The sequence below is a fragment of the Alistipes sp. CHKCI003 genome (genome assembly GCF_900021155.1).
GTDB lineage: Bacteria > Bacteroidota > Bacteroidia > Bacteroidales > Rikenellaceae > Alistipes > Alistipes excrementavium.
This window is the reverse complement of record NZ_FCNT01000059.1, coordinates 1-57,671: the sequence shown is the minus strand read 5'-3', so window position 1 is coordinate 57,671 and position 57,671 is coordinate 1. Positions and strand designations below refer to the sequence as shown.

At 61.3% G+C, this 57,671-nt stretch carries 46 protein-coding genes (1 of these 46 running past the window's edge); 21 read left to right on the top strand and 25 right to left on the bottom strand.

Features of this window, described 5'->3' with window-relative positions; all coding sequences use genetic code 11:
- Together BN3659_RS07845 and BN3659_RS07840 are read left to right on the top strand one after the other, a co-directional pair.
- Window positions 1–583, top strand: partial view of a glucose-6-phosphate isomerase gene (locus BN3659_RS07845; protein ID WP_091535976.1) — the end only. It extends 752 nt beyond the left edge of the window; only the last 583 of its 1,335 coding nucleotides appear in the window; its start codon lies beyond the left edge, outside the window; its stop codon occupies window positions 581–583.
- 35 nt (window positions 584–618) lie between these two features.
- Window positions 619–1,254: a rubrerythrin family protein gene (locus tag BN3659_RS07840; protein ID WP_091535974.1), complete on the top strand. Its 636-nt coding sequence runs from the start codon at window positions 619–621 to the stop codon at window positions 1,252–1,254.
- A gap of 169 nt (window positions 1,255–1,423) precedes the next feature.
- On the opposite strand, the gene efp is transcribed toward BN3659_RS07840, so the two are convergent.
- Together efp and BN3659_RS07830 are read right to left on the bottom strand one after the other, a co-directional pair.
- Entirely contained in the window at window positions 1,424–1,990 is a 567-nt protein-coding gene (efp, locus tag BN3659_RS07835; protein ID WP_091535971.1) for an elongation factor P, read from the bottom strand.
- A gap of 142 nt (window positions 1,991–2,132) precedes the next feature.
- Window positions 2,133–2,705 carry a polysaccharide deacetylase family protein gene (locus BN3659_RS07830; protein ID WP_091535970.1) on the bottom strand — a complete coding sequence of 191 codons (573 nt, stop codon included), beginning with the start codon at window positions 2,703–2,705 and terminating at the stop codon, window positions 2,133–2,135.
- A 158-nt stretch (window positions 2,706–2,863) separates the two neighbouring features.
- On the opposite strand from BN3659_RS07830, the gene BN3659_RS07825 reads away from it, so the two are divergent.
- Together BN3659_RS07825 and cls are read left to right on the top strand one after the other, a co-directional pair.
- On the top strand, window positions 2,864–3,889 hold the full coding sequence (locus BN3659_RS07825; RefSeq protein WP_091535967.1) for a DUF4837 family protein: 1,026 nt from the start codon (window positions 2,864–2,866) through the stop codon (window positions 3,887–3,889).
- A 21-nt stretch (window positions 3,890–3,910) separates the two neighbouring features.
- Window positions 3,911–5,323: a cardiolipin synthase gene (cls, locus tag BN3659_RS07820; RefSeq protein ID WP_091535965.1), complete on the top strand. Its 1,413-nt coding sequence runs from the start codon at window positions 3,911–3,913 to the stop codon at window positions 5,321–5,323.
- A gap of 233 nt (window positions 5,324–5,556) precedes the next feature.
- Here cls and BN3659_RS07815 read toward each other — a convergent pair whose 3' ends face one another.
- From BN3659_RS07815 to surE, 3 genes are all read right to left on the bottom strand, one after another.
- Window positions 5,557–6,195 (bottom strand): response regulator, encoded by a 639-nt coding sequence (locus tag BN3659_RS07815; protein ID WP_091535961.1) that lies wholly within the window; start codon window positions 6,193–6,195, stop codon window positions 5,557–5,559.
- Window positions 6,182–7,171 (bottom strand): sensor histidine kinase, encoded by a 990-nt coding sequence (locus BN3659_RS07810; protein ID WP_091535960.1) that lies wholly within the window; start codon window positions 7,169–7,171, stop codon window positions 6,182–6,184. Before BN3659_RS07810 ends, BN3659_RS07815 begins: the two co-directional genes overlap by 14 nt.
- A 126-nt stretch (window positions 7,172–7,297) precedes the next feature.
- Window positions 7,298–8,089 (bottom strand): 5'/3'-nucleotidase SurE, encoded by a 792-nt coding sequence (gene surE, locus BN3659_RS07805; protein ID WP_091535957.1) that lies wholly within the window; start codon window positions 8,087–8,089, stop codon window positions 7,298–7,300.
- 457 nt (window positions 8,090–8,546) lie between these two features.
- Between surE and rplS the strand changes: the two genes are divergently transcribed.
- Window positions 8,547–8,915: a 50S ribosomal protein L19 gene (gene rplS / locus BN3659_RS07800; protein ID WP_091535955.1), complete on the top strand. Its 369-nt coding sequence runs from the start codon at window positions 8,547–8,549 to the stop codon at window positions 8,913–8,915.
- 1,132 nt (window positions 8,916–10,047) lie between these two features.
- Here the strand turns inward: rplS and BN3659_RS07795 are convergent.
- Together BN3659_RS07795 and BN3659_RS07790 are read right to left on the bottom strand one after the other, a co-directional pair.
- The gene (locus BN3659_RS07795) at window positions 10,048–10,773 is read right to left on the bottom strand and encodes a YebC/PmpR family DNA-binding transcriptional regulator (RefSeq protein WP_091535953.1); all 726 of its coding nucleotides are present in this window, start codon (window positions 10,771–10,773) and stop codon (window positions 10,048–10,050) included.
- 113 nt (window positions 10,774–10,886) lie between these two features.
- The gene (locus tag BN3659_RS07790; protein ID WP_091535951.1) at window positions 10,887–15,488 is read right to left on the bottom strand and encodes a BACON domain-containing protein; all 4,602 of its coding nucleotides are present in this window, start codon (window positions 15,486–15,488) and stop codon (window positions 10,887–10,889) included.
- Window positions 15,489–15,612: 124 nt separating this feature from the next.
- Here BN3659_RS07790 and BN3659_RS07785 point away from each other — a divergent pair, with 124 nt between their 5' ends.
- The 3 genes from BN3659_RS07785 to BN3659_RS07775 are packed head-to-tail and all read left to right on the top strand — an operon-like array spanning window position 15,613 to window position 16,983.
- Entirely contained in the window at window positions 15,613–15,990 is a 378-nt protein-coding gene (locus BN3659_RS07785; protein ID WP_091535949.1) for a VOC family protein, read from the top strand.
- 7 nt (window positions 15,991–15,997) lie between these two features.
- Complete coding sequence (locus tag BN3659_RS07780; RefSeq protein WP_091535947.1) at window positions 15,998–16,570, top strand: L-threonylcarbamoyladenylate synthase; 573 nt, start codon at window positions 15,998–16,000, stop codon at window positions 16,568–16,570.
- Between the two features lie 17 nt (window positions 16,571–16,587).
- Window positions 16,588–16,983: an acyl-CoA thioesterase gene (locus BN3659_RS07775; RefSeq protein WP_091535944.1), complete on the top strand. Its 396-nt coding sequence runs from the start codon at window positions 16,588–16,590 to the stop codon at window positions 16,981–16,983.
- Here the strand turns inward: BN3659_RS07775 and BN3659_RS07770 are convergent.
- The 4 genes from BN3659_RS07770 to BN3659_RS07755 all read right to left on the bottom strand — a co-directional run bounded on the left by BN3659_RS07770 (window position 16,904) and on the right by BN3659_RS07755 (window position 21,232).
- Window positions 16,904–17,857: a DMT family transporter gene (locus BN3659_RS07770; RefSeq protein ID WP_091535941.1), complete on the bottom strand. Its 954-nt coding sequence runs from the start codon at window positions 17,855–17,857 to the stop codon at window positions 16,904–16,906. The two genes, BN3659_RS07775 and BN3659_RS07770, sit on opposite strands and share 80 nt — an antisense overlap.
- Window positions 17,858–18,040: 183 nt before the next feature.
- Entirely contained in the window at window positions 18,041–18,787 is a 747-nt protein-coding gene (locus BN3659_RS07765; protein WP_171847735.1) for an Ig-like domain-containing protein, read from the bottom strand.
- 319 nt (window positions 18,788–19,106) lie between these two features.
- Window positions 19,107–20,513: a CCA tRNA nucleotidyltransferase gene (locus BN3659_RS07760; RefSeq protein ID WP_091536094.1), complete on the bottom strand. Its 1,407-nt coding sequence runs from the start codon at window positions 20,511–20,513 to the stop codon at window positions 19,107–19,109.
- A gap of 5 nt (window positions 20,514–20,518) precedes the next feature.
- A complete protein-coding gene (locus BN3659_RS07755; RefSeq protein ID WP_091536092.1) occupies window positions 20,519–21,232 on the bottom strand; it encodes a pyridoxine 5'-phosphate synthase in 714 nt (237 codons plus the stop codon).
- A gap of 51 nt (window positions 21,233–21,283) precedes the next feature.
- Between BN3659_RS07755 and BN3659_RS07750 the strand changes: the two genes are divergently transcribed.
- The 6 genes from BN3659_RS07750 (at window position 21,284) to BN3659_RS07725 (ending at window position 27,926) form a co-directional block, all read left to right on the top strand.
- Entirely contained in the window at window positions 21,284–22,162 is an 879-nt protein-coding gene (locus tag BN3659_RS07750; RefSeq protein WP_091535937.1) for an NAD(+)/NADH kinase, read from the top strand.
- Between the two features lie 118 nt (window positions 22,163–22,280).
- Window positions 22,281–23,033, top strand: coding sequence for a polyprenyl diphosphate synthase (uppS, locus tag BN3659_RS07745; protein ID WP_091535934.1), 753 nt, complete (start codon window positions 22,281–22,283; stop codon window positions 23,031–23,033).
- Window positions 23,034–23,187: 154 nt separating this feature from the next.
- Entirely contained in the window at window positions 23,188–25,599 is a 2,412-nt protein-coding gene (gene bamA / locus BN3659_RS07740) for an outer membrane protein assembly factor BamA (RefSeq protein ID WP_224757833.1), read from the top strand.
- Window positions 25,600–25,706: 107 nt separating this feature from the next.
- Window positions 25,707–26,213, top strand: coding sequence for an OmpH/Skp family outer membrane protein (locus BN3659_RS07735; protein ID WP_091535931.1), 507 nt, complete (start codon window positions 25,707–25,709; stop codon window positions 26,211–26,213).
- Window positions 26,214–26,251: 38 nt separating this feature from the next.
- Window positions 26,252–26,833 (top strand): OmpH/Skp family outer membrane protein, encoded by a 582-nt coding sequence (locus tag BN3659_RS07730; RefSeq protein ID WP_091535929.1) that lies wholly within the window; start codon window positions 26,252–26,254, stop codon window positions 26,831–26,833.
- A gap of 307 nt (window positions 26,834–27,140) precedes the next feature.
- The gene (locus BN3659_RS07725; RefSeq protein ID WP_224757829.1) at window positions 27,141–27,926 is read left to right on the top strand and encodes a helix-turn-helix domain-containing protein; all 786 of its coding nucleotides are present in this window, start codon (window positions 27,141–27,143) and stop codon (window positions 27,924–27,926) included.
- Between the two features lie 640 nt (window positions 27,927–28,566).
- Here BN3659_RS07725 and tamL read toward each other — a convergent pair.
- Together tamL and BN3659_RS07715 are read right to left on the bottom strand one after the other, a co-directional pair.
- Window positions 28,567–30,942, bottom strand: coding sequence for a translocation and assembly module lipoprotein TamL (gene tamL, locus BN3659_RS07720; protein ID WP_091536090.1), 2,376 nt, complete (start codon window positions 30,940–30,942; stop codon window positions 28,567–28,569).
- A gap of 5 nt (window positions 30,943–30,947) precedes the next feature.
- Window positions 30,948–31,694, bottom strand: a complete 747-nt coding sequence (locus tag BN3659_RS07715; protein ID WP_091535925.1) for a nitroreductase family protein — start codon at window positions 31,692–31,694, stop codon at window positions 30,948–30,950.
- Between the two features lie 89 nt (window positions 31,695–31,783).
- Here BN3659_RS07715 and dapF point away from each other — a divergent pair, with 89 nt between their 5' ends.
- From dapF to BN3659_RS07700, 3 genes are read left to right on the top strand one after another with little or no spacing between them, the layout of a single operon-like run.
- Window positions 31,784–32,590, top strand: coding sequence for a diaminopimelate epimerase (gene dapF, locus BN3659_RS07710; RefSeq protein WP_091535922.1), 807 nt, complete (start codon window positions 31,784–31,786; stop codon window positions 32,588–32,590).
- A gap of 36 nt (window positions 32,591–32,626) precedes the next feature.
- On the top strand, window positions 32,627–32,827 hold the full coding sequence (locus BN3659_RS07705; RefSeq protein ID WP_091535920.1) for a hypothetical protein: 201 nt from the start codon (window positions 32,627–32,629) through the stop codon (window positions 32,825–32,827).
- Window positions 32,828–32,833: 6 nt separating this feature from the next.
- A complete protein-coding gene (locus BN3659_RS07700) occupies window positions 32,834–33,712 on the top strand; it encodes an alpha/beta fold hydrolase (RefSeq protein WP_091535917.1) in 879 nt (292 codons plus the stop codon).
- Between the two features lie 1,186 nt (window positions 33,713–34,898).
- Here BN3659_RS07700 and BN3659_RS07695 read toward each other — a convergent pair.
- The 3 genes from BN3659_RS07695 to BN3659_RS07685 all read right to left on the bottom strand — a co-directional run bounded on the left by BN3659_RS07695 (window position 34,899) and on the right by BN3659_RS07685 (window position 38,997).
- Window positions 34,899–37,205 (bottom strand): TonB-dependent receptor, encoded by a 2,307-nt coding sequence (locus BN3659_RS07695; RefSeq protein WP_091535914.1) that lies wholly within the window; start codon window positions 37,203–37,205, stop codon window positions 34,899–34,901.
- 99 nt (window positions 37,206–37,304) lie between these two features.
- Window positions 37,305–37,640 (bottom strand): hypothetical protein, encoded by a 336-nt coding sequence (locus BN3659_RS07690; RefSeq protein ID WP_091535913.1) that lies wholly within the window; start codon window positions 37,638–37,640, stop codon window positions 37,305–37,307.
- Between the two features lie 256 nt (window positions 37,641–37,896).
- Window positions 37,897–38,997, bottom strand: a complete 1,101-nt coding sequence (locus tag BN3659_RS07685; RefSeq protein ID WP_091535911.1) for a DUF4435 domain-containing protein — start codon at window positions 38,995–38,997, stop codon at window positions 37,897–37,899.
- 90 nt (window positions 38,998–39,087) lie between these two features.
- Between BN3659_RS07685 and BN3659_RS07680 the strand changes: the two genes are divergently transcribed.
- The 4 genes from BN3659_RS07680 (at window position 39,088) to BN3659_RS07665 (ending at window position 46,060) form a co-directional block, all read left to right on the top strand.
- Window positions 39,088–39,438, top strand: a complete 351-nt coding sequence (locus tag BN3659_RS07680) for a translation initiation factor (protein ID WP_171847734.1) — start codon at window positions 39,088–39,090, stop codon at window positions 39,436–39,438.
- A complete protein-coding gene (locus tag BN3659_RS07675; RefSeq protein WP_091535908.1) occupies window positions 39,435–42,383 on the top strand; it encodes a hypothetical protein in 2,949 nt (982 codons plus the stop codon). Before BN3659_RS07680 ends, BN3659_RS07675 begins: the two co-directional genes overlap by 4 nt.
- Before the next feature lie 70 nt (window positions 42,384–42,453).
- Complete coding sequence (locus tag BN3659_RS07670; protein ID WP_091535907.1) at window positions 42,454–44,865, top strand: transglycosylase domain-containing protein; 2,412 nt, start codon at window positions 42,454–42,456, stop codon at window positions 44,863–44,865.
- A 199-nt stretch (window positions 44,866–45,064) separates the two neighbouring features.
- A complete protein-coding gene (locus BN3659_RS07665; RefSeq protein WP_091535905.1) occupies window positions 45,065–46,060 on the top strand; it encodes an aspartate-semialdehyde dehydrogenase in 996 nt (331 codons plus the stop codon).
- Window positions 46,061–46,465: 405 nt separating this feature from the next.
- Here the strand turns inward: BN3659_RS07665 and BN3659_RS07660 are convergent, their stop codons facing one another.
- From BN3659_RS07660 to rfbH, 9 genes are all read right to left on the bottom strand, one after another.
- Complete coding sequence (locus tag BN3659_RS07660) at window positions 46,466–47,383, bottom strand: glycosyltransferase family 2 protein (protein ID WP_091535902.1); 918 nt, start codon at window positions 47,381–47,383, stop codon at window positions 46,466–46,468.
- Between the two features lie 3 nt (window positions 47,384–47,386).
- Window positions 47,387–49,186, bottom strand: a complete 1,800-nt coding sequence (locus BN3659_RS07655; protein WP_091535900.1) for a thiamine pyrophosphate-binding protein — start codon at window positions 49,184–49,186, stop codon at window positions 47,387–47,389.
- A gap of 7 nt (window positions 49,187–49,193) precedes the next feature.
- Window positions 49,194–50,264: a 3-dehydroquinate synthase family protein gene (locus tag BN3659_RS07650; protein WP_091535897.1), complete on the bottom strand. Its 1,071-nt coding sequence runs from the start codon at window positions 50,262–50,264 to the stop codon at window positions 49,194–49,196.
- Entirely contained in the window at window positions 50,255–50,926 is a 672-nt protein-coding gene (locus BN3659_RS07645) for an SDR family NAD(P)-dependent oxidoreductase (RefSeq protein ID WP_216092799.1), read from the bottom strand. Before BN3659_RS07645 ends, BN3659_RS07650 begins: the two co-directional genes overlap by 10 nt.
- Complete coding sequence (locus tag BN3659_RS07640) at window positions 50,926–52,530, bottom strand: aldolase catalytic domain-containing protein (RefSeq protein ID WP_091535894.1); 1,605 nt, start codon at window positions 52,528–52,530, stop codon at window positions 50,926–50,928. The genes BN3659_RS07645 and BN3659_RS07640 overlap by 1 nt, the downstream gene beginning before the upstream one ends.
- 12 nt (window positions 52,531–52,542) lie before the next feature.
- A complete protein-coding gene (locus BN3659_RS07635; protein ID WP_091535892.1) occupies window positions 52,543–53,436 on the bottom strand; it encodes an NAD-dependent epimerase/dehydratase family protein in 894 nt (297 codons plus the stop codon).
- Window positions 53,426–54,577 carry a CDP-glucose 4,6-dehydratase gene (gene rfbG, locus BN3659_RS07630; protein WP_091536088.1) on the bottom strand — a complete coding sequence of 384 codons (1,152 nt, stop codon included), beginning with the start codon at window positions 54,575–54,577 and terminating at the stop codon, window positions 53,426–53,428. The genes BN3659_RS07635 and rfbG overlap by 11 nt, the downstream gene beginning before the upstream one ends.
- 278 nt (window positions 54,578–54,855) lie before the next feature.
- Window positions 54,856–55,638, bottom strand: a complete 783-nt coding sequence (gene rfbF, locus BN3659_RS07625; protein ID WP_091535889.1) for a glucose-1-phosphate cytidylyltransferase — start codon at window positions 55,636–55,638, stop codon at window positions 54,856–54,858.
- A 568-nt stretch (window positions 55,639–56,206) separates the two neighbouring features.
- A complete protein-coding gene (gene rfbH, locus BN3659_RS07620; RefSeq protein WP_091535885.1) occupies window positions 56,207–57,553 on the bottom strand; it encodes a lipopolysaccharide biosynthesis protein RfbH in 1,347 nt (448 codons plus the stop codon).
- Between the last annotated feature and the right edge of the window lie 118 nt (window positions 57,554–57,671).

Sequence of the window (57,671 nt, the reverse complement as noted above, 5' to 3'; positions counted from 1 at the left end):
CGTGCGCAACCGGCTCTACGCCGAAGGGCGGAAAATCGAAATCCTCGGCTCCTACGAGCCGAAACTGCAATACCTCAACGAGTGGTGGAAACAGCTCTACGGCGAAAGCGAAGGCAAGCAGGGCCGGGGCATCTTCCCCGCGAGCGTAACCTACACGGCCGACCTGCACTCGATGGGACAGTACATTCAGGAGGGCGAACGCACCCTGTTCGAAACGATCCTGTCGGTAGCCGAGCCCCGGCACAGGCTCGTGATCGAGAAGGACGCGGAGAATCTCGACGGGCTCAACTTCCTCGCGGGCAAACGCATCTCGGAAGTCAACCGCATGGCCGAACTGGGCGTGCAGCTGGCCCACGTGGACGGCGGCGTGCCGAACATCCGCATCGAAATTCCGCGAATCGACGCTTATGCCCTCGGAGCGCTCGTCTACTTCTTCGAGAAGGCTTGCGGCATCAGCGGTTATCTGCTGGGGGTCAACCCCTTCGACCAGCCCGGCGTGGAAGCCTACAAAAAAAATATGTTCGCCCTGCTCGACAAGCCCGGATACGAAGAGGCATCGAAAGCGATCAAAGCCCGCCTGTAATTTTCGGCACCGATTATGCACGGACCGGCACATGTATGAAAATGCGTGTGCCGGTTATTTTCGTGTTGCTGCTCTCCGGCGGGTTGCTGATCTGGTTCACCAACTCGCTGGACCGCAAACATGCACCCCAAACCGCCGAACGCTGGGCGGACCAAACGGCGGACCTCGACGAACTGGGCGGATACAAACATGCGATGGCAGCCCGCTACATGCGTTTCGCCGATGCCGCCGCGGCAGAACACAAACACGACGCCGAACGTCTCTTCCGCGCGCTCGCCCGCTCGGAGCAGATACACGAAATGAACTGCGCCGATGCCGTGCGCCGGCTGGGCGCGCACTATCGCGCGCCGCAGCATGTCATCGTCTTCCGCAGCAAAACCGGCGCGAACCTCTCCCAAGCGCTCGGCGACGAACGGCATCACTACCCCTTCTACCGCCGTGCGATCGGCGAAGCGCTGGAATCGGGCAACCGCTATGCCGCACGGGTGCTGATCCGCATCGCCGGCGGCGAAATGCGGCAGATCGAACTGCTCGAATGTTTCATCCTGCACCCCGATCACGCCGGATACGCCGTCTGCCCGTTGTGCGGCAATCTTTTCCCCGCGAGCTACTGCGACTACTACTGCCCCTTCTGCCTCACGCCCGAAAACGACTTCATCCGCTTCGAGTAGTGCGCTCCGGATGCGCAAAGTACGAGACGCCGTCCAAACCGTCCGACGCCGTGTCGCCGTTTAACGCGATCGCCCCTGCCGGAGTTCGATCCGGCAGGGGCGATTCCCGATTTTTTTTTGGGGGGGGGCTTGTCAGGCAGCCTCTCTCCTCCGGCATCCGCCGGAACGACTACTTGATGCGCTCGTAATACTCGCGCGTACGGGTATCGACACGGATCTTGTCGCCCGTGTTGATGAACAGGGGCACGCGCACCGTCGCACCCGTGTTGACCGTCGCGGGTTTGAGCGAGTTGGTCGAAGCCGTGTCGCCCTTGATGCCCGGTTCGGTATAGGTAACCTCCATGTCCACGATCGGGGGCAGCTCGGCCGAGAGGACCGTCTCTTTCTCGGTGTGGAACATCACCTCGACCACCTGACCGTCGGCCATCAGATCGTAGTTGTTGATGAGATTCTTGTCGATGTTGATCTCCTCGAAGGTTTCGGTGTGCATGAAGTGCATGCCCAGATCGTCCTCGTAGGTGAACTGGTAGGGACGGCGCTCCACACGCACGGGTTCGATCTTGGCGCCTGCCGAGAAGGTATTGTCGAGCACGCGGCCGTTTTCGAGATTCTTGAGTTTGGTACGCACGAAAGCGGGGCCTTTGCCCGGCTTCACATGCTGGAAATCTATGATCTGGAAGGTTTTGCCGTCCAGTTCGATGCACATGCCGATCTTGATGTCTGCTGTCGTTGCCATATTTGGTAGGTTATTATCGTTTCGTTCCGAAGACGCAAAGTTAGAAAAAAAATCACAAAGCGCAATTTCCCGTACACAATTTCGTCCGCCGCACATTCCGCACGGCCCGAAGGGCGCGGACGCCGCACGGCACGACCGCCGCTCACAGTTCGATAGCCTTGCACCTGAGCCCCATCGACCGGATCTTTTCGAGCGTCCGCGGCAGGGCGTACCGCATGTTGCGGAACGATTTTTCGCTGTCGTGGAAAACCACGATGCTGCCCGGGCCGAGATACTTCGTAACGTTCCGCAGACAGGTGCGCGGCGAGAGGTTGCGGTTGTAGTCGCGCGAGATGATGTCCCACATCACCAGTTTGTAGCGCTGCCCCAGAAAACGCGCCTGCGCAGGCGTGATACGCGCATAGGGCGGACGGAACAGATCGCTGCGGATCAGGTCGTTCGCAAAATCCACATCCTCCGTGTAGCGTTCGAGACTCATGCCCCACCCCTTCTGGTGCGAATAGGTGTGGTTGCCCACCTTGTGCCCCGCATCCACGATCCGGCGATAGAGGTCGGGATACATCTCGACATTCTTGCCCAACACGAAGAAGGTGGCTTTGGCACCGTACTTGTCGAGCGTCGAGAGAATCCACTCCGTGATGCCGGGCGTCGGTCCGTCGTCGAAGGTGAGAAAAACTCCTTCCCGGTCGTCGATTTCCCAGATCAGATCGGGCATTAGGCGGCGTATGATTTTCGGCGGTTTGAGTCTCATGGTCGTACTTTCCGGAGACAAAAGTAACGATTTTTCGCAACGCGGCGAAAAAAATCCGCCTCCGGCCACCTCATGCAGTGGATTTTAATTATATTTGCATAGATAATCAACTTCCGTCCGTTATGAAACGCTCCTTCCGTCTGATCCTCGCCGCCGCCGTGCTCGTCAGTCTGGCGGCCTGCGACGCATTCCGCACCCTCTCCGACCGGAATGCCAACACTTCGCTGGGCAAACCCTACGAACTCATCGTAGTCTGCGCGCCGCAGCAGTGGGACGGTCCGGTAGGCGAGACGCTGCGGGGCCTGCTCGGCGCACCGGTGGAATACGTCAACCAGATCGAACCTTCGTTCGATCTGCTGCGCATCCTGCCGCGCGGCTTCACGAACATGGCCACCCGCCACCGCAACATCCTCAAAGTCGAGATCGACCCCTCGGTTCCGGAGGAGCGGACGAGCATCACGGCCGAATACGACTGGCGCGCCGCACCCCAGATCGTACTCACGCTCAAAGGCCCCTCGGACGCCGCGCTGCTGCAATACCTCGCCGCTCACGGCCGGGAACTCGTCTACGTGCTCGAAAAGACCGAGCGCGACCGCGCCGTCGACTACGCCGCCCGATACAGCGAAAAACACGTCGCGCAGGCGATCGAAGAGACTTTCGGCGTACGGATGAACGTGCCGAAAGGCTACGTGCTGGCCAAGTCCGAGAACGATTTCCTCTGGGCCCGGTACGAATATCCCACCGCCAGCCAAGGCTTCTGCATCTACACTTATCCCTACACCGGCCCCGAATCGCTCTCGCGCGGTGCGCTGCTCGCCGCGCGCAACAAGTTCGTCGGCCGCATTCCGGGTCCCTCCGACGGTTCGTACATGACCACCTCCGAAGCTTTCATGCCCGATCTGAGAATGTTCAGCCTCGAAGGACGCACGTGGACCGAGATGCGCGGTTTCTGGGATGTCGCGGGCGACTTCATGGGCGGTCCGTTCGTGAGCTTCACCACCGTGGACGAAGCCTCAAACCGCGTCTTCACGCTCGACTGCTACGTCTACTCGCCCAAGCTCAACAAACGGAACTTCCTGCGCGGCGTGGAGCACCTGCTCTACATGGTGCGTTTCCCCGACGCGGAGCGTCCCGCAACCGCCGAATAGAAGCCCCGCCGGAGCGCGCGCATGCCTCAGATTCTGACATACCTGCTGTTCGGTCTCTACGCCGCCACGACGATCGGCATCATCCTCGTGGTCATCACCGACAACCGCAACCCGCTGAAGACGACCCCGTGGATTCTGATCCTGCTTTTCGCTCCGGTGGTAGGTATCGTCTTCTATTTCTTTTTCGGACAGAACCTCAGCAAGGAAAAGATCATTTCGCACCGCACGCGCCGCCGCGTTACGACCTACCCGGGCCAAGATCCGGCGGCCGCGCCGCGCATTCCGGAAAATTTTCTGCCTCTCTCGCGCCTGATGCAGCATACGATCCATGCGGCTCCCTTCTACGGCAGCCGCATCACCCCCTACACGGACGGCGCCTCCAAGATGCAGGCGCTCTACGAGGAGATCGCCCGCGCACGGCACCACATCCACCTCCAATACTACATCTTCTGCGACGATACCACGGGCCGCCGACTCCGGCAGGCCCTCATCGCCAAGGCCCGCGAGGGGGTCAAGGTGCGCATTCTCTACGACGACGTGGGATGCAGCAGCGTGAAACGCGCCTTTTTCGACGAGATGCGCGCCGCCGGCATCGAGGTCTACTCGTTCCTGCACGTGCGTTTCCCGCTGCTCACGAGCAAGGTCAACTACCGCAACCACCGCAAGATCGTCGTGATCGACGGACGTGTGGGATTTTTCGGCGGGATGAACATCGCCGACCGCTATGTGCTGGGCACCGCGTGGGGCTGCTGGCGCGACACCCATTTCAAACTCGAAGGCAGCGCCGTGCAGGGGTTGCAGGCCTCGTTCCTGAGCGACTGGTCGGCCACCACGAAACGGCAGGTCAACTCCGAAAAATACTATCCGCGGGCCGAATCCTACACTGCCGACATCATGCAGGTGGTCCCGAACGGACCGTTCGGCCAGTGGCGCGTCCTGCTGCAGGGCATCAGCTACGTCTTCGCCAATGCCAAGCAGCGCATCTGGATCGAGACGCCCTACTTTCTGCCCACCGAAGGGCTCCAGACAGCACTCCAAACGGCGGCGCTCGGCGGTGTGGAAGTGCGGCTGATGCTGCCCGCCCGCAGCGATTCGAAGATCGTGGGACTGGCCTCCCACTCGTTCCTCGACGCCGTGATCCGCGCAGGCGTCAAGGTGAGTTTCTATACTCCGGGATTCCTCCACTCGAAACTGCTCATCGTGGACGACACCCTCACGGTCGTAGGCTCGGCGAACATGGACTTCCGGAGTTTCGAGCACAACTTCGAAATCAATGCTTTCGTCTACGACGCGGACTTCAACGCCCGCATGTCGGCCGTCTATCTCGACGACTACGCCCGCTGCCGTCATGTCGTGCCGGCCCGCTGGTTCCGACGCCCGCGTTCGCGGCGATTCGCCGAGTCGCTCATGCGGCTTTTCGCACCGCTGCTGTAACGGATCGAAGCGGACGACATGCAGCCGTTGCGGCCGGCGATACGACCGTCGCGAGGCTGCCGGCGACGAACGACTTGACGGTTCGCATCTTTTTCTCAATCGCTCTCCGCATACGGAAGCATATACGGACAGGCGCTCTCTCCGATCCCAAGAGGAGGAAGCATACGTCCCAGCCCCGGGGCCCCGGCAGGTCCCCGGCAGAGCATGTACGCGGAGGGCCTGCATACGGGCGGTCAGATCTCCACGATCCCGTGGCGGATGGCATACACGACCAGACTGGCCGTATTCTTGCACCCCGTCTTTTCGAGGATGTTCGCACGGTGCTTGTCCACCGTCCGTTTCGAAATGAAGAGTTCGTCGGCGATCTCCTGATTCGAAAGCCCCCGGCATACGGCGACCAGTATCTCCGTCTCGCGGGTCGAAAGCGGGTCCATCGGCGTACTTTCGCGCGTACGCATCCGGTTCGCCAGCGAGGCGAGCAGCGAAGCGCTGAAATAGCTGCCGCCGCCGCGCACGGCTTCGATGGCACGGATCACGTCCTCGATATCGGAATCTTTCAACAGAAAGCCTTTGGCCCCCGCCTCCACCATGCGCGTATAATAGTTCTCGTCGCCGAACATCGAGAGCGTAATCACCCGCAGGTCCGGTCGCAACTGCAAAGCCCGTTCGGTCGTCTCGTCGCCGTTGATGCCCGGCATGGCGATGTCCATGAAAACCACGTCGGCCTCCGTCCGGGGCAGCATCGCCAGAAACTCCTCGCCGCTGGCCGCTTCGCCCACCACGCGATACCCTTCGCAGCGGTCGAGCAGTCCTTTGAGTCCGTTGCGGAACAGCGAATGGTCGTCCACGAGCACGATTTTACACTCCTCCATCTGCATGTCTGTTTTTACGGTTCGAAGACTTGGCCGCCGGTTCGGGCCGCGTATTCACGCGGATCGCCGCACGCATGCCCCGTCCTTTCGAGCTGGTGATGTCGAGCGTCCCGCCCAGCGAATTGATGCGCGAAGCGATGTTCGAGAGCCCCATGCCGCAGTCCATCATAGCCTGCGGATTGAACCCGCGTCCGTTGTCCGAATAGTCGAGCGCGAGCGTCCCGCCGCTGAGCGACAGCGAAAGGTTGATCTCCGAGCAGGCCGCATGTTTGAGCGAGTTGTTGATCAGCTCGCAGATCACGCGGTAGACGATCACCTCCACGTCCGGATCGTAACGTTCACCGCGCAGGTTGGTCGTGAAGCGTATCTTCACGTCGTGCATCGCCGCGCTCTTCGAAATGAAGTTCTGCACGCCGCGCGCCAGACCGAAATCGCTCAGCACATGGGGCGAAAGGTTGTTCGAAATCTCGCGGAGCGACCGGATGGCCTCGTCGATCACATAGGTCGTATTGGCGATGATCTCCTGTTGTTCGGGGTTCTGGCCGTCGCGGGCCAGCGCCGAAAGCGACATGCGGGCCGACGAAAGCAACGGCCCCAGTCCGTCGTGCAGCTCCTTCGAGAAACGCGAACGCGACTTCTCCTCGGTCCGCAGCACGGCCGTCAGGATGCGCTTGTTGAGCAGCTGACGCTGCCGGTTGAGCCGCCCGATGTATTTGAAGAGTTTGTGAGCGTACATCACGCCGATCGAAAGACAGACCGAGATCACCACGCCCAGATAGGCGAACGTCGCAGGAGGCACGGACTGTCCGCTGACCAGCATGAACTGAATCACCCGTTCGACCGAGAGCAGCGAGAAACCCGCGATGAAGAGGATCCACACCGAGTTGTATTTGGTGGTCCGCACCAGTTTGAGCGCATAGACGGTCGCAACCGTCTGGATTGCGATCGCTACGATAAGCAATATTTTTATCACCATAGATTCCAATTATAAAACGCGCGCTCCTCCCCCCTCCATTCCGTCGCCCCGCCTTTTCCGCCTCCGCGCGTGCTTCGCTGCCGGACGCGAAGAAAAGCAGCGTCCCGAAGCCGCGGGACGCACCCGTCATTCGCTCATGAGCGCCCTGCGGAGCGAGGGCATGCGGGCGTAATCCGTCAGATCGACCTGCACCGGAACCACCGACACATATCCGTGGTCGAGCGCCCACTCGTCCGTGTCGGTCGCTTCGGGCTCGTGGTTCACGAAGGCTCCCGACAGCCAGAAATACTCGCGGCCGTGCGGGTCTTCGTGGCGGAAGAACTCCTCGCGCCAATAACCGCGGTTCTGGCGGCAGACGCGCACGCCGCGAATCTCGCGCGGCTCGCCCATCGGGATGTTCACGTTCAGGCAGAGCGGACGTTCGAGATCCGTCTCCAACACCGCCCGCACGATCCGTTCGCCGTAGTACACCGCCCCTTCGAAATCGGCATCCGGGCTGTGATCCGTAACCGACAGTCCGACCGAGGGGCAGCCGTAGAAACTGCCTTCGATCGCAGCCCCCATCGTGCCCGAATAGAGCACGTTGACGGCGGAATTCGAACCGTGGTTCACGCCCGAAATCACCAAATCTACGCACCGGTCCTTGAGCAGGTAATCGAACGCCATCTTCACGCAGTCCACCGGCGTACCGGAAAAGGCGTAGACCTCCACGCCCTCCTCCTGCGACACGCGCCGCAGGTAAAGGGGGTTGAACATCGTGATCGCCTGACTCATTCCGCTCTGCATGCACTCCGGCGCCACGACCACCACACGGCCGAAACGCCGCGCCACCTCGACAGCCGCCCGAATCCCCTTCGAACCGTAGCCGTCGTCGTTGGTAACCAATATCAATCGCTCTTGCGTACTCTCGTTTTTCATTGCAACAAAGATAATACAAACCGAGTGCAAAAACAAGTATCCTCTACGCTCCGCGGACGGTCCGCAACGAAAGCGGCGGACGGCACCGTCCGGTGCGGCTTCGGCGAACGGCCGCGCGTCATCGCCCGACCGCCGCATTCACGGCCCGCAGAAGGGCCCGCCCTCCGCCGAACGCGGAGAGCCGTCCGCCGCTGCGACCTCGAAATCCGGGGCTTCCGTGCGGAAAAAACGACCGATCTATTGTCCGGTCCGAATTTATCGCTATCTTTGCAGTCCCGATCGGGCGTGGATCAACCTCTTTCATTGGGCGGCAGGGCACGGCGCCGGTCCGGCAGACGATGCGGGCGACCGCAAAGCCTCCGGCAGGGCACAGGATTACGGATCAGAGGATGCGTATGAAGCCCATCGGCCGCAGCGGGAATGTTGGACGCGGAATCATCTAAAAATTGTTACAACGATGAACAAAGATGCAATCATCAAGCTCGTCAACGAGCAGTTGTGGCCGAAGACGGACGCCGACGTTCCGTCGTTCAAGGCCGGAGACACGATCACCGTTACGTACAAGATCGTCGAAGGTAACAAAGAGCGCCTGCAAAGTTTCCGCGGCGTGGTCATCCAGATCAAAGGTACGGGCAAGACGAAAATGTTCACGATCCGCAAGGTCTCGAACGGCGTGGGCGTGGAGCGTATCTTCCCCCTCTATTCGCCCCATATCGACAAGATCGAGGTGAACAAGATCGGTGTCGTGCGCCGCGCACGCATCTACTACCTGCGCAATCTGACCGGCAAGAAGGCCCGCATCAAAGAGAAGCGGATCTCGAAGTAGATCTATGCCGTCGAAAGGAAAAAGAGGCTGTCCGGTCAACCGTCGGACAGCCTCTTTTTCCGTATGCACCTCGCACGTACCTCTCGGCCGAAGCTTTCTTGCCGCCGGCAGACCCGATCGGCACCGCCCGGCAAAGAGAGCTCCGGCACGACGTTCCGCACCGTCCGGCTGCCGGAGCGAGACAAGTCTTCGCGAAAGGTGCAACCCGCCGCATGAAAAAGAAGGGAGGGAGCGCATACTGCCCGGCACCGCCGGTCGATGCAGAAGATACGACCGCGAAAAAAACAATGAACCGTCTTGCGTCCCGTCCTGCCTCCCCCCGGAACGTCGGGAAAGAGATCCGGGACACCCGCCGGACTGAAAGCGGCAAGCGACCGAGACGGACGCATGCCCTCCGTGAACAGTCGCCCGTTTCGAGCATCGGGTCGGTGGATTCGGCCTATTCCGGTATTCGGGCGTTTTCGAACGCCTTTCGGCGGGGAAGGGAACATACGGGAGAGGTTGATGATTTTCGATCGCAAGAACGGGCTCGCAGCCTGCGGAACCCGTCCGCGAAGAGGACGGGGCTCCGCTGCCCGGAACCGCGCACCGCCCGGCATCCCAAGGCCCGTAAGCCGAAGAACGTTCCGGCAGGGCGCATGCAATTCGAGAAAGCCGGATCATTACCGAAGCGAGAAAACGGCAGTCCGAAAGCGAACCATTTCGTTAAGCCGAGCGCAGAGCCGAACTCGTTCGAGCTATGCCGAGGCGAGAAATGGACGAAAGAAATTCAACGTTTTCGATAAGCCGAGGGCAATCCGGGTTCGCTCAAAGATTGCCGAGGCGGGAAACGACCGAGTGAAACCGCTCGTCTGCATCAAGCCGGGTCCGCTCCGGCGGTTGCCGGGACCGGAAACGAAGCATGAAACACCAACGTTTCGACGAGGCGGGAAAAGGTAGAAACGTCTCCTTCTTTCGCGTCATCGCCATCGCGGTTCCCGATGCCGGCACTTTCGCAGCGAACCGGCCACAGAAAAGAGGAAGTCCGGGGCGAAAGCAGACGAAAAGCGGACGAGCCGAATCCCGATCCGCCCCATCCGCTGCTTCTGCCGAACACTTCCGCGAAAGACACGAAAGCCGCGAAAACCGCAATCTACTCCTCTTCGGGTTCTTTCATATTGTGGTAGACGTTCGTTACGTCGTCGTCCTCTTCGAGCCGCTCCACGAGCTTTTCGACCGACTCGCGCCCTTCGGCGTCGAGCTCCTTCGAATCGGTCGGCAGATAGACCGATTCGCCCGAAACGATCTCGTAGCCGCGTTCGTCGAGCCACTTCTGGATGGCCCCGAACGACTCGTAAGGTGCATAGACCGTTACGCCGTCCTCTTCGGGATAGAACTCGTCCACACCGAGATCGATCATTTCCAACTCCAGCTCTTCGAAATCGGTGCCGGCCGGCGCATGGAATTTGAACGTGCATTTGTGCTCGAACATGAAGGCTACGCTGCCGCTGTTGCCCAGCGTACCGCCGCATTTGTTGAAGTGCATGCGCACATTGGCCACCGTGCGGTTGGTGTTGTCCGTCGCAGTCTCCACGAGGAAAGCGATACCGTGAGGGCCGTATCCTTCGTAAACGACCTCCTTGTAGTCGGCGGCATCCTTCTCGGTGGCGCGCTTGATCGCACGCTCCACATTCTCCTTCGGCATGTTCTCCGCCTTGGCGTTCTGGATGAGAATGCGCAGCCGCGTGTTCGCCGAAGGATCGGGACCCGCGGCTTTCACAGCGATTTCGATCTCCTTGCCGAGCTTGGTGAACGTGCGGGCCATATGTCCCCAACGCTTCAGTTTGCGGGCCTTACGGTATTCAAATGCTCTTCCCATAGTGGTTATGCTTTATTTATATTTTTCATTCGCAGCGCAAAATTACAAAAAATAAACGATTTCGCCTATTCTCCGCGAAAAAACTCCGGCAGCGTCCTTCGGCGCCATACCGGTCAGCGGTCCTGCACGACGACCGGCGGCGGCAACGGCCCGTAGCGGCGGCGCGGCGCCGTGTTGCGTGCCCGCACGCGGGCAGCGGCCCGGTTGCGGGCGTCCCAAAGCACGAACTCCTCGTAATCATAGCCCCATTCGGGCCCATAGGCCAGCCACATGATGCGCATGTAGATCGCCTCGCGCGACGGAGCGTTGAATCCGCCCGCGTTGTCCCGCATGATGCTGTTCTCCGAAGGCCGGTAGGCTCCTTCGATATGTCCGCAGGCTCCTTCGAACACGCCGAGGCGCTCCTCGTCGTAGCGGCTGTCCGAAAGGAAGCGGCTCCATTTCACCGAAGCCGGGTCGGCCGTGAAATCGACATTCCGCCACCAGCCATAGGGTTCCCATGCCTCGTAATCGTCGATTTTATCCTGCGGCATGGGCAGAAAACTCGTATCGTATTCGTCGGCGAGTTTCGCAAAACCGTGTCCGCCCGCTTCATGGTGCAGCAGTTGGGCGAACATCTCGTCGTCTTTTCCGAGCGGGAAATAACAGAGCGCGCATCCCGATCCATAACCGCTCTTGCCGGAATAGGCGAGATAGCTGGTCCCGGCATACTTGCCGGAATTCATCAGCACGACGATCAGCGTTTCGTCCAGATCCTCCTCCGTGATCGCCGGAACCGCAAGGGCGTATTCCCGGCAGAGCTCGTTGTCTCCGCCCACCTCGGCTCCGGTTTTGAAATAGGTTCCGAGCGCGTTTTTCGAACCTTTGAAATAGCCTTCGTGCTTCGAAACGGCCGTTACCGCATATACATTGAAACAACTGCGGAAAGAGGCGAAAGGCTCCTCTTCGAAGAAATGTTCCATGGCCGTGCGCATGGTCGCCTCGTACACGCCGTCCCGAATGTTCCGGTCGGTGAATCCGTCGCCCATCAGCACGATATTGATTCCGGCTCCGCGCGTGGCTTTCTGCAGGAGCTGCACCTGTTTATCCGCCGAATAATCGGTCGATTCGTAGGGTTCGTACTCTTTGAACCAGTCCCGAATGAAAGCGAACGCATCGTCGTCGGTGCCTTCGAAGCAGTTCCAGACGACTTGGGATTCCCGATCGACGATATTGATCGCAGGAAAGAACGACACACGGTGTATTTCGTTCGCAGGATGTTCGTCGCCGACGCACACGACCGGCCATTCGATACGCATCCGGTCCGCATATTCCCGGATTTCCTCCAGCGGTTCGTAGGCATATCCGACGATCTGCATGCCGTATTGCCTGTAATCGTCGTACATGGCGTTCAGCTTCGACACGGCTCTGCCGGATTCGGCATCCTCCGTGCTGAACTGGAAGAGCACCGTAAGCTCCTTTTCCGAATAGATCTGCCCCGAACTCAACACCTCGTCGTTCATGTCGCGGACTATGAATTCGGGCGCCGGCAGCGCGGAATAGCCGCTCAATCCCTCACCGTACTGGTCGAGCACCGATCCCCAGCATTTGCGCCAAAGCGGTTCGCGCATCAGCAGGCCGGAAGGCAGCGTACCGGAAAAACGGTTGTGCTCCAGCCGGAGCGTTTCCAGAGCATACATCCGGCCGAATACGTCGGGCAGCGGGCCCGACATCTGCGCATCGTGCAGGTCCAACGTATGCAGTCGCGCCAGATGCCCGATCGACCGGGGAAGGTCTCCGCTGATGCAGGTCGACGAGAGATCGAGCGTTTCGAGCTGCTCCAGATTCCCGATCGCAGCGGATATGAGCCCCGAGAGCGGATTACCGCGCAATTCGAGCGACCTGAGCCTGCTCAGTCCGTACACGGCATCGGGAATCGGCCCCGTAAAGGCGTTCGACGAGAGGTCCACGACCTCAAGCAGCGGCGAACCCTCCGCCACCGGCGCGATGGATCCCATGAGCCCCGCCTCCGAAGCCCGTATCTCCGTCAGCTCCGACAGATTGCGGAAGGATTCGGGCAAACGCCCCGTAAAGTCGTTCCGGGAAAGGTTCAACACGCGGAGCTGCGAAAGAGCTCCCATCGACCCGGGCAGATCGCCACCCATGCCGTTGCCGCTCAGATCGAGCTCCCCGAGCCGCTGCAACTGCCCGAACACATCGGGCAGCGAGCCGGTGATCCGGTTATCTTTCAGATCGAGACGAAGTAGCCCCTTCAAATCCCCGATCTCGGCCGGTATCCGTCCGCTCAGGCCGTTATCCGGCAGCCGAATCTCCGTTACCCTCCCGCCCGACACGGTTACGCCATACCACGTCCCGACAGGGCGGTCCGAGCACCAGCCGTCGCTCTTTTTCCAGTTTCCGCCGCCGGTCGCACGGTAGAAGGCGGCGAGCGCCTTGCGTTCGATGGATTCGGGATCGGCAGAGGCGCTCTGCAAAACGGAGATCATCTGGGTGATTCCTCCGCCGCTGACCGCAATCAGACCCTCCCGCTCCTCGTCCGCGGGTGCCGCTTCGAACCGCAGGAGCCGGCTCCCGAAAGCACGGGTCTCGACATGCGAAAGCCACTCGCGGGCCTGCGCTTCGATTTCGACCTCCAACGGCACGTTCGCCTCGACGTCGAATACGAGCGTACCGCCCTCCAGCCCTACCGTGCAGAGCGACTGCGCCACGACGAGCGCATTCTTCTGCAACTGCACGAAGCGCACCCTCTCCTCCTCTCCGGTCGTCGTGTTGCGCACGACGACTTCCGCCTCGCGGCTCTCGTAGGTTTCGTTCGGATCGGCCGTATAATAGATCGAGTTCTTTCCCGAATTGCGGGTTTCGACATTGCGGTGCAGCCAGCCGACTTCGGGATCGGCAACTGTGTAATCTCCCGTCGCCCGAATCTCGACTTTCGACAGGCCGCCTTCGGCCGGCAGCGTGTATTCGTGTTCCGAGACGACCACGGCATGCACCGGCAACTGGAAAATCCGGAACTTCTGCACCGGGCTCCCGTCGTCCGGAACGAGCCGCACGGTCGCCACGCGGTAGGTGTCGTCCGGATTGGGTGCAGCCTTGAATCTCAGTGTTTCGACATATCCCCGCGTCTCGATCTGCTCGATCCAGTCGTCCGAAATGTCCACCGTGAACGCATAGCCCGGCACATAGAGTACCTCCACCTCGATTTCGCCGCCTTCGTTCGGCACGTCGTAACTGTCGCAGGCCGCCGCCAGCGCATTTTCCGCCATCTGCTCGATGTCCACGCTCGATGCGAATTTCAAGACCGGAGACGTAAAACCGATGTAAGCGGAGCGCGGCCCGCCGGTCTGGTTCCGTTCGACATGGAAATACACTTCGCTTCCGACCGTTTTCACATGACGCAGCCAGTCTTTCGCACCGCTGTATATTTCGAACGAAAACGGAATGCCGGGCTGCACCGAGACCACGCAATCCCCGCCCTCCCACGGCAGGAGCGACTCATCCGGCGAGATCACGGCGGACAGTTCGTCCGACTGCACGATCCGTATCTTCCGGAGAATTTCGTCGTCGCTTCCCAGAATCGACACCTCCGCCTCGCGGGAAAGGTTCCCTTCGCTGGCGTCGATTTTCAGGATCACCTCTTCGGTCTGCGTCGAACGGGTCCACCGACGGTAGACCCGTTCGATCCAGTCGCAGGGGATATGGAGCTTCACGGCGTTATTGTACCGGACGTCGAACACGACATATCCCCCGGCCGGCGAGATCTTGTAAAAATCCTTGGATACGACCGCTGCGTCCTTGCCTTTCTGGAGGACGCGGACCGAGTTCGCAACGCCCGTGGCGCGGTCCGTGAAGCGGATCACGGCCGAGCGGTCCTCCTCCGAGGTATTCTCCGCGACGGCGAAATAGAGCGTATGGCTCGACAGCACGCGCGTCGAGACATCCTCGATCCACTCCGCATCGGGCATCCCGACCTCGTAATCCACATTGCTGCAAAGATCCACCTGAATCGTCCCGGCGGCAGCCGAGAGCACGTATTCGTCCTGCGAAACGACGATCGCCGGATCGCTGCCCTCCTGATAGACGCGCACCGTCTCCTCGCGTCCCCCGCCGAAGACGCGGATGTGTCCGGCACGCACCGGTCCGCCTTCGTAGGAGGCCACCCTGAAACGGAGCTTCGAAGTCTGCATGCCCCGCGTGTTCTCCGCCTCGATCCAGTCGCGGCACTCCACGTCTATTTCGTAATCGAACGAAACATTCGATTCGACCTCCACCTCCACAGTTCCGCCGGCCGGCTCCATCTCGAATTTCGAACGGGTCAGCGTCAGCGCGTCGATCCCCTTCTGCGTAACGACCACGTTCTTGCTCACGTCGCCGCACCGGATCATGATCGTGGCGTTGCGTTCCAGCTCCGACGTGTTTTCGGCGACCTTCACCCGCACCCATGCCGTACCGGCGCCGCCTTTCGAAGGGGTTACCCCGCACCATTCGTCCGCAGGCGCCGACACGACCGCCCTCCAAGCTCCCTCGACCTGAAACCAGATTTCGGCCGTTCCCTCCTCCGGCGCGAAGACCAGCGAGCGGTTCTCCTCTTCGAGACGGATGGACGGCACCGGATCCCCGGGTTCGGCCGCACCGTCGTCCGCACATCCGGCCCATGCGGCACAGACGAACGACAGAAGGCAAAATTTCGGAATGAATTTGGGAAAAAGGTTCATAGGCGGCTCGATTTCGATCTACAAATATAAAAAAAGTTTGCCGAGCTGCCCGCCGGAGCCGGACGGATCGTATGGAATTTGCGCAAATATTTTTAATTTTGCACGGTTAACCATCCGACCGCTTATGGAAATCAAAGGGAAATTCGATCATTTCAACATCAACGTCTCCGACCTCGGACGCAGCCTCGACTTCTACGCCAAGGCGCTGGGACTGCATGAACTGAAACGCAAGCAGGCCCCCGACGGCTCGTTCACGCTCGTCTATCTGGGCGACGGTCAGACCCCCTTCCGTCTGGAGCTGACATGGCTGCGCGACAAGGAGGGCGCCTACGAATTGGGCGACAACGAAAGCCACCTGTGCTTCCGCGTGGCGGGCGACTATGATGCCGCACGCGCCTTCCACCGCGACATGGGCTGCATCTGCTACGAAAATCACGACATGGGGCTCTACTTCATCGCCGATCCGGACGACTACTGGATCGAAGTGCTGCCCGAAAAATGAACCGCCTATGGAATCCATCCAGCAAGAGGTCGAAGAAGCCGTGCGCACGCTCCGCGCAGGCGGACTGATCCTCTATCCCACCGACACGGTCTGGGGCATCGGCTGCGACGCGGCGAACGCCGAAGCCGTGGCCAGAATCTATGCCCTCAAGGGCAGCGAGAACAAAAAGGCGATGCTCGTGCTCTGCGCATCGGCCGACATGGTCGTGCGCTATGCGAACAGGGCGCCCGGAATCGCTTTCGAGGTGATGGAACTCGCCGACAAACCCCTGACGCTGATCCTTCCGGGCGCTTCGGGTCTGGCGGAGAATCTCATCCCCGAGGAGGGCACGCTCGGCGTGCGCATTCCGGATCACGAGTTCTGCCGCCGCCTGCTCCGCGCTTTCGGCCGCCCCGTGGTCTCGACTTCGGCCAATCGCTCGGGCGAACCGGCTGCCGCAACGCTCGCCGACACCGCGCGCGGGATCGTCGAAGGCGTCGACTTCGTGGTCGACCCCCGTTTCGAAGGCCACCCCACCCGCAAGCCCTCTTCGATCGTCGCCTTCACCGAGGACGGCGCCGTCCGGATCATCCGCGAATAATCTCCACTCTCCGAATTATGGCACGCACGCTCACCACTCCCATTCAGAAACGCTTCGCCGACATCGACTCGTTCCAGCACGTCAACAACGTCTCGCAACAGATGTACTTCGATGTCGGCAAACTCGACTACTACGACAAGATTCTGGGCGAAGAGGTCCTGCTGGGGCGTCTCCGCATCGTAACGGTCGCCACCTCGACCTCCTACATCGGGCAGGTCCGCTTCACCGACTCGGTCCGCGTAACCACGACCTGCGAGAAGATCGGCACGAAGAGCATCACCCTCCTGCAACGGCTCATGGCCGGCGACGAGGTGCGGAGCGAAAGCCGCTCGGTCATGGCTGCGTTCGATTTCGAGGAGCAGCGGGCGGTGCCGGTTCCCGACTCATGGCGCGAACGATTGCTTCGCGATTGAACCCCAGCACCACGAGGATGATCCCCGCGAAGATGAAGACGGCCGCCAGCAGATTCGAAGCATCGAACTTCGCCTGCTTGCGGACGATGGCGAGAACGGCCGCGATGAGCGGCTGGATGTAACGGTAGAGGGCCGTATGCACCGAAGTGAGTTTCTCGGTGCCGCGGTAGAGCAGATACATCGGCAGCACCGTCCCGAGAATCAGAATATAGGCCAGTTCGGCCTGTGCGAACACCGGCAGGCGGAAAAAATCCGTATGTCCGATGTATTTCCAGAAAAAGGGGGCCGTGATCGCCAGTCCGATGATGTAGTACCACCCCATCACCACCAGCGTCCCGAACCGTTCGAGCTGCGGTTTGATAATCACCGTATTGATCGCAATGGCCACCACGGCGCACAACACCAGCGCATTGCCGTAGGCCTCGCTGCCGTGCGTCAGCACGAAACCTTCGTCGAAAATCAGAATGCCCGCTCCGGCCAGCGCGAAGACCACGCCGACGATCCGCACGGGCCGCACCCTGCGGCGGTGCAGGACGTGGGCCATGATGAGCGTGAAGGCCGGTCCGAGCGTCGAGATGGTCGAAGCGTCGATCGGCGAGGTGAAGGAAGAGCCCCAAAGCAGCACATACATCCACCCGTAGACGACGAGCAGCGTAACGATCAGAATATTGCCGAAATCGCGCCGCGCGATGCGGTACGACCGTCTGGAAAAGACGGCGAACGGGATGAAGAAAAGGGCGCCCGAGAGCACCTGCAACATGAATATCTGCTCAAAATCGAGAAAGTCGCGCGTCAGCGACACATAGAACGAAAAATTCGCGCCGAAAAAGACGTTTGCGAAGATCAGATCGAGGTTATAGCGCAGTTTTGCCATGCGACCGATCGAAGGCAACTTTTATGCAAATCGGTCTCGGCGGCCCCGGGCACCCATCGACCCGCCGCCCTCCCATCCGCGGCATTCCCCGCCCCGTCGACGCACGGAGCGCCTACTCCCCTGCGGGTATCCGTCCTCCCGCTCTGCGGGGCCACGAATGCGCAGCGTCCGGCCCCACGCAGATCAGGACTTCCGACACACGGTCTTCCCGTCCGGCTCCGGCCCGGTCAACGAGACCTCCACGTCGCAGACGGCCCTGAAACCGCCGTCGTCGGTGATCGCCTCGATCGTCGCCTGCCCCGAAACGGCTACGGCCCGCGCCACTCCGTTTTCCACCGTTACGACGCTCGTGTCGGAGCTTCGCCAGACGACGTTTTTATTCGTCGCGTCCTGCGGCAGCACCTCGACCTCGAGCGCGACGGGGACCTCCGAGTCGATCGTTATCTTCGGGAGCGCAAATTCGATCCCCTCGACAGCGACGTAATCCTCCGCCGTATTGTCCGTCCGCTCCATACGGATCTCCGCGGACACGCCGCGGTCTTCGAACGTCAGCACGGCATTGTCGTACCTCACGCTGTGAAACGTCAGACGGAACGCCACGCGGCTTCCGTCATAGATCGTCAGCAGATCGTCCGTCCGTTCGAACGTCCCGTTCAGCCCGCCCGTCAACGGCCCCTCGCAAATGCAGACTCCGTTCGTAAAAAAACGGAACGTCGCATTGTATTCCTCGAAACGGTTCGGAGAGACATACTCCCACTCCCCGTCGATTTCGACATAGGCGCACTTCCATGTACCGTAAATCTGAGAATCCGTCAATGCCTCGACGGCCGGCTCCTCCTGCGAACATCCGGCCGAAACCGCTCCGACCGCCAGCGCGACCGCACCGAGCAAAAAAATCCTTATGCCTCTCATCGCTTCATCCGCAACCATATATGCACTGTTTTCAGCCCCTCTGAAGATATGCTGGATTCTATCCGCCATAAGGCGAAGCCGGCTCTCCCCCCCCCGTCCTCGAACGGCATGTCCCGCCGTAGCGTTCTCCGTTGTTTCACCCGCGCCGCCTCCCCTGCTTTCTCCGCACTTCGCCTGCCCGAAAACTGCGGCATCCGCTCCTCACACGAACTTTTCGACGCCTCCCGGACGAAGGAAAAGCGACGGCAACGCCCGCCGCACCGGATGCGGCGAACAACCCGCAGACTGCCCCCTCAGGCCGCCGGATACACCCGCGCGGCGGACGACCTCCCGCCGATCACTCCGCTCGGTCCGCCCGCACCAGACCGCGTTCGGCAGCCAGCCGCTCCATCAGCGCGAAGGCCGCATCGTAGTCGTTCGGGATCTCGCCGTCGAGGATGGCGTTCTTGATGATCTCCTTGATCTCTCCGATCGCACGGCACGGGGGCAGCCCGTAGGTGCGCATGATCGTCTCGCCCGTAACCGGAGGCTGGAAATTGCGGATGCGATCGCGTTCTTCGAGGTCCCGCATCTTGCGGCGCACCAGCTCGAAATTGGCCATGTAGCGCTTCACCTTGGCGTCGATGCCCGAGGTGATGTCCGCCTCGCAGAGGGTCATCAGCCGCTCCACGTCGTCGCCCGCCTCGAAGAGCAGCCGCCGCACGGCCGAATCGGTTACCAGATCCTCGGAGAGAATGATGGGCCGCAGATGCAGGAAGACCATCTTCTGCACGAACTTCATGTGTTCGTTCAGCGGAAGTTTGAGTCGCCGGAAAATCTCGGGCACCATCTTCGAACCGAGCACCTCGTGGCCGTGGAACGTCCATCCGACCTTCGGATCGTAGGCCTTGGTGAGCGGTTTGGCGATGTCGTGCAACACGGCGGCCCACCTCAACCACAGATCGTCCGAGCGCCGCGCCACGTTGTCCAGCACCTTGAGCGTGTGGATGAAATTGTCCTTATGGGCATGCTTCCCCACGCGGTCGACTCCCTTCAGGCGGTGCATCTCGGGGAAGATCAGTTCGAGCAGTCCGGTCAGTTCGAGCAGTTCGAACCCCATCGACGGCACGGGCGAGAGGACGATCTTGTTCAGCTCCGCGGCGATGCGTTCGCGCGACACGATGCGGATGCGCTCGCGGTTGCGGCGGATGGCGTCGAACGTCTCCGGCTCGATGTCGAAACCCAACTGTGCGGCGAAGCGCACCGCGCGCATCATCCGCAGCGGATCGTCCGAAAAGGTTACGTCCGGATCGCACGGCGTGCGGATCGTGCATGCCTCCAGATCGTCCATCCCCCCGAACGGATCGACCAGCTCGCCGAACGTCGCGCCGTTGAGCGACCAAGCCATCGCGTTGATCGTGAAATCCCGGCGGCGCTGATCGTCTTCGAGCGTACCGGCTTCGACATGAGGTTTGCGCGAATCGCGCGTATAGGACTCCTTGCGCGCGCCCACGAATTCGATCTCGATCCCCTTCGCACGTACCATGGCCGTCCCGAACGTCTTGAAGACGGAGACCCGCGCATGCAGCTCGGCGCCGAGCGCCTCGGCGATTTCGATGCCGCTGCCGACCACCACCACGTCGATGTCGGTCGAGGGGCGGCGCAGGTAGTAGTCCCGCACGTACCCGCCCACGACGAACGCACGCACGCCGCGCCGGTCGGCGATGCGCTGGATGCGACGGAATATGGGATCCGAGAGCGGCATGCGACTCATTCCAGACAGCGGCGGTAGAGCGCCACCGTATTTTCCAATCCGTAATAAAGCGCGTCGCAGATCAGCGCATGGCCGATCGAGACCTCGTCGAGCCACGGAATCCGCTCGGCGAAGTAGCGCAGATTTTCGAGGTTCAGGTCGTGGCCCGCATTCAGTCCGAGGCCTTGCCGCCGCGCCTCCTCCGCCGCTGCGACATAGGCCGCTACGGCCTTCTCACGGCCGGTGCGGTAGTTGCGGGCATAGGCCTCGGTGTAAAGTTCCACGCGGTCGGCGCCGCATGCACGGGCCCCCGCGACCATCGCGGGATCGGGATCGACGAAGAGCGAGACGCGGATACCCTTTTCGCGGAAACGCGCCGCGACGTCGGTCAGAAAAGCGCGGTTGGCGACCGTGTCCCACCCTGCGTTCGACGTGATGGCGTCGGGTGCGTCGGGCACGAGCGTAACCTGCGCGGGCAGCACTTCGCACACGAGGTCCACGAACGACGGTATGGGATTCCCTTCCACATTGAGTTCGGTCCGAACCGCACGCTTCAGGTCGCGCACGTCGGCATAACGAATATGACGGGCATCGGGCCGCGGATGCACGGTGATCCCGTCGGCGCCGAAACGTTCGACATCGCAGGCGGCCCGCACCACATCGGGCAGGTTTCCGCCGCGCGAGTTGCGTAGCACGGCAATCTTATTGACGTTTACACTTAACTTTGTCATAAAATCGTTATATTTGCGATCCAAAGATACGAAATTTTCGAAACTCCGCCGATGAACATCCTACTTTTTTCACTGCCTCGCCGAAGCCCCAGCGCCGGAGATATCCGGCGGATTTTCGACGCCGCCGAGCGCCACGGCTTCACCTGCGCCGTCAACGAAGAGTTCGCCGCCGAGGCCGCGGCGCTCGCCGGACGCACGATCCCGCCCGAACGCATCTACGGCGCCGAAGCCTGCGTCCACGGCACCGAAGCCCTCATGGTGAGCTACGGCGGAGACGGGACGCTGCTCGAAGGGGCTCACCGCCTGCACGGAGCGCCGGTCCCGATCGTGGGGATCAACTCGGGGCATCTGGGCTTCCTCACGACCGTTCCGACGGCCGGCATCGGCCAACTGTTCGACGACATCGCCGCAGGCCGCATCCGGACCGAAGCCCGGACACAGATCGAAGTCGGCGGCGATTTCGACCGGACGCCCGACTCGCCGCTGGCCCTCAACGAGTTCACCATTCAGCGCCACGGTGCGGGAATGATCTCGGTCGAGACCTACGTCGACGGACAGATGGTCGCCACCTACCACGGCGACGGCGTGCTGGTCTGCACCCCCACCGGCTCCACGGCCTACTCGCTCAGCGCCGGAGGGCCCGTGGTGGCTCCGCAGTGCAACTGTCTGGTGATCTCGCCGCTGGCCCCCCACAACCTCACCATGCGCCCCGTGGTGGTTCCCGACACGGCCGAAATCTCCCTGCACGTCCACTCGCGGCAGGCCGACGGATTCGTAACGCTCGACAACCGGCTCTATCCCGTGCGGGACGGCGCCTCGTTCACGGTGCGCCGCTCCGACCGCCGGATTTATTTGGCCGTACCGCACAATATATCGTTTTACGACACGTTAAGGAATAAAATGATGTGGGGCATCGACATCCGCAGCTAATGAACAGAATACGACCAATGACGGCACACCCCGGAGCCCCCGCGGCCATGAAATACGTTCCAGCTCTTCCCGAACGCTGCCGATTGAATTTATTTCCCTATATTTGCACCCTATAATTATGAGTGAACGAAACCGTACACCGCAACACGTCGCGATCATCATGGACGGGAACGGCCGCTGGGCAGAGCTGCGCGGTCTGGAACGCTGCGAAGGTCATGCGCACGGCGTCGAACCCGTGAGGGCTTCGCTGCGCGCAGCCGTGCGGCACGGGGTGCGCTACCTGACGCTCTACGCCTTCTCGACCGAGAACTGGGGCCGTCCCCGCGAAGAGGTCGGCGCCCTCATGGAACTCTTCTGCCGCTGCGTGGCCAGCGAAATGTCCGAGCTACTGCGCGAAGGGGTGCGCGTGCGGGTGATCGGCGACCGGAGCCGTTTTTCGGAGGAGGTACGCGAAAGTCTCGAACGGCTCGAAGCGCAGACCCGCGCAGGCGAGCGTCTCACGCTCGTGCTGGCGCTCGACTACTCGTCGCGGGCCGAGCTCACGGATGCCGTGCGCCGGCTGGCCCGCGAAGCGGCCGCCGGACGCCTCTCGCCCGACGCGATCGGCGAAGCCACGGTCTCCGACGCGCTCTGGACGGCCGGCATTCCCGATCCGGATCTGGTGATCCGCACCAGCGGCGAACAACGTCTGAGCAACTTTCTGCTCTGGCAGGCTTCCTATGCGGAGCTCTGGTTCCCCGAGGTGCTGTGGCCCGATTTCACGGAGGCGACCTTCGCCGAAGCGCTCGCGGAGTATGCGCGCCGCGACCGCCGCTTCGGACTGGTAAAGCAAAATGAAGACAGAAACAGAACAGATGAACCACTTCGGTAAGATACTTCTGACCGCAGCGGCCGTGCTGCTGGGATCGGGCTGCCTGCATGCCCTGACAGCCGGCAACCGAACGGGAGCGGCGGCATCCGCACCGGCGCTCTCCGCCGCGGACAGCACGGCGACGGAAACGCCCCCTTTCCCCGATGACGCCCCGATGCTGGACGGCCCTCAGAAACGCTATATCCTGCGCCGGGTAAACGTCCGCGGCGTGCAGTACCTCAATCAGGAGAGCATCGCGGCTTCGGCCGGTCTCATTCCGGGCGACTCGATCTTCCTGCCGAGCGATTTCATTCCGCAGGCCATCTCGCGTCTGTGGGACCGCCGTCTGTTCTCCGACGTGAAGATGGGCGCCACGATCGAAGGCGATTCGGTCGATCTGGAGCTTTTCCTCAAGGAGCGGCCCCGCGTGTACGAATGGAAATTCGAAGGCATCACGAAGGGCAAGCAGAAAGATCTGGCCGAAAAGCTCAAGCTGCGCCGCGGCACGGAACTGTCGGACTACGTGATCGACAAGAACAAGCGTCTGATCCAAGCCTACTGGGCGGAAAAAGGATTCCGGAACACCGAGGTGGACGTGCGCATCGAAAACGACAGCCTGCGTCCCAACGTCGTGAACGTAACGTTCGTCGTGGATCGCAAGAACAAGGTCAAGATCGGCCGCATCGACTTCTCGGGAAACGAAAGCTTCACGGACAAACGGCTGCGGCGGACCTTCAAGAAGACCCACCAGAAGAGCCTCAACTTCTTCCGCAACACCAAACTCAACGAGACCGACTACGAGGACGACAAGGAGCTGCTGATCGACTTCTACAATTCGAAAGGCTACCGCAACGCTTCGATCCTGCGCGACTCGATCTACAAGATCGACGACAAGCGGCTCGGCATCGCCATCGAACTTTCCGAAGGCAACAAATTCTACATCCGCGACATCACGTGGGTCGGCAACTCGGTCTATCCGACCGAAGAGTTGCAACGCATGTTCGGATTCGCGAAGGGCGACACCTACGACAAGAAGTCCATGCACAAACGGCTCGGCATCGGCCGCGAGATCGACCCCGAAGGCATGTCCGTCTCGTCGCTCTACCAGAACGAAGGCTATCTCATGTCGCAGATCGACCCGTCGGAGATCATCGTAGGCCCTGACTCGATCGACCTCGAAATCAAAGTTTTCGAGGGCAAACCCTTCACCATCAACGAAGTCAACATCTCGGGCAATAACCGTGTGGACGACGAAGTCATCCGCCGCGAACTCTACACGCGGCCGGGCGAACTCTACAACCGCGCCCTGCTGATGCAAACGCTGCGCATGCTCAACTCGATGGGACACTTCAACGCCGAATCGCTGATGCCGGAAATCCTCCCGGTCCCCATGTCGAACGATCTGGTGGACATCGGGTTCCCGCTCGAAGAGACCGCCTCCGATCAGTTCAACATCGCCGGCGGCTGGGGCTCGGGCACCTTCGTGGGTTCGGTCGGCATCACGCTGAACAATCTTTCGGTCAAAAACCTCTTCAAGAAGGGGGCATGGCGCCCCTATCCGATGGGACAGAACCAGCGGCTTTCGATCTCGGCCCAGACCAACGGAACCTATTACAAGGCTTTCGCCCTGAGTTTCACCGATCCGTGGCTCGGCGGCCGCAAGCCCAATTCGTTCACGTTGCAGGCCCACTTCTCCGAACAGAACGACGCCTACTACCTCTGGCAGAAGAGTACGCAGTATTTCCGCACCTACGGCGTCGCCGCCGGTCTGGGCAAGCGTCTGAGCTGGCCCGACCCCAACTTCACGCTCTACACCGAACTGAGCTACGAACGCTACTCGCTCAAGGACTGGGACTACTTCGTGATGAAAAACGGTTCGGCAAACCTGCTCTCGCTGAAGTTCGTCTTCGGGCGCAGCTCGGTCGACCAGCCGCTCTATCCCCGCCGCGGCTCGGATTTCAGCGCCTCGGTGCAGCTCACGCCCCCCTACTCGCTCTTCGACGGCAAGGATTACAGCGACCGGTCGATGAGCGACAGCGAACGCTACAAATGGATCGAATTCCACAAGTGGCAGTTCAAGGTGCAGTGGTATCAGGCATTGAGCCGCAACTCGAACCTCGTGTTGATGGCCAAAGCCGAAATGGGTTACCTCGGCAACTACAACCGGCATAAGGTCTCGCCTTTCCAGCGCTTCGAGGTTGGCGGCGACGGCATGTCGGGATACAACATCTACGGCATCGACATCATCGGCATGCGCGGCTACGAAGACGGCGCGCTCGACCCCACGTCCGAATACTCGTGCGCCTACAACAAATACACGCTCGAACTGCGTTATCCGGTGATTCTGAAACCCTCGTCCACGATCTACGTGCTGGGCTTCCTCGAAGGCGGCAACGGCTTCACCTCGTGGAAAACCTTCTCGCCCTTCAAGATCAAACGCTCGGCCGGTCTCGGCGTACGCCTCTACCTGCCCGTAGTCGGCATGCTGGGCATCGACTGGGGGTACGGTTTCGACCACCCCAATCAGGGAGACACGAGCAAACCCTTCGGCAGCAAGTTCAGTTTCGTCATCGGACAACAGTTCTGACAACCCGTCCGGGCCCGAAATTCCGCATCCGCAGTCCGAAACCGAACGGTATGGCAGCAAAATTGAAAAATAATAGTTATTTTTAACCGATAAAAAAACACAGGATTATGAAAAAGATCTTTTTATCCGCACTCTTCGTCCTCCTCGCGGCAGGTGCGGCATCGGCACAGAACTGCATAATCATCGACAGCGAAAAGGTCTTCAAGTCGCTCGCGGAGTACACCTCGGCCCTCGACACGCTCGACAAACTGGGCGAAGCCTATCAGGCCGACGTGGACAAACGGTTCGCCGAGGTGGAAAACCTCTACAACACCTACATGGCCCAGAAAGCCTCGCTCTCCGCCGCCGCCCGTCAGTCGCGCGAAGAGACGATCCTGCAAAAAGAGAAGGAGGCGACCGAATACCAGCAGAGCATCTTCGGAGCCGACGGCACGCTGATGAAAAAGCGCATCGAACTGATCCAGCCGATCCAGAAAAAGGTGTTCGACGCCATCGAGACCTACGCCGAACAACACGGCTACGATCTGGTGCTCGATTCGTCGGGCAATGCCTCGCTGCTCTACAATAGTCCGAAACTGGACCACACGCAGCAGGTGATCGAGGCCCTCAAATAACGGAAACTCTTAAAAATCGACAAACTAAAAACCATCTTATGAAAAAAGCAGTCAAACTGACCCTCGCGATTGCGATGATGATGGGCGCCACGTCGCTCTTCGCGCAGAAATTCGGCCGCATCGACATGCAGGCCCTAATCTATTCCATGCCCGAAACCAAGGACATGCAGCTCAAAATGGAGGAATTCACGAAGAATCTGTCGGATACCTATCAAACGATGGAGGTCGAATTCAATACGAAATATCAGGAATTCACCAAGAATCAGGCTACGATGACGGACGCCGTGCGTCAGATGAAGGAGAAGGAGCTCAACGAACTGGCGAGCCGACGCGACGAATTCATCCAGATGGCGCAGCAGGACCAGCAGAAGGAGCAGACCCGTCTCTACACGCCGATCTATCAGAAAGCACAGAATGCCGTCGACCAGATCGCGAAGGCCGGCGGCTACACCGTCATTTTCCAAACGGGGCAGCAACCCTATCTCGACGAAGCTGCGGTTACGGACATTCTCGCCGAGGTGCAGACTTCGCTGGGCATCGATCCGGTCGCGGCTGCCAAAGCACTGGCCGAAGCCGCCAACACCGCGGGCAACGGCGCAGAGACTTCGGCCGTCAACTGATCCGTACTCCGGATACGGCAGAAAACGCAGGCTTCCCGGCCTGCGTTTCTATTTTCATCCGCGGACGACACCGCGGAATTTCCTGCAAATTGTTCAATATTTCCTCCGGATAAACTTTTCAGAGCATAAGGCGCGTTATATTTGCATATCCGAATTTTGCAAACAGACTGCTATGACCAAACACGATAAAACGCCGGAAATTCCCTGTTTCACCATTCCTGTCCTCGCGGATATGGGCGATAGACAAGGGACTCCCGTATCCGGTCCGCTTTTCCGGAATTTTCTGATCGCCAAAACCGATTCGAAAATGGAAGCCTTCCAATTCCCGTGCAGAATCGGGGCCATCACCATCGGAATCTGCACCGCCGGAGAAAGCCGCATCCTCTCGAACCTCAGGGAATACACCCTCACGGAAGGCTCCATGTTCGTCAGCACGCCGCAGAATATCCTGCAAGTATATTCGGAACACGACTTCCGCTGCGACGTGCTGGCCATTTCGCCCGACTTCATGCGGCAGATACATATCAATCCCCAGTATCTATTGCCGGTGCTGATGGTTTTCGGCGACCAGCAGTGCTTCCCGCTATCGGAAGCGAACCGTAGCGCACTGCACCATCTGATCCTCCAGATCGAAACCGAAATGCAGGTCGCTTCGGGCACGCATTTCACCACCGAAATCATCAGCGGGCTCATTTCGGCGACGATCTACAAAATCGGCGACATCCTCACCCGTCGGATCGAGCAGTGCCCGCCTCAGGAACAACCGCGGCGCAATCGGGCCGAGACCTACTTCCGGCAATTCATGCAACTGCTGAGCGAATCCTTCAAAACGGAACGGTCGGTGGCCTACTATGCCCGCCGGATGTGCATCACGCCGAAGTACCTCACCACACTCATCAAACGCATCAGCAACAAGTCCGTATCGGAGTGGATCGACGAATACGTCATTCTGGAGGCCAAAACCCTGCTCAAATATTCGAACATGAGCATTCAGGAGATCGCCTATCACCTCAACTTCCCGAACCAGTCGTTTTTCGGCAGCTATTTCAAACGCAACACGGGACTTTCGCCCTCGCAGTACAAACAGTCGTGAACCCCGCCCGCAGCGTGCGCGAAGAGGGCTTTGCCGGAATCCGGCAAAGCCGCGCAATCGCCGGTTCCGTCGGCAGTCCGCCGCCCCCAATGCGGCGGCCGCGGCTCGTTGCCGCCTCCGCCGGTATGCCGGGTACGAACCGCAAATGCTTTTTGTCCTTTCGCTGCCGGTAAAGTGCGACGGGACGGTGCCCGCAAGCGTGTTTCTGCACCCTTGCCCTACAAGCAGAGAGAAACCCGCGTGCAGGCAAAGTCATTCGCAAGGAAAAGAGATGCGGCCCCGGATGCACGATAAGCCGAAAAGGACGGCAGCGCAGGTTCGCGGGCAAGGCATGCACAAGCGAATGCGTACCTGCACGACGCCCGTCCGACGACGAACGCAGCACGAACAGCCCGGGACGTTTCGCGCCGCAAACGCCCCGCACCCGTTTCGACGCTCGTATGGGCCGGATTCTTGCTCCGCACTCTTCGCATTGCGATGTCCGGAGGACCGGCAAGGCGGACAAAATTCATTCGAGTTCTCGCCAAGACGCCGGCGCCTTGCGGCACCCGAAGGCCGGAAAAATTCTTTCGGGGGAGACACCGGACCAAAAGCAGAGGGAGAGAAAGGAGCGCCGGCCTCGCCTGCGAACCGCCGGCCGTCAGAAAGGATAGCCGACCCCGAAGTTGAGCGCCATGTTCCGCCACTTGAAATTATGGATCCAGCGCTCTCCGACAGGCTCGCCCGGATTGTAGAGCTGCACGCCCCAATCGAGCCGCAGCACGACGAATTTGATGTCGAACCGCAGACCGAAACCCGTGTTGAATCCCAACTCCTTGTAGAAATCGCGGAAATGGAAGATCGCATCCGCATCGTACCGTTTGCTATTCATATACCACACATTGCCCGCATCGAAGAAGGTGGCTCCGTGGAGGATGCCCCAGATCGGGAAGCGCAGTTCGAGATTGGCCTCCAGCTTCAGGTCGCCGAGCTGCATGGGGTATTCCGTGTCGGTCTTGCGCGGCGTCGTTCCCGGGCCCAGCGTGCGGGGAGCCCATCCGCGCATGCCGTTGCCGCCGCCCGCATAGAAGAGACGGTCGAAAGGCATGGCGTCGCTGTTGCCGTAGGGCCACGCCACGCCGGCATAGATGCGGCCTGCGAGGGCCACCTTTTCGCCGAGCATGATCTTGCGGCTCAGACTCAGGTCCGAACGCACGTACTGCGAATAGCGGATGCCGAAGATGTGGTAGTAGCTCTGGCCCTGCACCGGCTTCGAAAAGAGATGTTCCAGTCCGTCGATCAGATTGCCCGCCGTCTCCAGATTGAAGCGGACGAGCGTGGCATTGCCGCCGATGTGCTTGAGCTGGTTGTTGAAGACGTATCCGAAGTTGAGACCCGCGATGAACGAGGTCTTGAAACTCTCCTTCAGATACTCGTTCTGCGTTCCCTCCAGAAAAGCGTCGTCCAGATACCCCATGTCCACCACGTTTATATCCACGGGACGCAGCGAAAAGGAGGAGTAACGGGCATTGGACCACATATAGGTGAGTCCGAGGCTCGACAGCGTGCGGCGGTAGAAGGGACGGTCCTGAAAGTTGATCGAGAATTCGAGCTTCGTCTTGGGCTGGTTCACCGAGCGGTAGCGCCGCGTGCGGAACGGCATCAGAAAACGCGGGAACGACAATCCGGTCGTTACGCCGAACTCCGTGGCGTTGCGCTTGCGGGCATCGGGCGTCTTCATGAATTCGTATCCGCCGGTAAAGGCGATGTCGAACGACTCGGCGCCGCGGAATATATTGCGGTTCTGATAGCCTACGGTTGCCGAGAGGCCGTAGAAACTCGACGTGGTGGATCCCTCCAGTTCGACCTTGAAGCTCTGTTTGAGAGCGGGCGTACAGAGTATGTCGCATTGCAGGTAGCCCTCCTGCGTATAGCGCGTCTGGGTCGAATCGGCCGATTCGCCCACATAGGTAACGATGTTGGTTATATCCACGTCGCGCGGCTGTTCGACGAAAGCCACTTTCGTGCTCCGGAAATAACCGAGCGACATGAGGTCGGTATAGGTGCGCGTTACCTGATCGGCGTTGTAGACGTAGTTCGGGTAGAGCGGCACGGCCTGACGCAGCACGGACGGGCGCAGGTTGGGCTTCCCTTCGTAGACGATGTTCAGACCGCGATAATAGAGCGTATCGAGCCGATCTCTGAAATGCGGATCGCTGCGGGCCGCAGCCGGATCGTAGTTGGGAAAGACGTTGATCCGGTCGATGCGGTAGACGGTGTGGTTGTCCATCACGGCTTCGCCCCGCGCGTCGTAACCCGTCAGATACTGCTTCACGACGACCTTCAGATCGACCAGATGATCGCCGGCGAGCGTATCGGCGATGTATTCGATGTTGTTGACCGAGAAATTGTAATAACCGCGGTCCTTGAGGTACGACGCGATGCGTTCGCGCTCTTCGTTGAGTCGCGTGATGTCGAAAATATCGCCCCGGCGGATCAGCGTATGCGCCGTGTCGGGCAGGATGATCTGTTCGAGGAACTTGTCGCGGAAGTCGTAGGAGATGCTGTCGATGCGATAGGGAAGCAGCTGCCGCGTCCGGTAGGTGATCGACGCCCTCTTGCGCCGCGAGGTGGTATCGACCTCGTAGGTCGCCTCCGAAGAGAGGAAGCCCCGCGAATCCATGTAGACCTTCAGATTCTTGGCCGAACGCTCCGTGAGGTCCATGTCCAGCAGGACGGGCTCCTGTCCGATCCGGCGTTTCCAGTTGTTCCACCAGTTGTGCTTGTCGGGGTTGGCCTGTTCGTAGAGCCACACTCCGACATTGAGCCCCAGAAAACGTTTGTTCGGCGACTGACGGACATAGCGTTCCAGCTCGGCCGCGCGGATCCGCTCCTTGCGGGGCGTCGACTTGTCGTCTTCGATCCGCACCTTCTGCACGAGGTACTGTCCGTCGGGAATCTTGCGCGTAACGCTGCACGATGCGCATCCGATGCACACCGCCGCTATCAGCACGACCCTCCCGACTCCCGCACGCATCACGATCAGTTATTGAAAAAGCCCTGCTCCTGCAACAATGCGAAATAAGACTTCGAAATGGCGAGGCTGTCCTCTCTGCGGTAGCGGTTGCGCGTGAATATCTGCGCCAGATTCGGCAGGCCGTTCTCTTCGAGCAGCTGTTTCGTGGACGCCGACTCTTCGCGCTCGGCCCACAGTTCGTCGATCTCGGCGGCGGTGTAATCGGTATATTTCTCGTAGTGGACCACCGCTTCGAGCGGCAGTCGGTCCGTCAGCCCCGGCTCCTCGTCGGGATAGCCCGCAACGACGGTCGTCAGCGGAACGACCCCCTTGGGCAGTTCGAGCACGCTGCAAATCTCCTTGGCCGTATAGATCGTGGTTCCGAGATAGCAGATGCCCAGTCCGTGCATCTCGGCCTCGACGCAGAGATTCTGCGCGGCCAGCAGGGCGTCGGTCGCAGCGTTCAGAAACCACGCGAAATTATCGTAGGCCGGATCGGCATCGCGCTGCCGGCACCACATCGAGAAACGGTGCACGTCGGCACAGACCGTGATGACGCACGGGGCTTCGACGACCATCGCCTGATTGAAATGACAGGGGGCCAGTTTGCGGCGCAGCGCCTCGTCGCGGGTTACGACGAGCGAATAGAGCTGCATGTTGCCGCAGGTCGACGCACGTGTCGCCGCTTCGAGCAGCTCCCGCAAGGTCTCTTCGGGTATGGGTGCGGGGCGGAATTTACGAATGGAACGATGCTTGAACAGCACACTTTTCATAGGAATCGACATTTTTCACAAATCTGCACAAAAGTAGTAAAACTTTTAGAAGTTTTATTATTTTTGCATGGATATAACCTCTTTACGACTTGCAGACACCGTTTGCAAAATACGAAGGCGCCGGCAACGATTTCATCCTCATCGACGCGCGCGACGCCGCCACCGAACCGGACAGCAATTTGATTGCCAAATTGTGCGACCGTCATTTCGGCATCGGCGCCGACGGTCTGATGACCCTCGGACGGAGCGCCGCTGCGGACTGCTCGATGCGCTACTACAATGCCGACGGCTCCGCAGGCGAAATGTGCGGCAACGGAGGCCGCTGCTTCGCGCTCTTCGCCCGTCATGCAGGCATCGGAGGCGATACCCTGCGTTTCGACTCGCTCGACGGCCCTCATACCGCGCGCATCTGCTCGGCCGACCGTTTTCGAGGGACCGTGGAACTCGGCATGACCGACGTGAAGCGCATCGAGGCAGGCGACGGCTGGTGGTTCCTCAACACGGGCGTCCCGCATTATGTGGAACTCACGGACGACATCGCACGCACCGATGTCGCGGTCCGCGGACATGCGATCCGCCGCGATACGGCCCGCTTCCCCGAGGGCACGAACGTCGATTTCGTGCAGATCGCGGGCGAAGGCCGGCTCCGCGTACGCACCTACGAACGGGGCGTGGAGGCCGAGACGCTGGCCTGCGGTACGGGTGCTACGGCCGCCGCGCTGGTCGTCCATCACGCATTCCAGCCCGGCGTGCGGCGTTTCGACGTCGAGATGCCGGGCGGACGGCTCTCGGTCGCTTTCGACCGTGCGGCCGAAAACCCCTTCTTCCGCAACATACGTCTCTCGGGAGAGGCGCGCCGCGTCTTCAGCGGTACGATCGACACCGACAATCTCTAATCAACCAACTTCTTATATCCACTTTCCACTCTTCACATGAAAACACAAAAGGGGTTCCGCAATCAGGATCGCGCGGACGAACTGCGCAAGGCCAAACGCCTCGAACCGATGCACAAAAGCGGCAAGGAGCGCCACATGCTCTACAACAAGTTCGAGGATGATCCGGAGGACGAAGCGATCCTTCGTCCCCGCCCCGAATCGGCGTTCGACTACTTCGACGACGAGGAAAACCGCTAAGTGCTTATGACCGAAAAATTCATCATGGCGGGCGACACCGCCCTGCATATCTGCGACTCGGAGCGGGGCGAGCGTTGCGTCGTGCTGCTGCACGGCTATCTCGAATCGCTGCTCGTCTGGGAAAGTTTCGTACCTCTGCTCTACAAAGAGGTGCGCGTCGTTACGCTCGACCTGCCGGGGCACGGCATCTCGGTCGTTCGCGGCCAAACGCACACGATGGAGTGGCTCGCGGACGTGGTGGCCGATGCGCTCGCGGCCCTCGGCATAGGCCGCTGCACGCTCGTGGGGCACTCGATGGGCGGCTACGTGGCCCTCGCCTTCTGCGAGCGTCATCCCGAGATGCTCGACGGTCTGGTTCTGCTGAGCTCCACTCCGAATCCCGACACGCCCGAAAAACAGGCAAACCGCCTGCGCGAAATCGCACTGGTCCGTGCGGGGCGCAAAGAGACGCTGGCGCATGCGGCCCCCGCCGCAGGCTTCGCCGCCGAAAACCGGGCCCGCATGAAGGACGAGATCGCCGACCTCGCCGAACAGGTCTTCCTGACCGAAGACGACGGCATCGTGGCTCTGCTCAACGGAATGCGCGAACGCAAAGACCGCAACGACGTGCTCCGCGCCTCGCAGGTGCCCGTGCTCTTCATCCTCGGATGCGCGGACGACTACATCCCGCGCGACAAAGCCGAAGCGATGGTCGCGGATCATCCCGAGGCGCAGGTCGCGTGGCTCGACCATTCGGGGCACATGGGTTTCCTCGAACAGCCTGAAGAGACGGCGCAGGCCATTCTGGGATTCGTCCGATGCGGACGTCCGGCCCCGCAGGCACGCCCGGCCGCCGCACCGGAGAAATCCGCGCACCCCTCCGCACCGGAAAAGAGCGACGCATAGCCTGCACCCGGCGAACGGCCTCCGCACGAACCGGATCGGTACAGGGGTCGCGGCACGAACCGGAAGCGGCGAGAGCCGGCGACCGCGGCCGGCAATACGTTCCGGCAATCGAACCGGTGGAAAAAGGCGTCCTCCGGCCGGTGCCGCACCCTGCCGTACCGATCCTCATGTCTCGCGCTCCGCAGCAGCAAGGCGCCGGTGTCCGCCATGTACCATGCAGTCGGGTGGCGCCGGAGCTTCTTTTCGGGGCACTCCTGCTGCCACGGATCGTGCAGCTTCGCTGCGACCGCAGGTTCGCAGCCTACGCCGGATCGGCCGCACCGGCACTCCGGCCACGATCGTTCAGAGCGGCACCTCCTTCGCAACGACCGATTGCGGCGGCATTCGCACGGGGATATGGGGCGGAAACCCCTTGTTTTCGGTCGTTTTCACTGGATTCGGAGAGGACGCATTACCCCATCGAAGCATTTTATACGTATTCATGATATGCGTAATAACAAAATTCAAGATGCGGGAAAAGCTCACGAAGCCTCAAAAACGTGTGTGCGAAGTTTGTCCTGTGTCCATGTAAGGCTATGACGTCCACGGGGCTTATCCGTATGCTGCGGCACAACCGGCATCACCTGCATCCGCAGGGAACATCCATTTTTCAGAATATTGTTTTCTCGTCGCAACGTTTCTAATTCCGATTTTAGATCCGCTTTTTCAGCTTCAGATCGGCCCTACCGAGGGAGGGGGGGGGCGTTTCGTTTGGCTGTGAATACGTACCCGAAACATACCATGCGTATGCGTTTATTCGGAGCATTCCGATTTTTCACCGGCCCCCCGATTTTGACCCATTCCGTTTTACGACTCCACGTGCAGACATCCCGGCGATCCGGTCCTCCGCCCCTCTTCCGAAAACAGTTGGAGAAAGCGCAGTCGGACAAGACGCCGGAGCGGCGACCCGCACGGAGTCCCGGTGCTGCGTGCGTTTGTCGGCGAACCCGCAAGACATGCCGGCGGGGGCGATGCCGCCCCGTCCGGCAGGTGCCGCCGGCCGCGCAGCCCGAGGCGGCCGGCGAACCCGCAGAAGGTCGCGGGGGCGCGGACCGGCAGAAGTGCCGTTTCGGCTGGGAAGGCGGAAGCTTCGCCCCTCCCGAAAGGCGGTGTTCCCATCCGGCGGTCGAAACGCTGCTCCGGAAAATCAGAAGCTCAGCTTGGCGCCGGCGAACCAGCTGCGCGGCAGCGAAGGTCCGTAGATGTAGCCCGAGTCGCGGTCGGCGCCGCGGTCGAAATCGCGTTGGTAGGCATCGAAAAGATTCTGCACGCCGCCGTTCAGTTGCAGCGTGATCCGGTCGTGGAGGCGTATGTCGTAGGAGAGCTTGAGGTTCACGTCCCAGAACGAAGGGGTTTCGACGGCCGTGTCCGTCGCCGTTCCCGATCCGGCCATGTGCTGCACGAGCATCCGGCCCGTGTAGGTGCCCGTGAGGTCGGCGGTGAAGTTGCGAAGCGGACCGAACGAGGCGGTGAAGTAGCCGTAGGTGTCGGGAGCGCGGAACATGCGGCGCACGGGAGGCACCTCGGGATCCTCGCTCCACTGCTCGGACTCCGCATAGCGGCTTTGCTGGAGGGTGAAGCCCGCTTGCAGCGAAAACCAGCGCGTGAAGGCGGCCTTGCCCTCGAAATTGAGCCCCTGCACGGTGGCGCCCGAGCCGTTGTAGCGCTCCTTCACGGTATTGCCGCTTTCGTCCTTGTCCGGCAGTGCGCGCAGGGAGAATACGTCGTCGAGCATCGTGTAGAATCCTTCGACGAGCAGATTCGCCTGCACACCGCCGAAACGGTGGTAGAGATCGGCCGAGGCGCTGAAACTGTTCGAGCGCTCCTCCCTCAGATCGTCCGCCAGCCGGATGCGGACCCGTTCGCCGCCCGCGATCGAGATGTGCATGTCCTCGTCGAAAGCCTGCGGAGCGCGGAATCCGCCCGCGTAACTCACGCGCAGGTTGACGTCCTCGGTCGGGTTGAACCGCACGTTGACGCGGGGACTGAAGATCGCATGCGCCACGAGGTTGTGTTTGTCCACGCGGCCTCCGAGGAGCAGCGACCAGCGCCCGGTTTTCCACTCGTTCTGAAGGTAGGCGCTGAAGATGTGAACGTTCTGGTCGGTGCGGATGCCGTAGCCGAGCGACTCGTCCTCCAGTCCGTCGTAGGAGTATTCGGCACCGAGCGTCAGCTCCGCAGGCATGAAGCCGAGGCGGCCGAACGTGCGGACGTATTGCGCACCCGAAGCCACCGTGATGTCGTGCGTGGTGCCGTATGCCTTGGAATCTTCGTGGCTGCCGTAGTAGCTTTTGCGTGCGGTGTTCTGAAAGGAGGCGTAGAGGTTGAAGCGGTTGCGCAGATCGGCCGACGAAACGTCGAACGCGAGGCTGCCGCCGTCGATCGAGTGGTCGGTCTGCTCGGCGAGGAGCGCTTCGTGCGCCGGCCGGTCGAGCCGGTCGCCGCCGCGGCGGAATTCGCCGATGTGGTGATATTGGGCCGTCAGGCGCGAGTAGGCGCCCGTGCGGAGGAACGTGCGTGCCCCCACGGCCTGCGAATTCAGCACGGGCAGTTCGGTGAATCCGTCGCCGTCGCGGTCGTAGTCCGAGCGGTGGCGGCGCTGACCGTAGACGCAGAGGCCCGCCTTGCCGTTGTCGCTCACGAGCGAGGCGTTGAGCGAGGTGTTGTTGTCGTAGGAGCTGCTGCCGCCCAGCGACATGAGCGTGTGGGCGACCTGTGCCGTATTGTGGAGCGGATCGCGCGTGATGATGTTGATCGTGCCGCCGATGGCCGACGACCCGAAAAGAGCGGAACCGCCTCCGCGCAGCACCTCGACCCGCTCGATCATGCTGGCCGGAATCTGTTCGAGCCCGTAGACGCCCGTGAGGGCCGAGAAGACGGGGTGGGAGTCGATGAGTATCTGGGAGTAATGGCCGTCGAGCCCGTTGATGCGGACCTGCGTGAAGCCGCAGTTCTGGCAGTCGTCCTCGGTGCGGACGCCGGGCTGGAAACTCAATCCCTGAGCCAGACAGACCGAATTGGTCTTCTCGAACAGGTCGGTTCCGAGGACGCTGACCAGCGCCGGAGCTTCGCGGCGCAGCGAGGCGCTGCGGCTGGCCGAGACCACCACGTCGTCCATCGAAATGCCGCTCTCGGCGATTTCGAAGTTGAGCTCCTGCGTTTCGCCTCGGCGGAGGACGATCTTTTTTTGTTGGGGCGAATAACCGATCTGGCGGGCTTCGACGACGTATTCGCCTTCGGGCAGATTGTTGAGAAAATAGTGTCCCGAGGCGTCGGTCGCGATGCCGTGGGCGGTGCCGTTGACCGTAACGGTCGCAAAGGCGAGGTGTTCGCCGGTCCCGCGGTCGACGACATGGCCGAAAAGATTGGCGTCCGTGGGGCGTTTGGGGGCGTCGTCCGCCTGCGCGACGCAGGCGAGACACACGAAAAGTGCGGTCGTTATGATGCGTTTCATGGGTTCGAAAACGGATTGGTTCCGACAGGGACGCACGGGAAAGCGCCGCCGGACGGAGGGATTCGGAAAAAAACGGAGGAATGGGAAAGAGGCGTATCGTCAGACGGCCGCGGGCGGAGCACGCAGCGATCGGTGCGGGAGGCTTACGGCGAGCTTGGCGCAGGTCGGAAGCGGAGCACGGGTGCCGAGCGGCGTGAGACGTACTTCGAGCACGGAGGTCTCGGTGCGCAGACAGGGGAAGAAATCGTAATCGTCGACGATGCACTTTTCGACGACTTGGCTCTGGGCGCCGTTGTCCGGCACGAGGTCGCCGCACAGGGCTGCGAAGTGCAGCGGGTTTTCGGTATAGATATGGACTTTGTGCCCGATGATCGTTGCGAGCAGAATCAGGAGCAGAAGGCCGGAGTAGCCTGTTTTCCGTAGCGGATGTGCCATATCGGACGCAAAGATAGGGCAAAAATCCGGTCTGTCAATCCTTGCGGTGAAAATACCCGATTATGGGGAGCCCACCTCGGTTGCCGGTGTGCGGCGGCGGGCCGCCGGAGGCGGGCGGGACGTTCGCGGCCGGTGGGTCTGGGCGGAAGGTGCTCGGGCGGAGGGGTCGATGCGCTTCGGAGAAACAGGCGCCGGGGACGGGCCGCACGGGCATACCGGGACCGCGATCCCGGCACGCCGCCTCACGGGCGAAGGGTCATTGCCCCTCCTGCGCCCGCAGCTTGCGGGCGATGGCGAGCACCGAATCGTCGGGAATGTCGCCCTTTTTCTTCATGGCGAGGATCGTGCGGACGAGGTATTTGTCCAGATCGCGCCGCAGACGTTTGTAGAGCGGACAGGAGGTGTAGTTCTCGTTGTCGAGCAGTACGTCGCGGATCGAGCGCAGCGAATTGGTGTAGTTGGCCAGTTCGTTCCTGAGTGCCACGCCCTCCTTTTTCGAGGCGTTGATCTTGGCGATCGACATCTGCTTGAGCTTTTCGCACACGGCGCTCAGCGCGATCATCACCACGCAGTCCATCAGCGTGTGGCCGTGCATGTAGAGGTAGGTGGTTTCGGGCGTAACGCCGCGGTCGCGGAGCTGCCGCTCGAACCGGTGCATCGGTTCGACCATGTCGGGGTGTTTGGCGCGGAGCGCCGCGTCGCGTTTCGAGACGTTGCGCCGGAGCCATGCGATCGTATTGGCGCCGTTGCCGGCGATGTCGAGATAGCCGATGCGGACCGTGGCCTTGAAGTCGGCCAGCGTGAAGACCGTCTCGGCGGAACGGAAAGCCGAGTAGACGTACCACAGAAACATGGGGTAGATCGCCCGCGAATAGTCGGCCATGAAGGCCACGAAGTCGAAGATGCGAGTGTCGTTCTTGGTGGCCTTGACGCAGACGTTGTGCAGCGAAGGGGCGTAGCAAAGGTAGTTTTCGGTGGCGTAGGCGTAGGTGTGGAACATGTAGCGGGCGGAGCCCACCTCGCGCGACTGCTCGGTGCGGTCGCCGAAGAGGTAGTCGAAGTCCGAGTCGACGCACAGAAGCAGCTCCTCCGACGACTCGGGGATCATGCTCAGCAAAACCTTCTTGCCTTTGGGCAGGTCGGGGCGGTTGGGCACCGAAATCTCGAAATGCAGATAGGGATTGCGGAAGTGGTCGAAGATGCCGCGCCAGAAGGCGACGTCCTCATATCCCTCGACGAAGACCCGCACGAGCCGCTGCGAAGGGTCGACAGGCAGCGGACGGGGCAGCCCGCCGGATTCCTCTCCGTCGTGCGCGAAGCCGATGTTCCGCAGTTTTTCTACGATTGTGCGTGCCATATGCGAACAAAGATAATTATTTATTATTTTTGCACAATACGAAATGCCCGAAACGGCGTTTTAATCCAACAATTCGGACAATAATAGACGATGACGAACGACTGGAAAGCGAGACTGGGAATGGTCTATTCGACGAATCCCGATTTCGAATACGAGACCGACCGGCGGCCCCCCGAGGCCGATACGCTGCCGCCCGCACGGCAGGAGTTGCGCGTGTGGCTCGACCGCCGGCAGCGGGCGGGCAAGACGGCGACGCTCGTGCGCGGCTTCGTCGGCGCGGAGGCCGACTTGCAGGAGCTGGGGCGTCTGCTGAAAACCCGGTGCGGCGTGGGCGGCGCCGTGAAGCAGGGCGAGATCATCGTGCAGGGCGACCACCGCGACCGCGTGGTCGGTCTTCTGCTCGAAGCCGGATATGTCCGGACCAAAAAGGCGGGCAGTTGAGGCGGCTGGCCCATATCCTCGCCGCATTGGTCGCGCTCTGCTTCGCGCAGCATGCGGCGGCGCAGTATTACACATGGGGCTCCGACGCGGCGTCGCTGCGCTGGGAGACGGTGCGTACGCCCGACGTGCGGGTCATCTACCCCGATACGGTGCGCGACGCCGCGCGGCGGACGCTCTTCTACATCGAGGCGGTGAAGCCGTCGATCGGCTACGGGTTCCGCCACGGACCGATGCCCATCCCGTTCGTCATGCACCCCGAGAATTTCCGCTCGAACGGATTGGTGATGTGGCTCCCCAAGCGGGTGGAGTTCCTCACCTCGCCGGCGGTGGACGGCTATTCGATGCCGTGGCTCAAGCAACTCGTGGCCCACGAGTACCGCCACGCCGTGCAGTACAACAACCTCAACCGCGGCGTGATCAAGGCGGCGAGCTGGCTTCTGGGGCAGCAGGGTTCGACCATCGGACTGCTCTTCATGCCCATTTGGGCGATGGAGGGGGATGCCGTGATGTCCGAGACCGAGATGTCCTCCTTCGGACGCGGCCTCCAGCCCCGTTTCACGCTCGAATACCGCGCCATGGGCGACCTCGCGGCCGCGGGAGGCAATATCGACAAGTGGTTTTGCGGCTCCTACCGCGACATGGTGCCCGACCACTACCAGCTGGGCTATCAGATCTGTTCCTATGCCTACACGCGCTACGGCGAGAACATCTGGGACAAGGTGGCGCGGTTCAGCGTCCGCAACCCCTATCTGTTCTTTACGAATCCCGTGGCGCTCAAAAAGTTCTACGGCACGAGCGTGGACGACCTGTTCCGCGCTACGTTCTCCGATCTGGCGTCTTGGTGGGCATCGCTTCCGCCGCAAGAGGATTCGGCCGCACCGCTCACTCCGCTGCCGGAGCGCAATTATACGACCTACCGCTGGCCTCTGCCGCTGGGCGATACGGCGGTGCTGGCGCTGAAAACGGACTTCGACCGGGCGACCCGTTTCGTGCGCATCGACCGCCGCACGGGCGCCGAGGAGCGGATCGCCTGCACGGGGTCGGTCTCGACCCGGCCTGCGGTGGGCGGAGGCCGCGTCTGGTGGACGGAGTACCGTCGTTCGCTGCTGTTCGAGCAGCGCGTAAATTCGCAGCTCTGCTATATGGACCTCGCCGACGGACGTCCGCGGACCGTTGCAGGCAGACGCAACGCGCTCTATCCCGCCGTGGTGCGGGATTCGCTGCTCGCTTGGGTCGAATACCGGCCCGACGGCAGTTTCGCGGTGGTCCGCACGGACGCCAAAGGCTGCGAGCGCCGAACGCCCGCTCCGCCCCGCTCCGAGATTCACGGACTGGCGTGGGACGACACGACCGATGCGCTCTATGTGCTCATCACCGACGACTCGGGCATGTGGCCCGGCCGGGTGGAGCAGACGGGGATTCGTCCGCTGCGTCCCGGGGCTTACGTAACCCTGAGCGATCTGAGGGCCGGCGGCGGGAAGCTCTACTTCGGGTCGATCGCCACGGGGCGCGACGAGGCCCACTGTCTCGATCTGTCGACCGGCGAAGAGCGACGCCTCACGACTTCGGCCTACGGCTCTTTCTCGCCGGCGCCGGACGGCAGCGGAGCGACGCTGCTGACGAATTACACCCGCCGCGGCTACCGTGTGGCCGTGCAGACGGCGCAGGCCGGTCCCGATACGGTGGCTTTCGCACGTCTGCCCCGCAACGTGGTGAATCCGCCGCGCCGGCGGTGGAAGGTGGTGAACCTCGATACGGTGCGCTTCACGGCAGCAGATTCCGCGGCGCAGTATGCGAAACACCGTGCGCGTCGCTACCGCAAGATCCCGACGCTCGTGAAATTCCACAGCTGGATGCCGCTGGCATTCGATCCGTTCGAACTGGTCGACGAGCACAATGTGAATCTCAACGTGGGCGTAACGCTCGTCTCGCAGAACCTGCTTTCGAATGCCGAGGGGTTCGTCTCCTATGGCTGGAACCGCAGCGAAGGTTCGCTCGTGCGGGCTGCGCTCCGCTATTTCGGGCTGGGCGTACAACTCGACGTCGACGGCGCCTACGGCGGAAATCAAGTGTTCTATTCGTTGATGCAGACCGATCCGGAGACCGGCGCGGACGTATATCAGAAACGCCCCAGCCCCGACCGCTACTACTCCGTGGGAGCTGCCGCGACGCTGCCGCTCTACTTCCAGCGGGGCTACCACACACGCCGGCTCTCGGTCTCGGCGGGCTGGAACTTTTCGAACGGCATGGTGGCGAAGGTCGGCGAACTGCGCTTCGACAAGGAGACCGGCGCCATCACGAACATCGAGAACATCGGGTTCCGCAAAGGACTGCACAAGCTGACGTTCGGCGTCGGCTGGTCGGATGCCGTGCAGGCCGCGCACCGCGACTTCGTGTCGCCGTGGAGCTATACGCTGAGCGCCAACTATGCGTTCAATCCGGCGGACGAACACTTCAGCGACCTCATCTCGCTTTACGGACGGGTCTACACTCCGGGATTCTTCGCCCACAACTCCCTCTCGGTCGCGGCGGCCTATCAGACCTCGATCGGCGGGTACAGACTTCCTTCGGGGGAGACCTTCCTCAGCTACCGGTCCACGCGGCTTTTGCCGCGCGGCGTGGATGCTGCGGACATCCGCAGCGACGACTACACGGCTCTGTCGGTCGATTATCAGTTCCCGCTGTGCTATCCCGAAGGGGGAATCTCCTCGGTGCTCTATTTCAAGCGCATACGCCTGAATCTGGGCGGCGACTTCGCACAGTTCCGCTATTTCGGCGGAGGCCGCGAACGATGGCGGCGCCTGTGGTCCTACGGAGGCGACGTGGTCTTCGACGTGAATGTGTTCCGGCAGCCTGCATCGGCGACCGCGAGCGTGAAACTCTCGGTCTACAAACCCAGCAACGGAGGCGTGTGGGTCGGCGCCGGATTCGGACTTCCGTTCTGACGGGGCGATTTTTGCGGAGAATGAGACGCAGGTCCCGATTATTTCGTAATTTTGTACCAAATTCCGGTTTATGACATCTGAGAAAAAAACGCGAATATCCTCACGAACCGTCAAATGGCTGTGGATCGCTGCGATGACGCCCTGCGCGTTGCTGCTGGCGATGCTGCTGCTCACGGCCTGCGGCCTGTTCGGTCGCCTGCCGTCGTTCGAAGAGCTGGAGAACCCGAAAAGCAACCTTGCGACGGAGATCTACTCCGCAGACGGCAAGGTGATCGGCACCTTCTTCGTGCAGAACCGCTCCTATGTGCAGTACGAAGAGCTCTTCCCCGAGGATTCGACGCTCCGCATCCGGCTCGGCGGCCACGAGGTGCCGCCCATCGTCGCGGCGCTCATCGCCACGGAGGACGTGCGGTTCCGCAGCCATGCGGGGGTCGACATCCCGTCGCTCGTGCGGGTGGGAGTGAAGACCATCGCGCTGCGCAACTCATCGCAGGGCGGCGGCTCGACCATCACGCAGCAGCTCGCCAAGAACCTCTTTCCGCGCGATACGGTGAGCCGCGGCCGGAACGGCCGCACGATGAAACTCGTGCTCTCGAAGTTCAAGGAGTGGATCACGGCCCTCAAGCTCGAATACAACTACACGAAGGAGGAGATCGCGGCCATGTACCTCAATACGGTGGAGTACGGGTCGAACGCCTACGGCATCAGGTCGGCGGCCCACACCTTTTTCAACAAGGAGCCGCACGAACTGAACGTGCAGGAGGCCGCGGTGCTGGTCGGCGTGGTGAACGCTCCGACGCGCTATTCGCCCGTGCGGAATCCCGACAATGCGCTGGCGCGCCGCAATCTGGTGCTGGCGCGCATGGAGGCCGCAGGGGCTCTGACGGAACACGAGCGGGATTCGATCGGCGCACTGCCGATCGTGCTGAACTACAAACCCGTGTCGCACAACGAGGGTACGGCCACCTACTTCCGCGAGATGCTGCGGCTCGTGATGAATGCCGAGAAGCCCCGCCGCAATCAGTTCTACACCGAGTGGGACTACGAAGAGGCCGTGCGGCTCTACGAGGAGAATCCGCTCTACGGCTGGTGCCGCAAGAACCGCAAGGCCGACGGCACGCCCTACAACATCTACCGCGACGGTCTGAAGATCTACACCACGATCGACTCGCGCATGCAGACCTACGCCGAACAGGCCGTGCAGCGGCAGCTGGAGAAGGTGATCCAGCCGGCGATGGATGCGCAGTACCGCCGCACGAAGGTGCTGTTCCTCGACACGGACAAGGCCGAACGCGAGAAGATCGTGCGGCGTGCGATCGTCGGGTCGGACCGCTATCGCGAGATGAAGAAGGCGGGCGCGAGCCGTGCGGAGATCGAGGCTTCGTTCGACCGGCCCGTAGCGATGAAGGTCTTCACCTACCGGGGCGACCGCGATACGGTGATGACCCCGCGCGACTCGATCCTCCACCACAAGCGGATCATGCGTGCGGCGTTCGTGGCGATGGATCCCCGTTCGGGCCATGTGAAAGCCTATGTCGGCGGTCCCAACTTCCGCTATTTCAAGTACGACATGGCCAAGCAGGGCAAGCGGCAGATCGGCTCGACGATCAAACCCTTCGTCTACACCTTCGCCATCGATCATCTGGGCATGACGCCCTGTACGCTCGTGCCGAATCTGCCCGTTACGATCGAGACGGCCAACGGCACGGCATGGTCGCCCAAGGAGGCGGGCCGTGTGGAGTACGACGGAGCGCTGCATCCGCTGAGCTGGGGCCTTGCCCGAAGCCGCAACAACTACTCGGCGTGGATCATGAAGCAGGCCAAGCAGCCGGCAGCGGTCGCCGACTTCATTCACAACATGGGTATCCGCAGTTTCATCGACCCCGTACCGGCGTTGTGCGTGGGTTCGTCGGAGTCGAATGTCTTCGAGCTGGTCAGCGCCTTCTCGACCTTCGCCAACGAAGGCGTGTACAACGAACCGATCTTCGTTACACGCATCGAGGACCGGCAGGGCAACGTGCTGGCGACCTTCATTCCGCAGTCGCAGGACGCCATCAGCGAACAGACGGCCTACACCATGCTCACCATGCTCGAAGGGGTCGTGAGCGGCGGCACGGCCGGCCGGCTGAAGTGGGGCTACAAACTCGACGGCGTGGAGATCGGCGGCAAGACGGGTACATCGAACAAGAACCGCGACGCATGGTTCGTGGCGGTCGCTCCGAAGCTGGTGATGGGATCGTGGGTCGGAGGCGAAGATCAGTCGGTGCACCTGCTCTCGCGCGGCGAGGGCAGCGTGGTGGCGCTGCCGATCGTCGGCGATTTCCTGTCGAAGGTCTACGACGACGGACGGCTGGGCGTCGGCAGGACGGACCGTTTCGTGCGGCCGGCCGAAATGCCCCGCTACGATTGCGACGATCCCGATGCAATGGAGGAACGGGCGTTCGAACTGGGAATCGACGAGGACGACGCCTTTTTCGATTGACGAACGCTGTTGCGCGGCGGCGGGCCGGTGCCGAGCCTCTTCCGGCAAGAGCAGCGCCGGCACAGCCGGAGAGAGGCGATCGGCAATCACGCACGGGCGGAAGAGGTCTGTGCCGTGCAGCCGGAGGTGCGGGTCGCAGGCGCGGGTCATGGACGGAGAACGGAGATCGACGAGAACTTTATAATAAATTGTCAGGAGGATGAAAATAGCCATCGTGGGCGCCAGCGGCGCCGTGGGTCAGGAATTTCTGAGGATTCTGGAGGAGCGGCCGCTGCCGTTCGACGAGTTGCTGCTTTTCGGTTCGGAGCGCAGCGCCGGACGGAAATATGCGTTTCGCGGCCGGGAGATCGCCGTACGGCGGTTGCAACATAACGACGATTTCGCCGGAGTCGACTTCGCGCTCGTGTCGGCCGGCGCGGGTACGTCGCGCGAGTTCGCGGAGACGATCACGCGGCACGGGACGGTGATGATCGACAATTCGAGCGCTTTCCGCATGGATGCGGACGTGCCTCTGGTCGTACCGGAGGTGAATGCCGCCGATGCGAAGCGGGCGCCGCGGCGGATCATCGCCAACCCCAACTGCACCACGATTCAGATGGTCGTGGCGCTCCGCGCGATCGAAGAGCTGTCGCACGTCCGTCGCGTGCGTGTGGCCACGTATCAGTCGGCCAGCGGTGCCGGCGCTTCGGGCATGGCCGAGCTGGAGACGCAGCACCGCGAGCTGGCGGGCGGAGCGGAGCCTACGGTCGGGAAGTTCGCCTATCAGCTCGCCTACAATCTGATCCCGCATATCGACGTCTTCATGGACAACGACTATACGAAGGAGGAGATGAAGATGTACCACGAGACGCGCAAGATCATGCACTCCGACGTCGAAGTGTCGGCTACCTGCGTGCGGGTACCCGTGATGCGCGCCCATTCCGAGAGCATCTGGGCCGAGACGGAGCGTCCGCTCGCGGTGGAGGAGGTGCGCGAGGCGTTCGCCCGGGCCGAGGGGGTCGTGCTGATGGACGAGCCGGCGCGTAAGGTCTACCCCATGCCGCTCTATCTCACGGGGAAAGATCCCGTTTATGTGGGACGGATCCGCCGGGATCTGGCCTGTCCGAACGGCATTGCGTTCTGGTGCGTGAGCGACCAGATCCGCAAAGGGGCGGCGCTCAATGCCGTGCAGATCATGGAGTCGCTGCTCAAGTAGCGGCCGGACGGGTGGCGGCCGCTCGTGTAAGAGGCCGTCCGACAGGTCTTTCATCTTTTTCTTGGAAAGGGGCGGAAATCTGCCAAAGGGTACGGAACGAATGAAACGAGGCTGTCTACGAATTGTTGGACGGCCTCGTTCCCGTTGCGGAAGTACGTCGGCGATCGCACGGTCCATTTCGTCCGGACGGCACAATCCCGATCACGGACCGCTCCCGATGAAGGGAACACCCGGCAGCGTGCGCCATGCGTCCGCAAACCGACGAACAGGCGGCGAAACCGTCGTAACGGCCGATCCCGATCTGCGGGGCGGCGGCACTCAGGCGGATTGTCCGTCCGTTCGGGGAAAGGTCCTTTTTCCGTCGTTTCCGCAGATGAACGCTCCCCGTCTTCCGCACGAGACGCATCAACGGCATCCGCGCAGCAGGTAGTGAAGACTTTTGTAGAAGGTTATCAGGTAGAAATAGGGTTGACGGCCATAGTGTTCCAGCACGATCCGCCATGCTCCGCGATTGTCGAAGCGGGTGATGTGCTTCGAGCGGAAAAGCAGCCACACCACACGCCGCGCCACGAAGCGGCGGAACAAGCGCGACTTGGCTTTGCGGTACTGCGCCCGCGACACGACACCCCGGCGGAGACACTCCTCCACGATCGTCAGATAATTGGCCACGAAGACCCGGAAGACGTTGTAGCCCCCCTTCGCAGCTCCGGTCCCCGCCGCGACCGTGCAGTAGTGTCCGAAACAGATTTTGGCGGGGGGGGGTCCCGCCTCGGCGATCCGGATGCTCCACACGACCTGCAACAGTTGCAACGCGGCGCCGCTCCGGTCGTCCGTTACCCCCGCATCGCGCCGCCAGCAACCGAAGTTGGCGATCCACGTCGCCCGCACCGATGCTTCGCAGATGAAGCTCCCCACGTCGGGACAAACCACCGTCTCGGGCTGCCGGTTGCGGTTCCATTCATAGAGAAAGAGCGGTCCGCGCGTGGCGAGATGACGCCCCACGGTGTCGAGCATGAGTTTCAGGCCGCCCGGCACGAAACGCACCGTGTCGTTCATCAGCTTAAGGTATTCGCCCCGCCCGTGTTGCAACGCCTGCGAGAAATTGGCATCGCGGATATTCTCCGCATTCCGGAAATAGCGCACCTGCGGATAGCGGGCCGCCACCTCGGGCGTCCGGTCTTCCGAACAGTTGTCGCACACCACGACCTCGATCTTCCGGGGATCGAAATCGGGGTCGTCGAAGAGCGCACGCAGCGTCCGATCGAGCACCTCGGCCCGGTTATAGGTCGGGATGCAGAGCGACAGCCAAGGTCTTTCCTCCATCGCCTACTCCTTCCAACGGTTTTCCTCGTACTCCGCACGGTCGAGGAAGGGAAACATATCGTCGATCGGCGGCGAGACGATGCGTCCGTCGGGCAGTACGCGCGACGAGAGTTTCGGCGCGAAGTTCTGCGCAGGATCGACCACCACCTCGCAGAAGACGGGTCCCTCCTGCTCCATGAAGCGGAGCATCGGTCCGATCTGCGCAGCGGTCGTTACCCGCATGAACGGAATCCCGTAGGCGCCGGCGATCCGCCCGGCATCGGGAAAACTCAATCCGTTGCCGTCGCACACGCCGACCAGAGGCGACCCGAACAGATTGGTCTGGGTCTGACGGATGGAGTGGTAGCCATTGTTGTTCAGATATATAATCTTGATATTCAACCTATTGTAGACAACAGTCTGCAACTCCTGCAAATTCATCTGGAAACTGCCGTCGCCGTCGATACACACCACACGCCGCCCGCCCTGCGCCACGCAGGCACCTATCGCGGCGGGAAATCCGTAGCCCATCGCCGCACAGCCCGAATTGGCATAGAGGCGCGTATACCGCTTGACGACCGCCGCCTGAAACGTTACGACACAAGCGCTGCCGTTGCCGCAGACCACCGTCTCGTCCTCGCGCCACCCTTTCGAAAATTCGCGGACGAAGACATAAGGGTTCAGCCCGTCGGGATCGTCGTAGTATGCGGGCAGAACGGCCGGATAACGAGCATCGGTCTTTCGCGCCCACGCGAGCCACGCTTCGTGCGCGGGCGTCTGCACCGACTCCGGACCGCACGCCCGAAGGCCGGCGATCGCATCCCGCAGATCGGCCCAGACGGGCAGATCGACCCGCAGGGTCGGTTTATAGAGCTCGTTGCGGTCGATGTCCACGACGATCTTGTAGGCATCGGGTGCGAAATCCTTGTAATTGTAGCTGATCTGACGGATGTTGAGCCGCGAGCCGAGCACCAAGAGACAATCGGCGTTCTGCACGACGAAGTTGCCGCCGCGCGTGCCGATCGTTCCGGGACGGCCGCAGTAGAGCGGATGGTCGTCCCACAGCAAATCGTGGGCGTTCCACGCCGTTACCACGGGAATCCGCAGCGCCTCGGCCAGTTGCACGAACTCCTCCTGCGCCCCGGCGAGCCGCACGCCGCTGCCCACGAAAAGCACGGGCCTTTTCGCTTGGCGGATCCGGTCGAGAATCGGCCGGGACAACGCCCCGTCATAATGCGGCACCTCGGCGTCGCGCACCTCGCGCTCGTCGAAGCGGCGCAGCGCTTCGGTCTCGATCGTCGCGGCCTGCACGTCGAGCGGCACATCGAGCCACACGGGACCTCCGCGCCCGTTGCGGCACAAGTACCACGCTTTCTCCAGCTGATAGGCGATCTCGGCGGGGTCCCACACCATTGCAGCGTATTTGGTCATCGGACGCACGCACGATACGATATCGAACTCCTGATCGCCGAGCTGCCGCAGCGGCAGCGACGTCGAACGGATCGTCGTTTCGCGCTTCACCTGTCCCGAGACGACGAACATCGGGACCGAATCGAGCCAGCCGCCCAGCACACCCGTGAGGGCGTTCGTGCCGCCCGGACCGCTCGTAACGCATACGGCCGCAACGCGGCCCGTCAAGCGCGCGTAGCTTTCGGCGGCGATGGCCGACGCCTGTTCGTGGTGGTTGTAGACGCAATGCAGCCGTTCGTGATGGCCGAAAGCGTCGTTCAGGTGCATCGCACCCCCGCCCGTTACCGTGAACACATGCTCCACGCCCCGTTCGGCGAGGAAATCGGCGATGTATTTTGCCAGTTTGATCTTCATATCCGCATCATATTTCGAGTATCCGTCTCATTTCATCCATGCCGGCGAAGAGCTCCTCGGGGGTCATGTCCGTGAGTTTGTGCATCTCGTACTCGTCGTCGGCGACGATCAGGGGCAGGCCATCTCCGACGCGCTTCTTGTCCATCTTCATGGCGGCGAGAATCCGCCCGCGGTCGAAATACTCCGCCTTCACCGGACAACGCAGGCAGGGCAGCAGCAGATGCTCCGCATTCCGCCGCACGCGCTCTGCAGACCGCAGACCGCGCCGCACGGCAACGAGTTCCGCGAAGAGGATGCCCGCGACGACCGCGATGCCGTGCGGCACGGCGTAATCCGCCGCGCTTTCGAGCGCATGGCCGAAGCAGTGTCCGTAGTTGAGCAGGTTGCGGCGCCCCGTGTCGAACTCGTCGTCCTTAATATAGGAGTATTTGATTTCGAGCGCCCGATGCACCAATTCCGGCAGACGGCTGCGGTCGCCTGCGCCGATGCGGGCGATCTCGTCCGCGATCCCCTCGGCCGTCGCGCGCCCGCCCATGAGGTGCAGTTTGACGATTTCGCCGATCCCGCTGTAGAAATCGGTCTCCGATAGCGTCCCGACGAACCGGCTGTCGATCCAGACCTCCGACGGGGGATAGAACGTCCCGATCAGGTTCTTGAAGTGCCGGTGGTTGAGCGACGTCTTGCTGCCCATGCAGCTGTCCGACTGCGCCAGAAGCGTCGTCGGCACGAACACCCACCCGACACCGCGGTAGAGCACCGAGGCAAGGAATCCCGTAACGTCCTGCACGATTCCGCCCCCGAACGAAACGATCGTCAGATTCTTCTTGGCGGACAGAGCCATCACGCGGTCGCACAGCGCGAGTACACCCCCGATGTTCTTGTTCGCCTCCACCGCATCGAAGCGAACGATCTCCTCGTCCGCGAACCAACGGTCGAACAGGGGTTTATAGAGCCTGTATACATTGGCGTCGGCGATCACCACGCGCGGCGCGCAGGCGGCCAAGCGCTCGAAATAGGCGTCGTCCTCCGCGAAAATCAGCCGATAGTCGCGGATCTTCGATTCGATCTCTATCTGCATGTGTATCCTCCGTCGATTACAAGTGTTTGTCCCGTAATATACGTGTTCCGCTCCGAAGCGAGGAACCCGATCAGCTCGGCGATCTCCTCCGGAGCGGCCAACCGTGCCAGCGGAATGGTCTCCGCAAGAGCAGCGATCTGTTCGGGCGTGTTGTTCCGCCGCGTGAGTTCGGTGTCGACGAACCCGGGCGCCACGGCATTGACCAGAATGTTGCGGGGCGCCAGTTCGAGCGCCAACGTCTGCGTAACGCCTCGGACGGCCGCCTTGGCCGCCGTGTAGCCGCAGCGCCCCTCTTTCGACACGAAGGCCCAGATCGAACTGAGGTTGACGATGCGCCCCGTGCGGCTCCCGCCGATCCGGCCGCCCAGCGCTCGGACGATCTGAAGCGGCGCCTTGAGGTTCACCTGAAGCATCTCGTCCAACACCCCGTCTCCGAGTGCGTCGAGCGGGGCGATGGTGTTGATTCCGGCATTGTTGACAAGTACGTCGACCCGTTCCGCGCTGCGGCACCATGCGGCGATGGATGCGGGGTCCGCGAGATCCATCTCGCTCCGCGCAGGCGTCAACACGTCGTAGCCGGCACGCCGGAACCACTCCGCCGCGGCCCGTCCGATGCCGCGGCTCGCGCCCGTTATGAGCGCCGTTTTTCGATTCGTATCCATCATTTGTCGTAAACGGTCGTCGTGATGAAGTCCACCGGCACCCGCTCGCGGAACTGCGGCAGCATCCGGTTTACATATGCGTTGATCTCGGACCCTTTGCGCCGGGCCGATTCGTATTCCAGCTCCGAAGAGTAGTAGTCGGTGGCCCGATCGGCCGAATAGCCGTCGAGCGCTGCGAGCGCCACATGCCGCACTCCGGCACGCACGAGCACCTTCAGCAGCATGATGAACGAATTGTCCATGAAGACGGCGTCGCGGTCGATGAGCTTCTCGAAGTCGAGCCGGAAGTCGAACCCGCCGCACGAACGGGTAACGTTCGACGTGGCGACGATCCGTATCCCGTCCGCCGCATGGGCGATCCGCGTCGCCTGCTGCACATAGCGCTTCGAGTTGGTCAGAAAAAGATAGTCCGTGGCGATTCCCTCGGGGATGAAGTTGATCGCCACCACCACGGGCCGCGCGCGTCGGATATACTCCTCGATCCGTTCGCGCTCGGTATTGAGCGTCGCCCCGGGGCCGACGACGAGCACGTCGCGGTCGCCGAGCAGCTCCTCAAGCCGCGCATAGTCCTCCGCATCGTCGCACGCATGCTTCTGGTAATCGACGTAGAGCTGTTCGATATACTCCTTGTCGTAGAGCAGTTTTTTCTCGTCCGCGAGCATCTTGAGGATCTCGTCGACCGCCTTCACCGACAGGGTCTTCTTGTCGAGCAGGTAGGAGACGTAGTTGGGGTGGCAGTCGTTCGAGGCGGCGATGAAGAACTTCATCGAATAGCCCCAAGGCGAACGGCGGTAGATGTCGAGGATGTTGACGTCGATGGCTTCGAGGATCTGGCTGATGTCGTAGCGCTTGCCGTAGTTTTCGTTCATATACGTCGCCAGCAGCTCCACCGGAGCGTTGCCGGCGCCCTTGCCCATGCCGAAAATCGAGCCGTCCATGAGGAGCAGCCGCGGATTGTCGCCGTGGCGGCTCATCAGTTCGATGCAGTTGGCATAGCCCAACTGGAAATTGTTGTGCGAATGGTAGCCGATCCCGATACCCGGGTCGAGGTGCTCGTTCATCATCTCGTAGTAGTGCAGCAGCGAGTTTTTGTGCAGCAGTCCGTACGTATCGACGATCGACACGGCATAGGGACGCACCTCGTTCACCAGCCCGATCAGCTCCATGAGCTCCGCATCGTCGTAGCTCGTGATCGACACGGCCTGTGTGAATACCTTGTACCCCAGCTCCTTGAGCTCACGGCAGAATTCCAGCGCTTCGCGCTTGATGTGTTTTTTGAAAATCACGCGGATACCGTCGAGGAAACTCTCCGCCGCCGGCTGTATGCGCTCCAGACCGCAGGTCCCGTAGTCGATCATTCCCACGACCTCCGTGAGGTGGCGGTTCAGGCCGCCGTAGATGCGCTCCATGCACTCGGTCGAGGGCATGATGCTGCGGTCGATGTCGAACGGACGACGCTGGTCGAGGAATCCGACCTCGATGAAGTCCACGCCGGCACCCGTTATCCGCTCGAAGACATTCACGAGCGTGTTGTGTCCGAACTTCCAGTCGTTGACATACCCGCCGTCGCGCAGCGTGCAGTCGAGCAGTTTGAAATGGTTCATATTCCTCTGTTTTTACTTGTCGGTAAGCAAAGCCCCGCGGTCGATCTGCGCGAGGTGTCCGCGGTACCATGCCGCGAGTTTCGCCACGGCCTCCCGCACGGGCGTGAAACGCAGATCGGGCATTTCGCCCCGGAGCCGCGCGTTGTCGCCCGTATATTCCATGCCGCGCCCCTCGTGCGCCACGCGGAGTGGCACCTCCGCCCCCGTGAGCTCCAGCACCGTCCCGGCCAGCGCACGCAGCGAGCAAACTTCGTCCGGCACGACGTTGTATGCCTTGAAGCGGGGTTCGTGTTCGAGCATCCACTCCAGCACGGGCATCAGGTCTTCCACCCAAAGATAGGAGAAGATCCGATCCTGCCGCAGCGTGATCGGCAGCCCGCACAGCGCCTTGCAGATCGCATTGGAGATGAATCGGATCGCATAGTCCTCGTAAGGGCCGAATATGCCGAACACCCTCAGATCGTAAATGTTGTCCGCCGCCTCGGCCGCCTTGGCGCAGACGTATTTGCAGTAGCCGTGCTCGTCGGCTGGGATTCGTTCCAGCCACTCCTCCTCGCGCATCCGCGGACGATAGGCCCGGTTGTCGTAGATGGCACCCGAACCGATCAGCAGCATCTTCCCGTATTCACGGCGGTGCCGTTCGAGGTTGAAGAACATACGTGTATTGGTATAGAAAAGATCCGAACGGTCTGCGGCATTCCGATGCCCGGGCTTGACCGCGGCATGGATCACCGCATCGACCCCGTGGCTTCGGAACCAATTGTCCACACTCCGCTCGTCCGCACAATCCAATTCGGCATGCGACGGCACGAGCAGCTCGTACCGCTCCGCCAGATAACTCTCGCGGATGTTGCGGCCGATGAAACCGCTGCCGCCCGTAACCAATATCCGTTTCCTACCTGACATCGCACCCCATATATTCACCAATCTGTTCTACACAGAGTCCGTACACCGGCTCCGTGCGATAGCGTTTGTACCAGTCGACCGTCAGGGCGATCCCCTGCGCGAGATTCGTGCGCGGTTCCCAGCCGAGCCGGAAACGGGCCTTGCCGATGTCGAGCATCAGCAGATTCGCCTCATGCACGGCATGCGGATCGGAAAGATCCTCCAGCCGGCCGCCGCCCCAATTCCGCACGACCTCGGAGGCCACCTCCCACACGGGAGCGACGCTCTCCGCCCGCGGACCGAAGTTCCACCCCTCGCAATACGCCGCAGGCTCCTCCCACATCCGCTGTGCCAGCGTCATGTAGCCTCCGAGCGGCTCCAGCACATGCTGCCACGGCCGCACCGACCGCGGACTGCGGATGCCGACGGCACGGCCCGCTTCGAGCGCACGGATGCAGTCCGGAAGGATGCGATCCGCGGCCCAATCGCCGCCGCCGATCACGTTTCCGGCCCGCACGCTCGCAATGGATTTGCCGTGTTCCCCGACTCTTTCGGGATTGAAATAGGAGCGGCGCCACGAAGCGATCGCCAACTCGGCCGCACCTTTGCTGCTCGAATAGGGGTCGTAACCTCCCATCGGTTCGTTCTCGCGGTAGCCCCAGACCTGCTCGCGGTTCTCGTAGCACTTGTCGGTCGTAATCATCACCCCCACGCGCACGCTCTCCGTCGCACGGATCGCCTCCAGCACATGAACGGTACCCATCACATTCGTCTCGTAGGTCTCCACGGGACGTTCGTAGCTGAGTCGTACGAGCGGCTGGGCAGCCAGATGGAAGACGATCTCGGGACGCCACTGCGCGAAGATGCCTGCCAGAGCCGCCCCGTCCCGTATGTCGGCCCGCAAATCGGCAGCAATGCGACGGCCGATCCCCGAAAGCACGTAATTGTCGCGTCCGGTCGCCGGATCGAGCGCCACGCCGACGACCTCGGCACCGAGTTCATGGAGCCAAATGGCGAGCCAACTCCCCTTGAATCCCGTGTGTCCCGTTACGAGCACCCGTTTCCCGCGCCAGAAGCCGCCGGACGGACCGCCCGCCGACGCTGCATCAGGTCCCGGCTTCCGCCCCTCCGTCGATCCGATTTCCGTCTGTAACCGTTTCATCTTCTTTTCCCGTTTCGCCGACAGCGACCGTGCCGCCTCCGGCCGTTCCACATCCGCCGGCATCCGTGCATCGGCCGTCCGCTTCTCCGCATACGACCGTCCCGACGTCATCTCCTGTTTTCCCGCCGGCGCCGCCCGCTTATCCGGCGACCGTTTCGCAACCGGCCGGTCCGCAGCCGCCATCCGTTCATCGTCCGGCCGTTCAGCCGCCGACCGCCTGTCCGGAGCGTTGCCTTCCGTCCGGACGTCCGCATGCGTTTCCGGCCGGATTCCGTTCGCTATTCCCATACTTTCCACGGAGCGGAACCGTTATCCCACATCGCATTCAACTCGGAATTGTCGCGCAGCATATCCATCGGCTTCCAGAATCCGCGGTGTTTGTAGGCGTGCATCCGTCCGTCCGCGGCGATCCGTTCGAGCGGCTGTTTCTCGAACACGCACGTATCGTCCCCCGCAGGCAGGTAGTCGAACACTTCGGGTTCGCAGACGAAATAACCGGCATTGATCCAGTTTCCGTCGCCGTCGGGCTTTTCCAGAAACGAGGTTACGTTGTCCGTCGCAGGATCGATCTGCAACGATCCGAATTTTCCGGCAGGTTTATAGGCCATCAGCGAGAGCAGAGCCCCCGACTTCTCGTGCGCACGGATCGTATCGGCGATGTCCACGTCCGTTACGCCATCCCCATAGGTCAGCAGGAAACGCTCGCGTCCGATGTAAGGTTCGATCCGTTTCACACGGCCGCCGGTCATCGTGTCGAGTCCCGTGTCGACCATCGTAACGCGCCACTTTTCGGAGTGGTTGTCGTGAATCTCCACCGTGTTGTCGGCCAAATCCACCGTCAGATCGCTGTTGTGGAGAAAATAGTTGGAGAAATACTCCTTGATGACATATTGCTTGTAACCGCAGCAGATGACGAAATCGTCGATCCCGTAGTGGCTGTATGTCTTCATGATGTGCCACAGGATCGGCTTGCCGCCGATTTCGACCATCGGCTTCGGAATCAGATTCGTCGCCTCGCTCAGCCGCGAGCCGAATCCGCCCGCCAGAATCACCGCTTTCATATCCTTCCTGTTTAAGCTCCAGCTTTTCGTTGTATTTCTTTCGTCCGTTTCTCGCCCCGACACAGCTCGAACGAGTTCGGCTCTGCACCCGGCTTAACGAAATGGTCGAATTTCTTCCGTTCATTTCCCCGCTCCGGTAAAACCCGAACCTGTTCGGTTCTGCCCTCGGTCAAAGGAAACGGTTCATTTCTGAATCATGTCCCTTCGGGCATCGTGTCGTCGTCAGTCTCACAACGGTATTCGTCCGTGCGCACCGTCTTTGTCCGCCGCACCGTTCCGATCCGCAAAAACCACTTTTCGGCCTGTCGTTCCAATCCATACCGGTCTTGACAGTCTGCCGCTCCCGTTCAAAACGTGCGCTGCCGATCCGCATGCCGTCCGTCTCGGTCCGTTTCCTTCCGCTCTGACGGCATTCGTTCGACCTCTGCCGAACGGCCCCGCTTCGATAAAACCGCGTACCGAGGCAAATGCATCCTCACAGCACGCCATCTTCCCGATCCGGCGGCCCGTTCATGCAGATTCTATGCCGATTACGCCGTCCTCCGATGTTCGGCCCGACCGTCTCTCGTTATTTCGCCCGCTCCGCAGCAAAGGCTCGGATCGTATCGGCCATGTAGCGAAGCATTGCGGACTGCATCCCGGGATAGACTCCGATCCACAACGTGTTGTTCATGATGTAATCCGTCTGACGCAACTCACCGACAATGCGGTAGCCCGCCCCTTCTGCCCTCATTTCGTCGAACGCCGGATGTTTCACCAGATTGCCTGCAAAGAGATTCCGGGTCTGAATCCTGCATCGCTCCAAATGCTGCGCGAGCTCGTTTCGCGTGTACCCGGCATCTTCTTTCACCGTAACGGGAAATCCGAACCAACTGGGTTTCGAATCGGGTGCCGCCTCCGGAAGAATCAGCCCCGGCGTACCGGCCAGCATCTCGCTGAGCGTACGGAAGTTGGCGCGCCGCGCTTCGACGATCGCATCGAGCTTATCGAGCTGCGCACAACCGATTGCCGCCTGCATTTCGGTCGCTTTCAGATTGTAACCGAAATGGGAGTAAACGTACTTGTGGTCGTAGCCCAGAGGCAACTCACCGTATTGTTTACTGAAACGATGTCCGCACGTATTGTCCACACCCCCGGCACACCAGCAGTCGCGGCCCCAATCGCGGAACGAATTGACAAGCCGGTGCAGCAGTGCATCGTCCGTATAGACGGCTCCGCCCTCTCCCATTGTCATGTGATGCGGCGGATAGAAACTGCTGGTTCCGATATGTCCTACGGTTCCCGTCTTGCGCCACTGTCCTCCGATGCGGTAGAGCGAACCCAATGCGTCGCAGTTATCCTCCACGAGCCACAACCCGTAACGGTCGCAAAACGCCTTGACAGCCTTCAGATCGAACGGATTGCCCAGCGTATGTGCGATCATCACGGCTTTGGTACGCGACGACCGCGCCGCTTCGAGCTGAGCGACATCTATATTGTATTGCGGAATCGTTACATCCACGAACACCGGGATCGCTCCGTACTGAATGATCGGCGTTACCGTCGTGGGAAAACCGCAAGCCACTGTAATTACTTCGTCGCCTTTCCGGATGCGCCGATTGGCCAGTTCCGGAGCAGTCAGCGCCATAAACGCCAACAAGTTGGCCGAAGAACCCGAATTGACCAGCGAACAATGCTCCACCCCAAGCCATTCGGCGAAACGCCTTTCGAAACGGTGCGCCCACGGCCCGGCCGTCAACCAGAAATCCAGCGACGCATCGACCAGATTCGCCACCTCCTCCTCGTCGAAATAACGACCGCCATATTTGACGAAACTCTTCCCTGCCACGAATTCCGGCTTCGTTCCATGCACTTCACGAGCATATTCCCGCGTAAGTGCCAAAATCCGTTGTTTCAAATCGGCCGTTCTATCCATTGCTGTTCATCTTTTCACGGTTCGCATGATTCGGTTATTCCCCACGCATCCAGCGCCTTCCGAAAACCGTTTTACAAAGGTAGAAAAAAGATCACAAAGATTCACCTCCGAGGCCCTC

Bases quoted from the DNA above. Each gene is read 5' to 3' on its own strand.
- BN3659_RS07840 (WP_091535974.1), top strand. From the start codon at position 619: ATGAAAATGCGTGTGCCGGTTATTTTCGTGTTGCTGCTCTCCGGCGGG.
- efp (WP_091535971.1), bottom strand. From the start codon at position 1,990: ATGGCAACGACAGCAGACATCAAGATCGGCATGTGCATCGAACTGGAC.
- BN3659_RS07830 (WP_091535970.1), bottom strand. From the start codon at position 2,705: ATGCCCGATCTGATCTGGGAAATCGACGACCGGGAAGGAGTTTTTCTC.
- BN3659_RS07825 (WP_091535967.1), top strand. From the start codon at position 2,864: ATGAAACGCTCCTTCCGTCTGATCCTCGCCGCCGCCGTGCTCGTCAGT.
- cls (WP_091535965.1), top strand. From the start codon at position 3,911: ATGCCTCAGATTCTGACATACCTGCTGTTCGGTCTCTACGCCGCCACG.
- BN3659_RS07815 (WP_091535961.1), bottom strand. From the start codon at position 6,195: ATGGAGGAGTGTAAAATCGTGCTCGTGGACGACCATTCGCTGTTCCGC.
- BN3659_RS07810 (WP_091535960.1), bottom strand. From the start codon at position 7,171: ATGGTGATAAAAATATTGCTTATCGTAGCGATCGCAATCCAGACGGTT.
- surE (WP_091535957.1), bottom strand. From the start codon at position 8,089: ATGAAAAACGAGAGTACGCAAGAGCGATTGATATTGGTTACCAACGAC.
- rplS (WP_091535955.1), top strand. From the start codon at position 8,547: ATGAACAAAGATGCAATCATCAAGCTCGTCAACGAGCAGTTGTGGCCG.
- BN3659_RS07795 (WP_091535953.1), bottom strand. From the start codon at position 10,773: ATGGGAAGAGCATTTGAATACCGTAAGGCCCGCAAACTGAAGCGTTGG.
- BN3659_RS07790 (WP_091535951.1), bottom strand. From the start codon at position 15,488: ATGAACCTTTTTCCCAAATTCATTCCGAAATTTTGCCTTCTGTCGTTC.
- BN3659_RS07785 (WP_091535949.1), top strand. From the start codon at position 15,613: ATGGAAATCAAAGGGAAATTCGATCATTTCAACATCAACGTCTCCGAC.
- BN3659_RS07780 (WP_091535947.1), top strand. From the start codon at position 15,998: ATGGAATCCATCCAGCAAGAGGTCGAAGAAGCCGTGCGCACGCTCCGC.
- BN3659_RS07775 (WP_091535944.1), top strand. From the start codon at position 16,588: ATGGCACGCACGCTCACCACTCCCATTCAGAAACGCTTCGCCGACATC.
- BN3659_RS07770 (WP_091535941.1), bottom strand. From the start codon at position 17,857: ATGGCAAAACTGCGCTATAACCTCGATCTGATCTTCGCAAACGTCTTT.
- BN3659_RS07765 (WP_171847735.1), bottom strand. From the start codon at position 18,787: ATGGTTGCGGATGAAGCGATGAGAGGCATAAGGATTTTTTTGCTCGGT.
- BN3659_RS07760 (WP_091536094.1), bottom strand. From the start codon at position 20,513: ATGCCGCTCTCGGATCCCATATTCCGTCGCATCCAGCGCATCGCCGAC.
- BN3659_RS07755 (WP_091536092.1), bottom strand. From the start codon at position 21,232: ATGACAAAGTTAAGTGTAAACGTCAATAAGATTGCCGTGCTACGCAAC.
- BN3659_RS07750 (WP_091535937.1), top strand. From the start codon at position 21,284: ATGAACATCCTACTTTTTTCACTGCCTCGCCGAAGCCCCAGCGCCGGA.
- uppS (WP_091535934.1), top strand. From the start codon at position 22,281: ATGAGTGAACGAAACCGTACACCGCAACACGTCGCGATCATCATGGAC.
- bamA (WP_224757833.1), top strand. From the start codon at position 23,188: ATGCTGGACGGCCCTCAGAAACGCTATATCCTGCGCCGGGTAAACGTC.
- BN3659_RS07735 (WP_091535931.1), top strand. From the start codon at position 25,707: ATGAAAAAGATCTTTTTATCCGCACTCTTCGTCCTCCTCGCGGCAGGT.
- BN3659_RS07730 (WP_091535929.1), top strand. From the start codon at position 26,252: ATGAAAAAAGCAGTCAAACTGACCCTCGCGATTGCGATGATGATGGGC.
- BN3659_RS07725 (WP_224757829.1), top strand. From the start codon at position 27,141: ATGGAAGCCTTCCAATTCCCGTGCAGAATCGGGGCCATCACCATCGGA.
- tamL (WP_091536090.1), bottom strand. From the start codon at position 30,942: ATGCGTGCGGGAGTCGGGAGGGTCGTGCTGATAGCGGCGGTGTGCATC.
- BN3659_RS07715 (WP_091535925.1), bottom strand. From the start codon at position 31,694: ATGAAAAGTGTGCTGTTCAAGCATCGTTCCATTCGTAAATTCCGCCCC.
- BN3659_RS07705 (WP_091535920.1), top strand. From the start codon at position 32,627: ATGAAAACACAAAAGGGGTTCCGCAATCAGGATCGCGCGGACGAACTG.
- BN3659_RS07700 (WP_091535917.1), top strand. From the start codon at position 32,834: ATGACCGAAAAATTCATCATGGCGGGCGACACCGCCCTGCATATCTGC.
- BN3659_RS07695 (WP_091535914.1), bottom strand. From the start codon at position 37,205: ATGAAACGCATCATAACGACCGCACTTTTCGTGTGTCTCGCCTGCGTC.
- BN3659_RS07690 (WP_091535913.1), bottom strand. From the start codon at position 37,640: ATGGCACATCCGCTACGGAAAACAGGCTACTCCGGCCTTCTGCTCCTG.
- BN3659_RS07685 (WP_091535911.1), bottom strand. From the start codon at position 38,997: ATGGCACGCACAATCGTAGAAAAACTGCGGAACATCGGCTTCGCGCAC.
- BN3659_RS07680 (WP_171847734.1), top strand. From the start codon at position 39,088: ATGACGAACGACTGGAAAGCGAGACTGGGAATGGTCTATTCGACGAAT.
- BN3659_RS07670 (WP_091535907.1), top strand. From the start codon at position 42,454: ATGACATCTGAGAAAAAAACGCGAATATCCTCACGAACCGTCAAATGG.
- BN3659_RS07665 (WP_091535905.1), top strand. From the start codon at position 45,065: ATGAAAATAGCCATCGTGGGCGCCAGCGGCGCCGTGGGTCAGGAATTT.
- BN3659_RS07660 (WP_091535902.1), bottom strand. From the start codon at position 47,383: ATGGAGGAAAGACCTTGGCTGTCGCTCTGCATCCCGACCTATAACCGG.
- BN3659_RS07655 (WP_091535900.1), bottom strand. From the start codon at position 49,186: ATGAAGATCAAACTGGCAAAATACATCGCCGATTTCCTCGCCGAACGG.
- BN3659_RS07650 (WP_091535897.1), bottom strand. From the start codon at position 50,264: ATGCAGATAGAGATCGAATCGAAGATCCGCGACTATCGGCTGATTTTC.
- BN3659_RS07645 (WP_216092799.1), bottom strand. From the start codon at position 50,926: ATGGATACGAATCGAAAAACGGCGCTCATAACGGGCGCGAGCCGCGGC.
- BN3659_RS07640 (WP_091535894.1), bottom strand. From the start codon at position 52,530: ATGAACCATTTCAAACTGCTCGACTGCACGCTGCGCGACGGCGGGTAT.
- BN3659_RS07635 (WP_091535892.1), bottom strand. From the start codon at position 53,436: ATGTCAGGTAGGAAACGGATATTGGTTACGGGCGGCAGCGGTTTCATC.
- rfbG (WP_091536088.1), bottom strand. From the start codon at position 54,577: ATGAAACGGTTACAGACGGAAATCGGATCGACGGAGGGGCGGAAGCCG.
- rfbF (WP_091535889.1), bottom strand. From the start codon at position 55,638: ATGAAAGCGGTGATTCTGGCGGGCGGATTCGGCTCGCGGCTGAGCGAG.
- rfbH (WP_091535885.1), bottom strand. From the start codon at position 57,553: ATGGATAGAACGGCCGATTTGAAACAACGGATTTTGGCACTTACGCGG.